Source organism: Rhodovulum viride, from assembly GCF_003265965.1.
GTDB classification, from domain to species: domain Bacteria; phylum Pseudomonadota; class Alphaproteobacteria; order Rhodobacterales; family Rhodobacteraceae; genus Rhodovulum; species Rhodovulum kholense.
Genome location: NZ_MUAV01000010.1, coordinates 1 through 54,849 on the forward strand (window position 1 = coordinate 1; position 54,849 = coordinate 54,849).

Annotated in this window: 55 protein-coding genes (1 of these 55 only partly in view); 29 read left to right on the top strand and 26 right to left on the bottom strand. The window is 67.4% G+C overall.

What is annotated here, in order from left to right:
• Positions 1–143: 143 nt before the first annotated feature.
• From BYZ73_RS10100 to BYZ73_RS10120, 5 genes are all read right to left on the bottom strand, one after another.
• A complete protein-coding gene (locus tag BYZ73_RS10100; protein WP_108026491.1) occupies positions 144–899 on the bottom strand; it encodes an ABC transporter ATP-binding protein in 756 nt (251 codons plus the stop codon).
• 10 nt (positions 900–909) lie between these two features.
• Positions 910–1,665, bottom strand: a complete 756-nt coding sequence (locus BYZ73_RS10105; RefSeq protein ID WP_075785075.1) for an ABC transporter ATP-binding protein — start codon at positions 1,663–1,665, stop codon at positions 910–912.
• Positions 1,666–1,677: 12 nt separating this feature from the next.
• Positions 1,678–2,889, bottom strand: a complete 1,212-nt coding sequence (locus BYZ73_RS10110) for a branched-chain amino acid ABC transporter permease (protein ID WP_112315852.1) — start codon at positions 2,887–2,889, stop codon at positions 1,678–1,680.
• A 4-nt stretch (positions 2,890–2,893) separates the two neighbouring features.
• Positions 2,894–3,925, bottom strand: a complete 1,032-nt coding sequence (locus tag BYZ73_RS10115; protein ID WP_112315853.1) for a branched-chain amino acid ABC transporter permease — start codon at positions 3,923–3,925, stop codon at positions 2,894–2,896.
• Positions 3,926–4,037: 112 nt separating this feature from the next.
• Positions 4,038–5,387 (bottom strand): substrate-binding protein, encoded by a 1,350-nt coding sequence (locus tag BYZ73_RS10120; RefSeq protein ID WP_112315952.1) that lies wholly within the window; start codon positions 5,385–5,387, stop codon positions 4,038–4,040.
• 223 nt (positions 5,388–5,610) lie between these two features.
• Here BYZ73_RS10120 and BYZ73_RS10125 point away from each other — a divergent pair, with 223 nt between their 5' ends.
• The 5 genes from BYZ73_RS10125 to BYZ73_RS10145 all read left to right on the top strand — a co-directional run bounded on the left by BYZ73_RS10125 (position 5,611) and on the right by BYZ73_RS10145 (position 11,650).
• Positions 5,611–6,921: a helix-turn-helix transcriptional regulator gene (locus BYZ73_RS10125; protein WP_112315854.1), complete on the top strand. Its 1,311-nt coding sequence runs from the start codon at positions 5,611–5,613 to the stop codon at positions 6,919–6,921.
• 89 nt (positions 6,922–7,010) lie between these two features.
• Positions 7,011–7,379, top strand: a complete 369-nt coding sequence (locus BYZ73_RS10130) for a response regulator transcription factor (RefSeq protein WP_112315855.1) — start codon at positions 7,011–7,013, stop codon at positions 7,377–7,379.
• A gap of 1 nt (position 7,380) precedes the next feature.
• Positions 7,381–7,653 carry a hypothetical protein gene (locus BYZ73_RS10135; protein WP_112315856.1) on the top strand — a complete coding sequence of 91 codons (273 nt, stop codon included), beginning with the start codon at positions 7,381–7,383 and terminating at the stop codon, positions 7,651–7,653.
• A complete protein-coding gene (locus BYZ73_RS10140; protein ID WP_112315857.1) occupies positions 7,650–10,343 on the top strand; it encodes an ATP-binding protein in 2,694 nt (897 codons plus the stop codon). Before BYZ73_RS10135 ends, BYZ73_RS10140 begins: the two co-directional genes overlap by 4 nt.
• 95 nt (positions 10,344–10,438) lie before the next feature.
• Positions 10,439–11,650 carry a FliM/FliN family flagellar motor switch protein gene (locus BYZ73_RS10145; RefSeq protein ID WP_112315858.1) on the top strand — a complete coding sequence of 404 codons (1,212 nt, stop codon included), beginning with the start codon at positions 10,439–10,441 and terminating at the stop codon, positions 11,648–11,650.
• 300 nt (positions 11,651–11,950) lie between these two features.
• Here the strand turns inward: BYZ73_RS10145 and ptsP are convergent, their stop codons facing one another.
• The 4 genes from ptsP to BYZ73_RS10165 all read right to left on the bottom strand — a co-directional run bounded on the left by ptsP (position 11,951) and on the right by BYZ73_RS10165 (position 16,642).
• Positions 11,951–14,194, bottom strand: coding sequence for a phosphoenolpyruvate--protein phosphotransferase (gene ptsP, locus BYZ73_RS10150; protein ID WP_112315859.1), 2,244 nt, complete (start codon positions 14,192–14,194; stop codon positions 11,951–11,953).
• Positions 14,195–14,205: 11 nt separating this feature from the next.
• Positions 14,206–15,444, bottom strand: a complete 1,239-nt coding sequence (locus BYZ73_RS10155; protein WP_112315860.1) for an aspartate kinase — start codon at positions 15,442–15,444, stop codon at positions 14,206–14,208.
• Positions 15,445–15,512: 68 nt separating this feature from the next.
• A complete protein-coding gene (locus BYZ73_RS10160) occupies positions 15,513–16,178 on the bottom strand; it encodes an SDR family oxidoreductase (RefSeq protein WP_112315861.1) in 666 nt (221 codons plus the stop codon).
• Positions 16,179–16,189: 11 nt separating this feature from the next.
• Positions 16,190–16,642 carry a DUF1178 family protein gene (locus BYZ73_RS10165; RefSeq protein WP_108026526.1) on the bottom strand — a complete coding sequence of 151 codons (453 nt, stop codon included), beginning with the start codon at positions 16,640–16,642 and terminating at the stop codon, positions 16,190–16,192.
• A gap of 129 nt (positions 16,643–16,771) precedes the next feature.
• Between BYZ73_RS10165 and BYZ73_RS10170 the strand changes: the two genes are divergently transcribed.
• The 3 genes from BYZ73_RS10170 to BYZ73_RS10180 all read left to right on the top strand — a co-directional run bounded on the left by BYZ73_RS10170 (position 16,772) and on the right by BYZ73_RS10180 (position 18,690).
• Positions 16,772–17,296, top strand: coding sequence for a glutathione peroxidase (locus BYZ73_RS10170; protein WP_112315862.1), 525 nt, complete (start codon positions 16,772–16,774; stop codon positions 17,294–17,296).
• A gap of 320 nt (positions 17,297–17,616) precedes the next feature.
• Positions 17,617–18,183: an RNA 2',3'-cyclic phosphodiesterase gene (thpR, locus tag BYZ73_RS10175; protein ID WP_112315863.1), complete on the top strand. Its 567-nt coding sequence runs from the start codon at positions 17,617–17,619 to the stop codon at positions 18,181–18,183.
• A gap of 21 nt (positions 18,184–18,204) precedes the next feature.
• Positions 18,205–18,690 (top strand): hypothetical protein, encoded by a 486-nt coding sequence (locus BYZ73_RS10180; RefSeq protein WP_112315864.1) that lies wholly within the window; start codon positions 18,205–18,207, stop codon positions 18,688–18,690.
• A gap of 15 nt (positions 18,691–18,705) precedes the next feature.
• Here BYZ73_RS10180 and BYZ73_RS10185 read toward each other — a convergent pair whose 3' ends face one another.
• On the bottom strand, positions 18,706–19,686 hold the full coding sequence (locus BYZ73_RS10185) for a threonine dehydratase (protein ID WP_112315865.1): 981 nt from the start codon (positions 19,684–19,686) through the stop codon (positions 18,706–18,708).
• On the bottom strand, positions 19,679–20,926 hold the full coding sequence (locus tag BYZ73_RS10190) for a 3-deoxy-D-manno-octulosonic acid transferase (RefSeq protein WP_112315953.1): 1,248 nt from the start codon (positions 20,924–20,926) through the stop codon (positions 19,679–19,681). The genes BYZ73_RS10185 and BYZ73_RS10190 overlap by 8 nt, the downstream gene beginning before the upstream one ends.
• A gap of 288 nt (positions 20,927–21,214) precedes the next feature.
• On the opposite strand from BYZ73_RS10190, the gene BYZ73_RS10195 reads away from it, so the two are divergent.
• The 3 genes from BYZ73_RS10195 to BYZ73_RS10205 all read left to right on the top strand — a co-directional run bounded on the left by BYZ73_RS10195 (position 21,215) and on the right by BYZ73_RS10205 (position 23,978).
• Positions 21,215–21,868 carry a protein-L-isoaspartate O-methyltransferase family protein gene (locus BYZ73_RS10195; protein ID WP_112315866.1) on the top strand — a complete coding sequence of 218 codons (654 nt, stop codon included), beginning with the start codon at positions 21,215–21,217 and terminating at the stop codon, positions 21,866–21,868.
• Positions 21,869–21,943: 75 nt separating this feature from the next.
• On the top strand, positions 21,944–23,320 hold the full coding sequence (locus BYZ73_RS10200; RefSeq protein ID WP_112315867.1) for a TolC family outer membrane protein: 1,377 nt from the start codon (positions 21,944–21,946) through the stop codon (positions 23,318–23,320).
• 85 nt (positions 23,321–23,405) lie between these two features.
• Positions 23,406–23,978 (top strand): hypothetical protein, encoded by a 573-nt coding sequence (locus BYZ73_RS10205; RefSeq protein WP_112315868.1) that lies wholly within the window; start codon positions 23,406–23,408, stop codon positions 23,976–23,978.
• A gap of 105 nt (positions 23,979–24,083) precedes the next feature.
• Here the strand turns inward: BYZ73_RS10205 and BYZ73_RS10210 are convergent, their stop codons facing one another.
• Positions 24,084–24,404, bottom strand: a complete 321-nt coding sequence (locus BYZ73_RS10210; protein WP_075785094.1) for a DUF6280 family protein — start codon at positions 24,402–24,404, stop codon at positions 24,084–24,086.
• 215 nt (positions 24,405–24,619) lie between these two features.
• Here BYZ73_RS10210 and efp point away from each other — a divergent pair, with 215 nt between their 5' ends.
• On the top strand, positions 24,620–25,183 hold the full coding sequence (gene efp, locus BYZ73_RS10215; RefSeq protein WP_112315869.1) for an elongation factor P: 564 nt from the start codon (positions 24,620–24,622) through the stop codon (positions 25,181–25,183).
• 10 nt (positions 25,184–25,193) lie between these two features.
• Here the strand turns inward: efp and BYZ73_RS10220 are convergent, their stop codons facing one another.
• From BYZ73_RS10220 to BYZ73_RS10235, 4 genes are read right to left on the bottom strand one after another with little or no spacing between them, the layout of a single operon-like run.
• On the bottom strand, positions 25,194–25,994 hold the full coding sequence (locus tag BYZ73_RS10220; RefSeq protein ID WP_112315870.1) for a fructosamine kinase family protein: 801 nt from the start codon (positions 25,992–25,994) through the stop codon (positions 25,194–25,196).
• Complete coding sequence (gene ygfZ, locus BYZ73_RS10225) at positions 25,987–26,745, bottom strand: CAF17-like 4Fe-4S cluster assembly/insertion protein YgfZ (protein ID WP_112315871.1); 759 nt, start codon at positions 26,743–26,745, stop codon at positions 25,987–25,989. The genes BYZ73_RS10220 and ygfZ overlap by 8 nt, the downstream gene beginning before the upstream one ends.
• 38 nt (positions 26,746–26,783) lie before the next feature.
• Entirely contained in the window at positions 26,784–28,526 is a 1,743-nt protein-coding gene (locus BYZ73_RS10230; protein WP_112315872.1) for an ABC transporter ATP-binding protein, read from the bottom strand.
• 1 nt (position 28,527) lies between these two features.
• Complete coding sequence (locus BYZ73_RS10235; RefSeq protein WP_108026559.1) at positions 28,528–29,208, bottom strand: tyrosine-protein phosphatase; 681 nt, start codon at positions 29,206–29,208, stop codon at positions 28,528–28,530.
• A 119-nt stretch (positions 29,209–29,327) separates the two neighbouring features.
• Here BYZ73_RS10235 and BYZ73_RS10240 point away from each other — a divergent pair, with 119 nt between their 5' ends.
• Positions 29,328–30,527: a pyridoxal-phosphate-dependent aminotransferase family protein gene (locus BYZ73_RS10240; RefSeq protein ID WP_108026562.1), complete on the top strand. Its 1,200-nt coding sequence runs from the start codon at positions 29,328–29,330 to the stop codon at positions 30,525–30,527.
• Positions 30,528–30,545: 18 nt separating this feature from the next.
• Here the strand turns inward: BYZ73_RS10240 and BYZ73_RS10245 are convergent, their stop codons facing one another.
• A complete protein-coding gene (locus BYZ73_RS10245; protein WP_112315873.1) occupies positions 30,546–31,490 on the bottom strand; it encodes an endonuclease/exonuclease/phosphatase family protein in 945 nt (314 codons plus the stop codon).
• 74 nt (positions 31,491–31,564) lie between these two features.
• Positions 31,565–33,346: an SLC13 family permease gene (locus tag BYZ73_RS10250; protein WP_112315874.1), complete on the bottom strand. Its 1,782-nt coding sequence runs from the start codon at positions 33,344–33,346 to the stop codon at positions 31,565–31,567.
• A 135-nt stretch (positions 33,347–33,481) separates the two neighbouring features.
• Here BYZ73_RS10250 and BYZ73_RS10255 point away from each other — a divergent pair, with 135 nt between their 5' ends.
• Positions 33,482–34,222 (top strand): YebC/PmpR family DNA-binding transcriptional regulator, encoded by a 741-nt coding sequence (locus tag BYZ73_RS10255; RefSeq protein ID WP_112315875.1) that lies wholly within the window; start codon positions 33,482–33,484, stop codon positions 34,220–34,222.
• Between the two features lie 56 nt (positions 34,223–34,278).
• Here BYZ73_RS10255 and BYZ73_RS10260 read toward each other — a convergent pair whose 3' ends face one another.
• Positions 34,279–34,569 (bottom strand): hypothetical protein, encoded by a 291-nt coding sequence (locus BYZ73_RS10260; RefSeq protein WP_108026577.1) that lies wholly within the window; start codon positions 34,567–34,569, stop codon positions 34,279–34,281.
• A gap of 175 nt (positions 34,570–34,744) precedes the next feature.
• On the opposite strand from BYZ73_RS10260, the gene BYZ73_RS10265 reads away from it, so the two are divergent.
• The 4 genes from BYZ73_RS10265 (at position 34,745) to BYZ73_RS10280 (ending at position 37,940) form a co-directional block, all read left to right on the top strand.
• Complete coding sequence (locus BYZ73_RS10265; RefSeq protein WP_112315876.1) at positions 34,745–36,001, top strand: methyl-accepting chemotaxis protein; 1,257 nt, start codon at positions 34,745–34,747, stop codon at positions 35,999–36,001.
• Between the two features lie 77 nt (positions 36,002–36,078).
• Positions 36,079–36,996 (top strand): DMT family transporter, encoded by a 918-nt coding sequence (locus BYZ73_RS10270; protein ID WP_112315877.1) that lies wholly within the window; start codon positions 36,079–36,081, stop codon positions 36,994–36,996.
• Positions 36,997–37,043: 47 nt separating this feature from the next.
• Positions 37,044–37,610, top strand: coding sequence for a hemerythrin domain-containing protein (locus BYZ73_RS10275; RefSeq protein ID WP_112315878.1), 567 nt, complete (start codon positions 37,044–37,046; stop codon positions 37,608–37,610).
• A gap of 84 nt (positions 37,611–37,694) precedes the next feature.
• Complete coding sequence (locus tag BYZ73_RS10280; RefSeq protein ID WP_108026588.1) at positions 37,695–37,940, top strand: HP1242/YdcH family protein; 246 nt, start codon at positions 37,695–37,697, stop codon at positions 37,938–37,940.
• A gap of 10 nt (positions 37,941–37,950) precedes the next feature.
• Here BYZ73_RS10280 and BYZ73_RS10285 read toward each other — a convergent pair whose 3' ends face one another.
• The 3 genes from BYZ73_RS10285 to BYZ73_RS10295 form a co-directional block, all read right to left on the bottom strand.
• Complete coding sequence (locus BYZ73_RS10285; RefSeq protein ID WP_108026591.1) at positions 37,951–39,354, bottom strand: helix-turn-helix domain-containing protein; 1,404 nt, start codon at positions 39,352–39,354, stop codon at positions 37,951–37,953.
• A gap of 82 nt (positions 39,355–39,436) precedes the next feature.
• Entirely contained in the window at positions 39,437–40,672 is a 1,236-nt protein-coding gene (locus BYZ73_RS10290) for a multidrug effflux MFS transporter (protein ID WP_112315879.1), read from the bottom strand.
• A gap of 45 nt (positions 40,673–40,717) precedes the next feature.
• Positions 40,718–41,071, bottom strand: a complete 354-nt coding sequence (locus BYZ73_RS10295) for a DMT family protein (protein WP_108026597.1) — start codon at positions 41,069–41,071, stop codon at positions 40,718–40,720.
• A gap of 188 nt (positions 41,072–41,259) precedes the next feature.
• Between BYZ73_RS10295 and BYZ73_RS10300 the strand changes: the two genes are divergently transcribed.
• The 9 genes from BYZ73_RS10300 to BYZ73_RS10335 all read left to right on the top strand — a co-directional run bounded on the left by BYZ73_RS10300 (position 41,260) and on the right by BYZ73_RS10335 (position 48,550).
• Positions 41,260–42,792, top strand: coding sequence for an acyl-CoA carboxylase subunit beta (locus BYZ73_RS10300; RefSeq protein WP_112315880.1), 1,533 nt, complete (start codon positions 41,260–41,262; stop codon positions 42,790–42,792).
• Positions 42,793–42,801: 9 nt separating this feature from the next.
• Positions 42,802–43,152 (top strand): hypothetical protein, encoded by a 351-nt coding sequence (locus tag BYZ73_RS10305; RefSeq protein ID WP_112315881.1) that lies wholly within the window; start codon positions 42,802–42,804, stop codon positions 43,150–43,152.
• The gene (locus BYZ73_RS10310) at positions 43,152–43,550 is read left to right on the top strand and encodes a DUF6497 family protein (protein ID WP_220086828.1); all 399 of its coding nucleotides are present in this window, start codon (positions 43,152–43,154) and stop codon (positions 43,548–43,550) included. The genes BYZ73_RS10305 and BYZ73_RS10310 overlap by 1 nt, the downstream gene beginning before the upstream one ends.
• 198 nt (positions 43,551–43,748) lie before the next feature.
• Positions 43,749–43,874 carry a hypothetical protein gene (locus tag BYZ73_RS24010; RefSeq protein WP_256359722.1) on the top strand — a complete coding sequence of 42 codons (126 nt, stop codon included), beginning with the start codon at positions 43,749–43,751 and terminating at the stop codon, positions 43,872–43,874.
• A 66-nt stretch (positions 43,875–43,940) separates the two neighbouring features.
• Entirely contained in the window at positions 43,941–44,291 is a 351-nt protein-coding gene (locus BYZ73_RS10315; protein WP_108026606.1) for a hypothetical protein, read from the top strand.
• 352 nt (positions 44,292–44,643) lie between these two features.
• The gene (locus BYZ73_RS10320) at positions 44,644–44,847 is read left to right on the top strand and encodes a hypothetical protein (protein ID WP_075785116.1); all 204 of its coding nucleotides are present in this window, start codon (positions 44,644–44,646) and stop codon (positions 44,845–44,847) included.
• Between the two features lie 132 nt (positions 44,848–44,979).
• Positions 44,980–46,980, top strand: a complete 2,001-nt coding sequence (locus BYZ73_RS10325) for an acetyl-CoA carboxylase biotin carboxylase subunit (protein ID WP_112315882.1) — start codon at positions 44,980–44,982, stop codon at positions 46,978–46,980.
• Positions 46,981–47,000: 20 nt separating this feature from the next.
• The gene (locus BYZ73_RS10330; protein ID WP_281269474.1) at positions 47,001–47,882 is read left to right on the top strand and encodes a restriction endonuclease; all 882 of its coding nucleotides are present in this window, start codon (positions 47,001–47,003) and stop codon (positions 47,880–47,882) included.
• On the top strand, positions 47,879–48,550 hold the full coding sequence (locus BYZ73_RS10335) for a hypothetical protein (protein WP_108026614.1): 672 nt from the start codon (positions 47,879–47,881) through the stop codon (positions 48,548–48,550). Before BYZ73_RS10330 ends, BYZ73_RS10335 begins: the two co-directional genes overlap by 4 nt.
• A gap of 86 nt (positions 48,551–48,636) precedes the next feature.
• Here the strand turns inward: BYZ73_RS10335 and BYZ73_RS10340 are convergent, their stop codons facing one another.
• Positions 48,637–49,098: a DUF4174 domain-containing protein gene (locus BYZ73_RS10340; protein WP_108026617.1), complete on the bottom strand. Its 462-nt coding sequence runs from the start codon at positions 49,096–49,098 to the stop codon at positions 48,637–48,639.
• Between the two features lie 96 nt (positions 49,099–49,194).
• Here BYZ73_RS10340 and scpA point away from each other — a divergent pair, with 96 nt between their 5' ends.
• Together scpA and ispG are read left to right on the top strand one after the other, a co-directional pair.
• Positions 49,195–51,327 (top strand): methylmalonyl-CoA mutase, encoded by a 2,133-nt coding sequence (gene scpA, locus BYZ73_RS10345; protein ID WP_112315884.1) that lies wholly within the window; start codon positions 49,195–49,197, stop codon positions 51,325–51,327.
• 220 nt (positions 51,328–51,547) lie between these two features.
• Positions 51,548–52,684, top strand: coding sequence for a flavodoxin-dependent (E)-4-hydroxy-3-methylbut-2-enyl-diphosphate synthase (ispG, locus tag BYZ73_RS10350; RefSeq protein WP_112315885.1), 1,137 nt, complete (start codon positions 51,548–51,550; stop codon positions 52,682–52,684).
• A gap of 136 nt (positions 52,685–52,820) precedes the next feature.
• On the opposite strand, the gene BYZ73_RS10355 is transcribed toward ispG, so the two are convergent.
• From BYZ73_RS10355 to BYZ73_RS10365, 3 genes are all read right to left on the bottom strand, one after another.
• The gene (locus tag BYZ73_RS10355; protein ID WP_112315886.1) at positions 52,821–53,579 is read right to left on the bottom strand and encodes a DsbA family protein; all 759 of its coding nucleotides are present in this window, start codon (positions 53,577–53,579) and stop codon (positions 52,821–52,823) included.
• An 88-nt stretch (positions 53,580–53,667) separates the two neighbouring features.
• Positions 53,668–54,402: a thioredoxin domain-containing protein gene (locus BYZ73_RS10360; protein WP_112315887.1), complete on the bottom strand. Its 735-nt coding sequence runs from the start codon at positions 54,400–54,402 to the stop codon at positions 53,668–53,670.
• Positions 54,399–54,849: the 3' end of a M48 family metalloprotease gene (locus tag BYZ73_RS10365; protein WP_245943113.1), read on the bottom strand. The gene runs 893 nt beyond the window's last position; only the last 451 of its 1,344 coding nucleotides appear in the window; the start codon falls outside the window, past its right edge — the gene reads right to left on this strand; the stop codon is at positions 54,399–54,401. The genes BYZ73_RS10360 and BYZ73_RS10365 overlap by 4 nt, the downstream gene beginning before the upstream one ends.

Sequence of the window (54,849 nt, forward strand, 5' to 3'; positions counted from 1 at the left end):
CCTCATACGCCGCAGCGTCAATATGAGCCCCGGACACAAAATCCGGATCCGGCGGGTAGATATGCTCAGTCATCTCCGTGATCCCTCTGACTGGAGTAATACCGTCTTCTCCTGCGCCCGCCTTGTGTCGGCAGGTCGCCATTTCAGATGGCCAGGTATTCTGCCCTGAGGGCGTCGTTCTTCAGAACCTCGGCGGCGCTGCCGTCGAAAACGATCTGGCCCGTATCGAGTATGACGGCCCGGTCGGAAAGTTCCAAGGCCCGGATCGCGTTCTGTTCGACAATGACAGTGGTGATGCCCTGTTCCTTGATATGAACCAGCGTTTTCTCGATTTCGTCGACAATCACCGGGGCGAGCCCTTCATAGGGTTCGTCGAGAAGAAGCACCTTGATGTCGCGTGCCAGCGCCCGGGCGATGGCCAGCATCTGCTGTTCGCCGCCCGAGAGCGTCACGCCTTCCTGTTTGCGGCGTTCGCCGAGCCGGGGGAACAGATCGTAAAGCCGCTCGAGCGACCAGCCCACGGGCGGCACGATCTGGGCAAGTTGCAGGTTTTCCTCGACGGTGAGGCCCGGAATGATCCGCCGGTCCTCGGGCACCAGCCCCAGGCCCGCCGCGCTGGCCTGATGCGCGGCCATCGTGTGCAGGGGCGCATGGTCCAGCCAGATCTCGCCATAGGTGACCTGCGGGCTTGCCAGCCGGGCGATGGCGCGCAGGGTCGAGGTCTTGCCCGCGCCGTTCCGGCCCAGCAGCGCCAGGATCTCGCCCTCGTGGACGTTGAAGCTGACGCCCTGCACGATGTAGCTTTCGCCGTAATAGGCATGCAGATCGTAGACCGACAGAAAGGCCGGTGCCGTGGCGGCCTGGTTGGCGTTCTTGTTGAAGTCGGGTTTGACGTTCATCTGATCCCCCTCAATGCGCCTGGCCCAGATAGGCTTCCTGCACCTTCGGATGGCCCTTGATCTTCTCGGGCACGTCCTCGACCAGCGGCGTTCCCTGGGCCAGAACCGTGATCCGGTCGGCCAGGCTGAACACGACATGCATGTCATGTTCGATGATCGCCATGGTGATGTTGCGCGTGGCCTTGATGTCCTTCAGCAGGTCGATGGTGTTGTTGGTATCGGCCCGCGCCATCCCGGCGGTGGGTTCGTCCAGCAGCAAAAGCTTGGGCTCCTGCACGAGGCACATCGCCATTTCCAGCCGCCGCTTGTCGCCGCGCGAGAGGCTCGAGGCCTGCATGCCCGCCTTGTCGAGCATGTTGACGTCGTCCAGCATCTGTTCGGCCCGGGCCACGATATCCCTTTCATGGGCCACGGTTTCGAAGGCATGCATCCGGAACGCCCCGTCGCGCTTGGCGAAACAGGGGATCAGGACGTTTTCCAGGACCGTCAGATCGCCGAAGATCTCGGGCGTCTGGAACACCCGGGAAATGCCCAGCTGGTTGATCTCGTGCGGCTTGCGCCCCAGCACCGACTGGCCGTCGAACATCACCGATCCGGTATCGGGGATCAGCTTGCCGACGAGGCAGTTCAGCAGCGTCGACTTGCCCGCGCCGTTCGGCCCGATGATCGCATGCACGGTGTTCTCGGCGACCGAGAGGTTGACGTCGCCCAGCGCCTGCAAGCCCCCGAAGCGCTTGTTGACGCCCTTGACTTCAAGAATGCCCATCGCTCGTTCTCCTCATTCGGCCATGTGCGGGGCGGCGGCCGGGCGGTGTTCGGGATCCTTGCGCTTGGGGCCGCCGGACTTGCGCCGCCGCACCAGCCGCCAGATCCGCTGCATCCCCTCGACCAGCCCGCCGGGCAGGAAGATCACCACCAGCATGAACAGGATGCCCAGCGTCAGGTGCCAGCCCTTGCCCACGAAGGGGTGGAAGCAGGCGACGATGAAATCTTCCAGCCCGTCGGGCAGGAAGGCAAACCAGCCATGCAGGATGCCGTCGTTGATCTTCGAGAAGATGTTCTCGAAATACTTGATGAAGCCCGCGCCCAGCACCGGTCCCATCAGGGTGCCCGCGCCGCCGAGGATGGTCATCAGCACGACCTCGCCCGAGGCGGTCCACTGCATCCGCTCGGCGCCCGCCAGCGGGTCCATCGCCGCCAGCAGCCCGCCCGCAAGCCCGGCATACATGCCCGAGATCACGAAGGCCGCCAGCGTATAGGGGCGCGAGTTGAGCCCGGTATAGTTCATGCGCGTCTGGTTGGTCTTGATCGCGCGCAGCATCATCCCGAAGGGCGAGCGGAAGATCCTGAGGCTGATATAGAAGGCCAGGATCGCCATCACCGCGCAGAAATAATAGCCCACGTTGAAGGTGAAGACCCAGCCGCCCAGATCGACCTGGGCCGAGCTGCGCATCACCAGACCGAACAGATGCGGGCTGGTCGGCGCGCCGCTGCCCGCCAGGATCTGCGGGTCGCTGGCATAGACCTGCAGCCCGGTCTCGCCATTGGTGATTGGCGTCAGCACCGAATAGGCGAGGTTATAGCTCATCTGCGCGAAGGCCAGCGTCAGGATCGAGAAATAGATGCCCGAGCGGCGGAGCGAGATGAAGCCGATCAGCAATGCGAAGGCGGCCGAGATCACCACCGACAGCAAAAGCCCCGGCAACACGTTGTAGCCCAGCAGCTTGTACATCCAGACGACTGTATATGAGCCCACCCCCAGGAAGGCGGCATGGCCGAAGGACAGGTATCCGGTCAGCCCGAACAGGATGTTGAAGCCGATGGCGAAGATCCCGAAGATCGCGAATTTCTGCATCAGGTCGGGATAGCCCGCGTTGAACTGTGCAAGGCTCGAGCCTTCAGGGAAGGGTTGCAGAAGGATCGGGGTCAGCAGGGTCAGCGCGATCACGATCAGCAGGAAACGGGTATCTCTGGCACTCAGTCCGAACATTGGGTCAGTCCTCCATCACGCCCTTGCGGCCCATCAGCCCGCGCGGGCGGGTCAGCAGGATCACGATTGCCACGAGGTAGATGATCACCTGGTCGATGCCGGGGATCAGGCTTTTGACCTCGTTCATCGAGGCAAAGCTCTGCAGGATGCCCAGCAGGAACCCGGCCAGCACCGCGCCGGGCAGCGAGCCCATGCCGCCGACGACGACGACGACGAAGCTGAGCACGAGGAAATCCATCCCCATGTGATAATTCGGCGCGAGGATCGGCGTGTACATCACGCCCGCCAGCCCCGCCACGGCGGCCGCGAGCCCGAACATCAGGGTAAAGCGGCGGTCGATGTCGATGCCCAGCAGGCCCACCGTCTCGCGGTCGGCCATGCCCGCGCGCACGACCATGCCGAAGGTGGTGAATTGCAAAAAGGCGAAGACGCCGCCGATGATCACCAGCGAGAACAGGAAATAGACCATCCGCCAGTAGGGATAGATGATCACGTTGGGATCGAAGCCCAGCAGCGTGCCGAAATCGAAGCTGCCGGAAAAGGCCGAGGGCGCGCCGGTCTGGATCGGATTGGCGCCGAAGAAATACTTGATGATCTCCTGCAGCACGATGGCCAGCCCGAAGGTCACCAGGATCTGGTCGGCATGGGGCCGCTTGTAGAAATGCTTGATCAGCCCGCGCTCCATCGCAAAGCCGAGCCCGATCATCACCGGAATGGCCAGCAGGATGCCCAGCGGCACCGACCAGTCGACGATTGCGCCCCCCAGATCGGGGCCGAACCAGTGTTTGACATAGGGCACCTCGACCTTCAGCGGATTGCCCAGAAAGTCGGTGCGGGTCGGGTCGATCTCTTCATAGGACAGGCTCAGCAGGCGCTGCATCGTCACGGCGCAGAAGGCGCCGATCATGAACAGCGCGCCATGGGCGAAGTTGACGACCCCCAGCGTGCCGAAGATCAGCGTAAGCCCCAGCGCGATCAGCGCATAGGCCGAGCCCTTGTCGAGCCCGTTCAGGATTTGAAGGATAATGGCGTCCATGGTCCCATCCGTGATTGAGGGAGCGTCGGACCCGCCGGGTCCGGGGCGCGGTCCGGACCACGCGCGAAGGGCGCGGCCCGGCCGGTAGTATGTCAGGCAAGGGGGCGGGCGCTCAGGCGCCGTTGTTGCACTGGCCGAGGGTCGCCTCGGCGCCGCCGAACATCGGGTGATCCGGCGGATAGGTGACGTGATCGACCGGGGTGACCTCGACGATCTCGAGGATGTCGTACTTGGTCGACGGGTTTTCCTTGCCCTTCATGACCAGCACGTCCTTGAAGCACTGGTGATCCTCGGCGCGGTAGAGGACGGGACCGTTGCCCATGCCGTCGAATTCGAAGCCTTCCAGCGCCTCGGCCACAGCGCAAGGGTCGAACGACCCCGCCCGCGCCACGGCATCCGCGTAAAGCAGCGTCTGCACGTAGCAGGTATGGGCCGAGTTCGACGGCGGACGGCCGTATTTCTCGCCGAAGGACTTGACGAAGGCCTTGGTGCCCGGATCGGACAGCTGCCAGTTCCAGTTCATCGAGCCGTAGACGCCCTTGATGTTGTCGCCCGCGCCCTCGGCCATCAGTTCGGAATAAAGCGGCACGACGATCTCGAACTGCTTGCCGTTGACCTGCTTGTCGCGCAGGCCGAACTGCACCGCCTGGGTGATCGAGTTGATCATGTCGCCGCCGTAATGGTTCAGGACCAGCACATCGGCGCCCGAGTTCAGCACCGGCGCGATATAGGACGAGAAATCGCCCGCGCCGACCGGCGTCAGCACGTTGTTGACGGTCTGCCAGCCGATCGCCTCGGTCGAGGCCTGGATCGATTCCTGCTGGGTGTAGCCCCAGGTGTAATCGGCGGTCAAATGATAGGCGCGCCGGTCGGTGCCATAGGCCTTTTCCAGCACCGGCGTGAGCGCCGCGCCCGACATGTAGGCGTTGAAGAAGTGGCGAAAGCCGTTCTTCTTGCGGTCCTTGCCGGTGGTGTCGTTGGAATGGGTGAGACCCGCCATGAAGATGATGCCGGCTTCCTGGCAGAGGCCCTGCACGGCGACGGCGACGCCCGAGGACGAACCGCCGTTGATCATGACGACGCCGTCCTTCTCGATCATCGCCTTGGCCGAGGCGCGGGCGGCGTCCGACTTGGTCTGGGTGTCGCCGGTCACGTATTCGACCTGCTTGCCGAGGATGCCGGTGCCGTCCAGCGCCTTCGAGCTGAACGTGTTCAGCATTCCGCCATCGCCCATGCCGTTCAGATGTTCGACGGCCAGTTCCTGGGCGCGCAGCTCGTCGAGCCCCTCGTCTGCATAGGGGCCGGTCTGCGGCACGTTGAAGCCGAAGGTGACGGTGTTTCCGCTCGGGGCGTTGGTGAAGGCCCGGGCCCGCGAGGTGAAGATGGTGGGCAGCGCCAGTCCGGCGCCGGCATACGCACCTGTCTTGATCACGCCGCGGCGTGTCAGGGTCGATTTCGTCATGGGCATCCTCCCGTGATGCTTGAATGTCGGGCCCCTGCCTCCTCTTGCCGGAGCCCAGCGCTTTACAAAGCACATTCAGTATCGGGGGTGTCGCGAAAATAAGGCAACAACTGCTTTTCCCCGCAGGATTTTTTTGTAAACAATTACACAGGGGCCTTGGGAGGGGAGTCAATTAATTGTCTTGCAGGTGCAGAAAGCCCTTGTCGGGCAACAGGAAATCGCGATGCCCCGCAGCGCGCTGACCGGCACCCGGATTCGCGAACGCCGCACGATGATCGGCATGCGGCAGGCCGATCTGGCCCGTCTCGCCGGAATATCCCCGTCCTATCTGAATCTCATCGAGCACAATCGTCGCAGAATCGGCGGAAAGCTTCTGGTCGAGCTGGCCCGCAACCTGGGCGTCGAGGCCTCGGCGCTGACCGAGGGCGCGGGCGCCGCCCTGATCGATACCCTGCGCGAGGCCGCCGCGGGCCATGGCGAGGCCGAGGCCGACCTGCCGCGGCTCGAGGAATTCGCGGGCCGGTTTCCGGGCTGGGCCGGGCTGATCGCCGAGAGGCACCGCCGCGTGCGCGAGCTCGAACGCACGGTCGAGATGCTGACCGACCGCATGACCCATGACCCGTTCCTGTCGGCCTCGCTGCACGAGGTGATCTCGGCCGTGACCGCGATCCGCTCGACCGCGGCGATCCTGGCCGATACCGAGGATATCGACCCCGACTGGCAGCGCCGCTTTCACCGCAACCTCAGCGATGACAGCCGCCGTCTGGCCGAGGGTGCGCAGGCGCTCGTCGCCTATCTCGACGAGGGCACTGAAGATCCGGGCGTTCAATCCTCGCCGCAGGAGGAGGTCGAGGCCTTCCTGCGCGCCCGCGACTGGCATCTGCCGGAACTGGAACGCAGCCTGCCCCCCGATCCGGCGCGGATCGTGGCCGAGGCGCGCGAGCTGACCTCGGGGCCCGCGCGGGAACTGGCGCTGGCGCATCTGAAACGCTACCGGCGCGATGCCGAGCTGATGCCGCTTCAGCGGTTTTCCGAGGCGGCGCGGGGGGCGGCACTCGACCCGGGCGCGCTGGCCCAGGCTTTCGGGGTCGATCCGGGGGCGGCGTTCCGGCGGCTGGCCGCGCTGCCCGAGGATCGCGCGGGCGGGCCCGTGGGGCTGGTGGCCTGCGACGGCTCGGGCACGCTGACCTTCCGCAAGCCGGTCGAGGGGTTTTCGCTGCCCCGCTTCGGCGCGGCCTGTCCGCTCTGGCCGCTTTATCAGGCGCTGTCGCGGCCGATGGCGCCGGTCCGCGCGGTGGTCGAGCTGGGCGGCGCGACGCCGCAACGCTTCCTGACCTATGCGATCTGCCAGCCGGTTCTGGCGGCGGGATTCGACGGGCCGCAGGTGCTGGAGGCGGCGATGCTGATCCTGCCCGAGGGCACCGTTGCCCTGCCGCGGATGGCGGCGCAGCCGGTCGGCACCTCCTGCCGGATCTGCCCGCGCCGCGGCTGCGTCGCGCGGCGCGAGCCCTCGATCCTGGCCGACGGCTTCTGATGTCGGGTTTTGACAGGGACAGGCTTTGGGATGATAGTCGACAGACAAGCGGGGCACGAACGCCCGCACGGGGAGGGGAGAGACCGGGGATGGACAAGCGTGTCCTGCTGATCGAGGACGAACCGAACATCATCGAGGCGATCCGGTTCATCCTCGCCCGCGACGGCTGGCGCGTCGACACCCATGCCGACGGCACCACGGCCTTCGACCGGGTCGCCGAGACCCGGCCCGATATCGTCATTCTCGACGTGATGCTGCCCGGCCGGTCGGGCTTCGACATCCTGCGCGACATTCGCGCCGATGCCGGGCTTGGCGGGTTGCCGGTGCTGATGCTGACCGCCAAGGGGCAGGTCAAGGACCGCGATCTGGCCGAACGCATGGGGGCGAGCCGCTTCATGGCCAAGCCCTTCTCGAACACCGAGGTTCTGGCCTCGGTGCGGGAACTGACGGGCGTCTGAGATGGCCCGCGCGCCGCTGTTCCTGGCCCGCGAGGGGTATCGGCGGCGGCGGCTCGCGGACATGGCGCGGCTGTTGCCGGTGCTGGGGGCGGCGCTGTTCCTGGTGCCCGCGCTCGATGCCCGCGACGGGCTCGGGTCGGGCATGCTGATCTATCTGTTCAGCGCCTGGTTCGGGCTGATCCTCGCCTCGGCCTTCGTGTCTGCCCGGCTTGCGCGCGCGGCCCCGTCCGAGGGCGCGGAGCCCGCCGCCGAACCGCCCGAGGAGGTGTCATGATCGCCTTCGACATGCTCGTCGCGATCTGTCTTTTCTATGTGGCGATCCTCTTCGGCGTGGCCTTCCTGGCCGAGCGCGGCGGCAGGCGCGGCAGCAATGCCTGGCTGCGCTCGCCGCTGGTCTACACGCTGTCGCTGTCGGTCTACTGCACCGCCTGGACCTTCTACGGTGCGGTCGGCTACGCGGCGCGCTCGGGGCTGGAATTCGTCACCATCTATCTGGGGCCGACGCTGGTGCTGATCGGCTGGTGGTGGACGCTTAGAAAGCTGGTGCGGATCGGCAAGACCCAGCGGATCACCTCGATCGCCGACCTGATCTCGTCGCGCTACGGCAAGTCGAACATGCTGGGGGTGATCGTCACCCTGATCGCGGTCGTGGGCACGACGCCCTATATCGCACTGCAGCTGCAATCGGTGACGCTGTCCTTCGCGGTCTTTGCCGCCGCCGGTGCGCCGGGGCCGTGGCAGCTGGTCGACCTGAACGCCGCGGCCTTCAGCGTCGCCATCGGGCTTGCGGTCTTCACCGTCTTCTTCGGCACCCGCAATCTCGATGCCAACGAACGCCATCACGGCGTCGTCACCGCCATCGCGGTCGAGGCGGTGGTCAAACTGATCGCGCTGCTGGCGGTCGGCCTCTTCGTGGTCTGGGGCATCGGCGGCGGCGCGCAGGCGACGCTGGACCGGATCGAGGCCTCGCCGCTGGCGGGCATGCCGGTGGCGCCGGGACGCTGGATCGGGCTGACCTTCCTTGCGGGCGCCGCGATCCTGACGTTGCCCCGGATGTTCCAGGTGCTGGTGGTCGAGAACGAGGACGAACGCCATCTGGCGACCGCCGCCTGGGCCTTTCCGGGCTATGTCTTCCTGATGAGCCTCTTCGTGGTGCCCATCGCCGCGATCGGGCTGGCCGAGATGCCGCCCGGTGCCAATCCCGATCTTTTCGTTCTGACCCTGCCGCTGGCGCAGGGCCGGGACGGGCTGGCGACGCTGGCCTTCCTGGGCGGGTTCTCGTCGGCCACCTCGATGGTGATCGTGGCCGCCATCGCGCTGTCGACCATGGTCTCGAACCATATCGTCATGCCGCTTTTCCTGCACTGGACACGGTCGGGCGCCACCATGTCGGGCGATGTGCGCACGCTGGTGCTGCGCGCGCGGCGGCTCTCGATCGGGGGGGTGCTGCTGCTGGGCTATCTTTACTACCGGCTGACCGGCGGCAGCGAGGCGCTGGCCGAGATCGGGCTGATCTCGTTTGCGGGCGTGGCCCAGGTGCTGCCCGCGCTTCTGGGCGGGATCCTGTGGCGCGGCGCGACCCGCGCCGGGGCGCTGGCCGGGCTGACCGTCGGGTTTTCGCTTTGGGCCTACACACTGTTCCTGCCCAGCTTCGGCGAGGGCGCGGTGATGAGCGCGGGCCTTCTGGCCGACGGCCCCTGGGGCATCGGCTGGCTGCGGCCGCAGGGGCTTTTCGGGCTCGACGCGCTCGATCCGCTGGTCCATGCGGTGGTGTTCTCGATGGGCGCCAATGCGCTGGCCTTCACGCTGGTGTCGCTGCTGGATTTCCCCGGGCCCATGGAGCGGCTGCAGGCGGCGCAGTTCGTCAACGTGTTCGACCATTCGCCCGCCGGGCAGGGCTGGAGCCAGGGCCGCGCCGAGGCCGAGGACCTGCTGTTGATGGCGCAACGCATCCTTGGCGCGGACGATGCGCAAAGGCTGTTCCAGCGCGCCGCGGCCGATCAGGGCAAGCAGGGCTATCTGCCCGACACGACCCCCGAATTCCTGCGCGGGCTGGAACGCAAGCTGGCCGGGTCGGTGGGGGCGGCCACGGCCCATGCCATGGTCGGCCAGATCGTCGGGCGGTCGTCGGTCTCTGTCGAGGATCTGATGAAGGTCGCCGACGAAACCGCACAGATGATGGAATATTCCAGCCAGCTCGAAGCCAAGTCCGAGGAGCTGGCCCGCACCGCGCGGCAGCTGCGCGAGGTCAACGAGAAGCTGACCGAGCTTTCTGTGCAGAAGGATGCCTTTCTCAGCCAGATCAGCCACGAGCTGCGCACGCCGATGACCTCGATCCGGGCCTTTTCCGAGATCCTGATGGAAGACGATGCGCTGCCGCCCGAGCGTCTGGCCGACTACTCGCGGATCATCCATCAGGAAAGCATGCGGCTGACGCGGCTGCTTGACGATCTGCTGGATCTGTCGGTGCTGGAGAACGGCCAGGTGTCGCTGCATCCGCAGCCAGTCAGCCTGTCCGATCTCTTGGACCGGTCTGTCGCGGCGGCCGGGGGGCGGTCGGGCCGGGCGCCGATGGCGATCCGCCGCGATCCGGCGGCCGAGCGGGTAGATCTGGTCACCGATGGCGACCGGCTGAGCCAGGTCTTCATCAACCTCGTGTCGAATGCGCAGAAATACTGCGATGCCGCCGATCCGGTCCTGACCATTTCGGTGACCGAGGCCGAGGGCCGCGTAGCGGTCGATTTCGTCGACAATGGCAGCGGCATCCCTGATCGCAGCCAGTCGATCATCTTCGAGAAATTCTCGCGCCTGTCCGATCCGCGCAAGGCGGGCGGCGCGGGGCTGGGGCTTGCGATCTGCCGCGAGATCATGGTGCGGCTCGGCGGGTCCATCGTCTATCTGCCGGGGCGGGGCGGGGCGGCCTTCCGCGTGACGCTTCCGAGCCGCTGTGCCGAGGCGGCCTGAAATCGGTCGCATTTTAGAGGCAACCCTTTCTAAACCTTGAGCGGTCTATCACCGGGAAGAACCCTTCGGGAACGGCGATCGAGAACGGGCGCGACATGGCAGAGAACGGACATCAGGCAATCCTGCGGCGAATCCTCGGTGAAGACCGGGTGTCGCTTGGCGGGGCGCGGGGCGGCGGCAGCGATGGGGTCGCAGCACTCCGGCTCGAAACGGCACGCGCCACGCGCGAGTCCTTCGGGCTGACCGCCCTGGTCGAGGAATGCAAGGCCGAACGGACCGGCTTGCCGGAGATCGAGGCCGAAGTGACCGACGACTCGCTGGCGATCCTGCTGCGCGGCCCCGACGGGCGGCTTGGCCTCGTGGTCTATTCCGCCGATCTGGCGATGGCGCTTCTGGAATGGCGGCTGGTGGGCTTCCTGTCCGAAACCGCGCCGCCCGCGCGGGCCCTGACCGCGACCGACGCTGCGGTGCTGGCCGACCTGACCGACCCGATCCTGACCCGTTTCGCGCGCGCCATGAAAGAGGCCAGCGGCGCCGACTGGGCCAGCGGCTTTGCCCAGGGCGCGCGGATCGACGACCCGCGTCATGTGCCCTTGCTCATGGCGGCCGGGCGCTACCGACTGTACCGGCTGAAACTGTTGGCCGGGCGCGGGCGCAGCGGCGGCCTGATCATCGCCTTGCCCGAGGCGGCGCCGATGGCGCGGCCGAAGGCGGCCGAAAAGATCGCGCGGCCCTGGCCCGAGGCGCTGCGCGCCGGGGTGCTGGGGGCCGAGTTGTCGCTGAACGCGGTGCTCTGGCGGACCCGGATGTCGGCGGCCGGGGTTGCGCGGCTCAAGCCCGGTGCTCTGCTGTCGCTGCCCGCTGCGGCGCTGGGCGCGGTGCAGCTTGAAGGGCCGGGGGGCGTGGTGATCGCGGGTGGGCGGCTCGGTCAGGCCCATGGCGACCGCGCGATCAAGCTCGACAGCGAGGCCGGTGCGGCGGACGATCCGGGCTTCGGGGGCGGCATGCTGGACCAGGGCGGATTGGGCGCGGGTCTGCCCGGGGCCGATCCGCTGCAGATCGGGTCCGACCTGCCGATGGAGGATGGCGGCTTTCCCTTCGGCGAGGCGGCCGAAGAGGGCGGGCTCGACTTTGCGGCCGAGGGGTTCCCCGCCGGTGGGTTCGACCCCGGCGGCGAAGAGTTCCCGTTCGACCCGGGCGGGCTCGACAGCGATCTGGAAAACGCGCTGCAGAACGACCTCGACCTGAGCGGGTTCGGTTCGGCGCCGCTCGATCTGTCCGAGGAATTCCCCGCCGCTTCGGCCTAGATCGCGCTTTGGTCTCCGGCGATGCCTCCGAAGCGATCGGAAGTGCCGCGCGCGTCTCCGAACCGGCCCGGATTGCCCCGTGCGCGCGCCTGGCCAGCGGCGCGCAGCGTCCGTCAGCGGTAACGGCGTCGGATTGCCCTGCCGCGACGGCCATCACTGTCCCGGGTCGCCCACCGCGCGAGCTCCGAATGCGCTCCGCGCGATCTCGACCGCCCGAAGAGGCCCGTCCATGCCGGTGCCGGTGTATCGGTAGCGTCCCGTCGGCGCGGGGCCGGGGGGCGATCCCTTGAGCGGTCCGGATCAGTCGCGGCGTCTCAGCCAGTCCATGATCGCCGGGCGGACCGATTGCGCCCCGCTGGCGCGCGCCGTGTCGATCACCGCGCGGGCCTCGGCCAGGTTGCTGCGCCTCAGCATGTGCTTGACCGGGCCAATCGAGGCCGGGCGCATCGACAGCGACCGCAGGCCGATGGCCGCGAAACACAGCGCCTCGACCGGCCGGCCCGCATCCTCGCCGCAGAAGGACAGCGGTGTGCCGGTATCTTCGCAGCGCTTCACGATCTGCTCGAGGAAGCTCAGGAAGCTCACATTCAGCGTGTCGTACCGGCGCCGCACCCGCTCGTTCTCGCGGTCGGCGGCGAAGAAGAACTGTTTCAGGTCGTTGCCGCCGATCGAGATGAAGTCGGCCTCTTCGTAGAATTGCCGGGGAGAGAACGCCATCGAGGGCGTTTCCAGCATCGCGCCGATCTCGACCTTTTCGGGCAGCGGGCGTCCCAGCCGCCCCTCGCGGTCGATCTCGCACATCAGGTGGTCGCGCGCGATGCGGAATTCTTCGAGCTGCGCGACGAAGGGGAACATCACCGCCAGCGGCCGCCCGTTCGCGGCCCGGATCAGCGCCTGCAGCTGCATCCGCAGCACGCCGGGCCGGTCGAGCCCCACCCGGATCGCGCGCCAGCCAAGCGCGGGGTTCGGTTCGTCCTGCGGCTTCATGTAGGACAGCACCTTGTCCGACCCGATGTCGAGCGTGCGAAACACCACGCGCTTGTCCTCGGCCGCATCCATCACCCGGGCATAAAGCGCCGCGACCTCGCTGCGCTTCGGCACCTTCGAGCGGACGAGAAACTGCAATTCGGTGCGGAAGAGGCCCACGCCCTCGGCGCCCGAACTTTCCAGCGAGGGCAGGTCGGCCATCAGGCCCGCATTCATGTGCAGCGCGATCCGCTGGCCGCACAGCGTCAGCGCCGGTTCCTTGCGGATCGTGGCATAGCGCTGCTGCGCCTTGGCCTGCATCGCGATCTTGTCGTTGAAGGCGGTCGCGACGGTTTCCTCGGGCCGCAGATGCACGATGCCCTGTTCGCCATCGACGAGGATCGGGTCGCCGTTCAGCGCCTCGGTGGTGATCCGCTGGGCATTGACGATCAGCGGGATCGCCAGCGCGCGGGCGACGACGGCGGCATGGCTGCCGACCGAGCCCTCTTCCAGCACCACGCCGCGCAGCGACCGGCCGTAATCCAGCAATTCGCCCGGCCCGATATTGCGCGCGATCAGGATCGGGTCGGCGGGGCGCTCGGCGCCGGTATGTTCGCCCTGGCCGGTCAGGATGCGCAACAGCCGGTTCGACAGGTCGTCGAGATCGTGCAGCCGCTCGCGCAGATAGGGGTCGGGCACGGTCTGCATCCGTGCGCGCGCGGCCGACTGTTCCTTTTCCACTGCCGCCTCGGCCGACAGGCCGCGGGCGATGTCTTCCTCCATCCGCCGCTTCCAGCCGCGGGAATTGGCGAACATCCGGTAGGCTTCCAGCACCTGCAGCTGGTCCTTGTCGCCGCTGGGCGCCGCGTTCAGCATTTCGTCAACGGTGACGCGCAGCCGGTCTACGGCCTCGTGCAGGCGCCGCATCTCGGTCTCGAAGTCGTCGGCGATGGGGTTGGCGATGACGACGCGCGGCTCGTGCAGCCAGACATGGCCGACCGCCACGCCCTCCTGACCGACCGTGCCCTGGAACATCACCGGGCGCTGGTGCAGCGCGGCCAGCGCCTCGCCCTCGCCGACGAAGGCGCCAAGCTCGGTCATCTCGGCCAGCACCATGGCCACGACTTCCAGCGCATAGACTTCGTCGTCGGAATATTGCCGGGCTTCCTTCGACTGCACGACCAGCACGCCCAGCCGTTCGCCCAGCCGCTGGATCGGCACGCCGAGGAAGGCCGAGAAGATTTCCTCGCCGGTCTCGGGCATGTAGCGAAAGCCGCGTTCCTGGGGCGCGTTGCCGGTGTTGATCGGGCGGGCGGTCTTGGCGACGCGGCCCACCAGACCCTCGCCGACGCGCAGCCGGGTCTGGTGCACCGATTCGGGTTTCAGGCCCTCGGTGGCGCACAGTTCCAGGGTGTCGGCATCGCGAAACAGATAGATCGAGCAGACATGGGTACCCATCTGCTCGGCGATCAGCGCCGTGATCCGGTCAAGCCGTTCCTGGCCCGCCGCCGGCTCGGCGAGGGTTTCGCGCAGGCGAACAAGCAGCCTACGGCTTGCGCTTTCAGTCGGGTCGGGCATTTGCCCCCGTATTAGCCTGCGTTTTCCAATTTGAACGCATCATGGAGAGCTTGCACGGCAAGTTCCATATATTTCCGGTCGATCAGGACGGAAATTTTAATCTCGGAAGTTGTAATGACCCGGATGTTTATTCCTTCGGCGGCGAGCGCATCGAACATGGTCGAGGCGACGCCCGCATGGCTGCGCATCCCGATGCCCACGACCGACACCTTGGCGACATCGGTATCGGCCACCAGCTCGCGGAAATTGACCTCGCCCGCGTCCTTGGTCTTGTTCATGGCCTCGCGGGCGCGAGCGACCTGATTGACCGGACAAGAGAAGGTCATGTCGGTGCGCCCCTCTTCCGAGATGTTCTGCACGATCATGTCGACATTGACGCCCGCCTTGGCCAGCGGCCCGAAGATCGCGGCGGCGATGCCGGGGCGGTCGGCCACCGAGATCAGCGTCATCTTGGCCTCGTCGCGCGAATAGGCGACGCCGGAAACCACGTTCTGTTCCACAATATCCTCCTCGTCGCAGACGAGCGTGCCCGAGTTTTCGTCGGTGTCCTCGAAACTGGAAAGCACCCGCAATTTCACCTTGTAGCGCATCGCCAGCTCGACCGAGCGGGTCTGCAGTACCTTGGCGCCGAGGCTCGCGAGTTCCAGCATCTCTTCGAAGGCGATACGGTCGAGCTTGCGCGCCTTGTCCTCGATCCGCGGGTCGGTGGTGTAGACCCCGTCGACATCGGTGTAGATGTCGCAGCGCGCGGCGTCGAAGGCGGCGGCGAAGGCCACGGCCGTGGTGTCCGACCCGCCCCGGCCCAGCGTGGTGATGCGGCCCTCGGGGCTGATGCCCTGAAAGCCCGCGACCACGGCGACCTTCATGCCCTCGGCGAATTTCTGGTCGATATTGTCGCGCGGAATGGCCTCGATTCGCGCCGCCGAATGGGCCGAGCTGGTTTTCAGCGGCACCTGCCAGCCCTGCCAGCTGCGCGCGGGCACGTCCATTTCCTGAAGCGTCAGCGCCATCAGCCCGGCGGTCACGTTCTCGCCGGAACTCACGACGGCATCGTATTCGCGTGCGTCGAACAGCGGCGAGGTCTGTTCGACCCAGCCGACCAGCTCGTTCGTCTTGCCGGACATGGCCGAGACCACGACGATCACGTCATAGCCCCGCTCGACCTCGCGTTTGACCTTCTCGGCGGCATTCCTGATCCGCGCGAGATCGGCCACCGAGGTGCCCCCGAATTTCATCACCAGAACCGGCATCGTCGCCCGTCTCGTCCCTGCGCTTTCGTTCCGGGATGCTCTATGGGAAGGCGCGCCGGAGGGCAAGATCAATAGGGATGGGGGCGCCCGTCCCAGGTCTCGAAACAGCCGGTCGTCTCGAGGCTCAGCGCCTCGAACCGGGCGGCCAGCCCCTCTGCCGCTTCATCGGCCGAGATATCACCGCCTTCGCCGCCCATGTCGGTGCGCACCCATCCGGGATGGTAGATTCCGACGGCGATGCCGCGCGGTTTCAGGTCGGCGGCGAGGTTGCGCCCGAGATTGAGCGCGGCCGCCTTCGAGGCGCGATAGATATAGGACCCGCCGGGCGCACGTTCGTCCGAGGCCATCTGCGACGAGATGATGGCGATCCGCGGCCGGTCCGACCGGTTCAGCAGGGGCAGCATCGCCTGCACGGTCAGGAAGACGCCGGTCACGTTGGTGGCAAACATCTGCGCCCACATCTCGGGCGGATAGCCGTCGTCCGGCGTCTGGTTGCGGTCGAGAAAGGCGCCCGCGTTGCAGACCAGAAGGTCGAGCGCGGCGTCGCCCAGGCTTTCGGCCAGCCCGCGCTGCGCCTTGGGGTCGGTCACATCGAGCGGCATCCAGCGCGCGCCCTCGACCCGGGGCGGATCGTCGGTCCGGGCGGTGCCGATGGGTGCGAGGCCGCGTTCGGCGTAAAGCTGAAGCAGTCCGAGGCCGATGCCCCGGTTGGCGCCGGTGATCAGGGGGGTCATGGCGGGGTCCTTCAATTGGTCTTGCGGCGGGGCAGGAAGGGCAGGGGGGCGACCGGGATCCCGTCCTCGATCAGCCGCAGCGCCTCGTCGGCGCGGGCTTCGCCATGGATCGGGCGTTCGGGGCTGAGACCGGCATGCATGTCGCGCGCCTCCTGCACGAAGCGAAGCCCGACATAGTCGGATTTTTCCTCGATGCGTTTGCGCAGATCCGCCAGGGCCTGCTCGGCCGGGTGTGCCGGGGCCGAAAGCGTCGGCGCCGATTGCGTCCGTTCGGGTGGGGCGGGGTCGGCCCCGGGCCGGTCGGTCGCGACGTTCGGCGCCATCAATGCCTTCGAGACGGTGCCATTGCCGCAGACCGCACAGGTCACATGGCCGCCGGACAGCAGCGTGTCGAAGGCCGAGGCCGACTGGAACCAGCTTTCGAAGCGGTGCCCGTCGGCACAGGTGAGAGCATAGCGGATCATTCGAAAATCCTGTTGGCAGGACAGGGCGATACTTATGCGCCCGGGCCGGGATTGCAACGCCGCGCTTGACCTGAGGGCGCGACGGAATAGGTGCAGTTTCGCACGAATACAGCACATGGATGATCCCTGATGCGCCCCACCATACTTCCGGTTGTCGCGGCTGTTCTCCTGTGCGCCGGTCCGGGCGCGGCAGACGGCTTTCGGTTCGCCTCTATCGACGGTGGCGAGATCGATCTTGCGGCCTTTCATGGGCAGCCGGTGCTGGTGGTCAACACCGCCTCGCAATGCGGCTTCACCCCGCAATATGACGGGTTGCAGGCGCTTCAGGACCGGTACGGCCCGCGCGGGCTGGTGGTGCTGGCGGTGCCTTCGGATGATTTCAAACAGGAACTGGCCGACGAGGCGGCGGTGAAGGAGTTCTGCGAGGTCAATTTCGGGCTGACCCTGCCGATGACCGAGATCACCCATGTGAAGGGCCCCGAGGCGCATCCCTTCTACCGCTGGATGGCAGAGGCGCACGGGTTCACCCCCGGCTGGAACTTCAACAAGGTGCTGCTGGACGGCGAAGGCCGCCCGGTCGCGACCTATGGCGCGTTCACGACGCCGAAATCGGCGAAGCTGATCGCGCGGATCGAAAGCCTTTTGCCGGAATAGGATCGAAACGGTGGCCGACCGCCGTAATGGCTGTCGTAAAACTGTCAGAAATCGAGGCGCGGCGCAGAGCGCGAAGCGCACCGTCGTCGATTGGGTCTTCCGGCGTGCCGTCTTTGCAGGGGTGTTTGGAGCGGTTTTAAATACGGTTTCATGATTGCGTCGGTTATCGGGAAGAAATTCCGTTTCGACCTGTAACACATGACCCTGAAAGGTAAATCGTAATAGGCGCGGGCAGGTTGAGAAACGCGCGCGGGTTGAAATGCGGCGCTTTGGAGGCCATCTTTCGCGAGTGTCGATTTGACCGTTCCCGGAGCCTTCGCATGATCCGCGCCTTTGCCGCAATCGCCTTGCCGCCAGAGATCCGCGAAAACCTCATGCGGCTACAGGCCGGGCTGCCTTCGGGGCGCCCGGTGCCGCCGGAAAACCTGCATCTCACACTTGTTTTTCTTGGCGAACTTCCCGAGCCGGTGCTTGAGGACGTTCATCTGGCCTTTGCCGCAATCCGGGCCGAGCGGTTCGATCTGACGCTGTCGGGGCTGGGGCTTTTCGGCGGGGCGCGACCGCGCAATCTGCATGCCTGCCTGGCCGAAAGCGTAGCGCTTTGTCATTTGCAGGCGCGGCTGGAAACGGCTGCGCGACGCGCGGGCGCGTCGCCGGAACGGCGGCGCTTTTCCCCGCATGTCACGCTGGCCACACTGCGGCCGGGGCGGGGCGATCCGGGGCGACTGGAACGGGCCGTGATTGCAGGTTCGGACTTTCGGGCCGGGCCCTTTCCGGTCGAGTCTTTCGGACTTTATCGGTCCGAGCTTGGGCGAAATGGGGCGGTTCACACGGAATTGGCCCAATATGCGTTATTCTCTTCGCAGCTTGCATTTCCTGAGCCATAATACCGTAAAAAGGGAGGAGACATGTTCTGGACCGTTCACCCCGGGCACGGGCTCGGGTCATTGTCCTTTGGGATGACCCCCGAAGACGTGAAAGCGCAGCCGGGCCTTGGCAGGCCCGGGCATGTCTATCGCGGCAGCCGCGGCCGGGTCATGGAATATCGTGGCCTTTCCGTCCCAATCTGCGAATACGGTCCCGGAGGGCTGAATTGCATCATCGCCGGACGCAAGGTGGCGGGGGTCAGGTTTCAGGGAACGAACATCTTCGACACCGATCCCGAGGCCATCGTGCGGCTGATGGAAACCCGGCTGGGGGCCGCCCAGCTTTGCCAGGAACAGCTGTGCTTTCCCAAGGCGGGCCTGTTGCTGGGCGGGTTCTTCGACGCGCATGACAAGTGCTTCTTCCGTCCCGACGCCGAATATCACGACGAGCGGAGCGTGACGATCTACATGCCCGGCGCCTGCGGCCTGTCCTGCGAGACAGAGCACGAGCTGGTGAGCTTTCTCTAGCGGACAGGTCGCGGCTCAGGGCTGGGGGACGCCGCCCCCCAGCACCTCGGCGAACCAGGCGCTGTCGATATTCCCGCCGCAGAGGATCACGCCGACCCGGCGGCCCGCCATCATCTGGCGTTCCTGCATCAGCGCGGCAAGAGGCGCCGCGCCCGCGCCCTCAGCCACGTTATGGGTCGCCCGGAAATATAGCCGGATCGCGTCGGCGATCTCTTCGTCCGAGACCGAGACGATGCGCTCGGCGCCCGCCGAATAGATCGCGAAAGCCTCCGCCACCGGCACCCGCACCGCCAGCCCGTCGGCGAAGGTGCGCGCGGTGGGGGTCTCGACCAGATCGCTCGCGGCCATCGAGCGCAGCACGCAATCGGCGTTCTCCGACACCACGCCGACGATCCGGGTCGACAGCCCCAGCGCATCGCGCGCCGCGATGGTGCCGCAGATGCCCGACCCGCAGCCGATCGGCACATAGACGGTGTGCAGGTCGGGCTGGGCGGTGAACAATTCCTGCGCATAGGTCGCGACGCCCCGCACCAGCTCGCGGTGGAAGGGCGGCACCGGGACCAGCCCTTCGGTTTCTGCGACGCGAAAGGCCTCTTCGCGGGCGGTGTCGAAATCGGCGCCGAAGATCCGCAGATCGGCGCCGAAGGCCCGCATCGCGGCGTTCTTTTCGACCGAATTGCCCTCGGGCACGTAGATCCGCGCGGTCATGCCGGCGGCGCGGGCGGCCAGCGCCTGACCCTGTCCGTGATTGCCGCGGGTCGCGGTGACGATGCCGGGGCAGTCGGGTTGCGTGCGGGCCAGCCAGTCGATGAAGGTGATCGCGCCGCGCAGCTTGAAGGCACCGGTGGGTGTGTGGTTCTCGTGCTTGACCCAGACCTCGGTGCCTGTCGCCTCGGCCAGCAGCGGCCATGCATACTGTGGCGTCGGCTGCATCCGGGCATGGACGAGCCGGGCGGCCTCTTCCAGGTCGTCGAGCGAAAAGAGCGGGTCAGCCATCGCAGGTGTCCTTTGCATCAGAGGCAGTCAGCAGGCGGTCGAGCGCATCGACCAGCGTATCGGGGCCGGGGGCCTCGGCCCTGAGCGCCGCGATCGTGCGTTGGGCAAGGGCGGCGCGGCGGGTCTGTTCGGCACCGTCAAGCGCGGCCAGCGCGGCGGCCAGATCTTCGGCCCCGGCGACCGGGATCGCGGCGCCCGCGCGGTCGAGCGCGGCATAGGTGTCGGCGAAATTCGCGACATGGGGGCCGTGCAGGATCGCCGAGCCCCCGGCCGCGGGCTCGAAGGGGGTATGACCGCCCTTCGGCACCAGCGACCCGCCGACGAAGCTGGTCCCGGCCAGCGCGACCCAAAGCGCCATCTCGCCCATCGTGTCGGCCAGCAGCACCGGCCGCGCCGGGCCGGGGGTTTCGCCTTTGGAACGTGTGGCATGATCGAGCCCGGCCCGGGCGATCAACGCGGCGATCTCGGGCGCGCGGCGCGGATGGCGCGGGACCAGGATCAGGCGGGCGCCGGGATCGGCGCGGTACCGTGCGGCGAAGGCGGCCAGCACGGGGGCCTCTTCGCCCTCATGGGTCGAGGCCGCCAGCAATGTCTGCGCCCGGGGCAGCAGCGGCGCAAGACGTGCCAGCGCGTCCGGATCGGGCACCGGGGCGGGCGCAAAGGCCTTGAGGTCGATTACCGGGCCGATCCGGTCGGCGGGCAGGCCAAGGGCGGCAAAGCGGTCGCGCGACCCGGCATCCTGCGCCGACAGATAGCTGATCGCCCCGGTCAGCCGCCGCGCGAGCCCTGGCAGCCGCTCCCAGCGCGCGGCGCTGCGCGCCGACAGTCGTGCGCCCGCCACCAGCACCGGGCGGCCCTGCCGCGCCATCTCGGACAGGCGGTTCGGCCAAAGCTCGCTTTCGATCAGGATCAGCGCGCGCGGCTGCCAGCGGGCCGCGAAACGCCGCAGAGTCCAAAGATAGTCGTAAGGGGCAAGCCGCACCGCGACCCGGGGCAGGTCCCAGCCCGCGACCAGCGCGCGGCCGGTCAGGGTGTTGCAGGTCACCACCAGCGCCAGGTCGGGCCGACGCGCCAGCAGCCGCTCGATCAGCGGCCGGGCCGAGGCCAGTTCGCCATTCGAAGCCCCATGCAGCCAGACTGTCGGCGTGCGCGCCCCGCGCGGCCCGGCCAGCCCAAGCCGGTCACTTGCCTGCGCGCCCTCGCGCCAGAGCCGCAGCGCAAGCACCGGGGCCGCAAGCATCAGAAGCAGCCGGTAGCCCTGGAAGGCGACGGATCGAGAGGGGCGGGCGGGGGGCGACACAAGGCCTCCGGAGCGGACGGTTGGGGTGCCTGGGACAGCAGGAACAGGGCGATACGGGTCGGTGTACAAAGGGTTACGTGCCCGATGCCGGACTGGCAAGGCACCGCGCGTGCGGCCTGTTTCCCTCTTGCCATACCTTCCCGGTCATGGGGTGTCAGGCCATTGCCGCGCGCAGACTTCTGTGGCATCACCGGATCTGGAAGATTTCGAACTGGAGAGTTCAGCCGCATGGCCGATTACGCTGCCCGCCGCGAAGCGATGGTCGATACTCAGGTCCGCCCCGCGGACGTCACCCGTCTGCCGATCATCGAGGCGATGCTGGCCGTGCCCCGCGAGGCCTTCGTGCCCGCCCGCCTGAGCGAGGCCGCCTATATCGGCGAAAACCTTCCCCTGGCCCATGACCGCGTGCTGCTCGACCCGCGCACCTTCGCCAAGATGCTTGAGGCGGTCGATCTTACGGACGGCGATCTGGTGCTCGATCTGGGCACGGGGCTTGGCTATTCGGCGGCAGTGATGGCGCGGATGGCCGATGCGGTGGTGGCGCTGGAAGAAGACGGCACCATGGCGCGCGAGGCCGAGGCGACCCTGGCCGAACTGGGCGTCGACAATGTTGCGGTCGAGGTCGGCCCGCTGACCGAGGGCGCGCCCAAGCATGGCCCCTATGACGTTATCGTGGTCGAGGGGGCCATCGAGGAATTGCCCCAGGCCATTGCCGATCAGCTGAAGGAGGGCGGCCGCATCGTCGCGGTCTTCATGGAAGGCGCCCTGGGCGTGGTGCGCATCGCCTGGAAGGTCGAAGGCGCGCTGAGCTGGCGGTTTCTGTTCAATGCAAGCGCCCCGGTGATGCCGGGGTTTATCCGCGCGACGGAATTTCAGTTCTGACACGTGGGAGACATAAAAGAGCCGCATCGAAGAAGGGCGGCCTGACAAAGGCAAAAAGCCAAACGAGGCACGGATATGAGCAGTTTCCTTCGATATTTCGCCGGCACGGCTCTGTCGGCCTCGCTGTCGCTCTGGGCGTGCGGGGCGGCCCAGGCCGAGACCCTGACCGACGCCCTGATCGCGGCCTACAAGAATTCGCATCTGCTTGACCAGAACCGGGCGCTCCTGCGCGCGGCGGACGAGGATGTTGCCCAGGCGTTGGCGACCCTGCGCCCGGTGCTCGCCTTCGCGATGTCGGGGACCTATACCGACCCGGCCTCGGCGGCGAACGGGTTCCAGAATACCAGTGCCTCGGCCGAACTGACGGCAACGCTGACAGTGTTCGACGGCGGGCAGAACCGGCTGGCGCTTGATGCCACCAAGGAAACCGTGCTGGCCACGCGCTCGGCGCTGATCGGGATCGAACAGGACGTTCTGCTCTCGGCGGTTCAGGCCTATATGGACGTGTTCGCGGCGCTGCAGAATGTCAGCCTTGCCGAGAACAACACCCGGCTGATCTCGGAAGAGCTGCGCGCCACCGAGGACCGGTTCGAGGTCGGCGAAGTGACCCGCACCGATGTGTCGCTGGCGCAATCGGCTTTGGCCGAGGCGCGGTCGAACCTCGTTGCGGCCCAGGGCGCGCTGGCGACGGCGCGCGAATCCTACAAGCTGGCGGTGGGCCATTATCCGGACACGCTCAGCGGCATCCCGAACCTGCCCAGCGTGCCCACCTCGCCCGAGGCCGCGCGTGCGGTGGCCGTGCAGACCCATCCCGACATCATCCAGGCTCAGCACAACGTCACAGTGGCCGAGCTGAACCTCGCGCGCGCCAAGGCCGCGCAGGGACCCAGCGTGACCGCCTCGGTGGGCTACCAGCGCGATGACAATTCCGATGAAGGCGTGACCGGCCAGGTCAAGCTGTCCCAGACGATCTATGCCGGCGGCCGGCTTTACGCGGCCGAGCGTCAGGCCATGGCCAATGTGCAGGCGAACCGGGCCGGGCTGTTGCAGACCGTGCGGCTGGTCGAGCTTGACGTGGGCAATGCCTGGTCGGGTCTGGCCGTGGCGCGGGCCCAGCTTGGCGCCAGCGACCAGCGGATCGAGGCGGCGCAGCTGGCCTTCGACGGAACCAAGGAAGAGGCCCGGCTGGGGGCTCGCACCACGCTGGACGTGCTGGATGCCGAACAGGATCTGCTCGACGCCCGCACCGCACGGGTGCAGGCCGAGGCCGACCAGTACACGGCCGTCTACAGCGTGCTGTCCTCGATGGGCCTGCTGACCGCCAAGCATCTGGGGCTTGGCATTCCGACCTACGATCCGAATGCCTATTACAACGCGGTCAGTTCGGCGCCGCCGAAAAGCCTTCAGGGCGGCAAGCTCGACCGCGTTCTGCAAAGCATCGGCCGCAACTGACGCGCCCGCCGGTTGTGTCCGGGGGGCGAAGGGTCTAGGCTTTCGCCCCGTAAGGTTAACCGTCTTTCCGGTACGGAGCCGTTCCATGGCCGAAACGCGCAGCATCGTCGATCCCGCCAGTCTTCGGCCAACGGCAATGGCCCAGGAGCCGTCGCGCCCCCGTCTGGGCCGCCTGGTGCTGACCCCCAACCTCCGCGTGCGGGCCGAAACCGAGACCTCCGGATCGGCACGCCCGGTTCCGGTCCTGCTGCGCGGGCCGCTGGCCTGCGAGACGGGGCCCGATGTGGACCCGGGCGCCGCGCGCAAGCGCGCTGCTGCCGTGGCCGATCTCGCCGAGGCCAACCGGCGCGAGGCGGCTTCTCTGGAACGCCGGATCGCCGAGCTGGAGGCGGCGATGGCGGGGGCCGAGGCTGATTGGGAAGATCCCGAGATCGACGAGGGCTGGCTCGATGCCGGATGGGCCCGGCCCGGCCCCGTGCCAGTCGTGGCGGGGCAATCAGAGGGAACCCTGGCCGATGCCGCCGCGGTGCGGGCACTGGTCGCCGAGGTCGTCCGGCAGGAACTGCGCGGGGCGCTGGGCGAGGGCATCAGCCGCAATCTGCGCAAGATGGTGCGCCGCGAAATCGCCCGCGCCCTGACCGAACGCGATCTCGACTAGGCCGGCCCGTTTCCCCGCAAATCGCAGACGGCAGGGTGCAGGACCCTGCAAACGAAAAACGCGCCCTTTTGGGCGCGCGTTTCGGTGTAAACCGGCATCGGAGGGTCAGGCGGCTTCGGCCTGCTCCTGACTGTGGCGGCGTTCGCTTTCCTCGCGCGACAGGGCAACAGAGGTCCGCACACCGCGCGACACGAATTCCATGAGACCGCGAACGACCCGTTCATTCGGATCGATCCCGGCGCAGGACAGGACTTCGCGACCGTCGCGAGACCGCGCCCAGCGGGCGATCTGCTCGGGGCCGTTGCCATATTTCTTGTCGTCCGCGATTGCGTCATCCAACGCGGCGAGCACCACAGCAGCGAACAATTTCCGGGCACGATGCCCCTGTTCGTGATTGAACGCCGTGCCATCAACGAAATCGACCATCTCGTCGTCCTTTTATTCTTGCTCTTGCATTTCGGGCGTGCGGCCGAATATGACGCTTTTGCTGCGATTCGGTATTCTCCATTTGGCAGACCGGCCATGCACTCAGCGCATGGCTCGCCCGCAGAAGAGACCGGATCTAGTCGCCTTGCCAGCTCGACACCGACAAGATATAGGTGCCGCCGAATGGCGATCAACCTTCTCTTAAGAGTTCCCGCATGGCCAAGATCAACGGCAACGAAATCCGTCCCGGTTACATTCTGGACCATGACGGCGGGCTGTGGGCCGCGGTGAAGGTGGACCATGTCAAGCCCGGCAAGGGCGGGGCCTTCGCCCAGGTCGAGCTGCGCAACCTGCGCACCGGCACCAAGCTGAACGAACGCTTCCGCAGCGCCGACAAGGTCGACCGGGTCGAGCTGGAGCGGAAGGACCAGCAGTTCCTCTATGAATCCGAGGGTATGCTGGTGGTGATGGATACCGACAGCTACGAACAGACCGAACTGCCCGCCGATCTTCTGGGCGACCGTCGCCCGTTCCTGCAGGATGGCATGACCGTGGTGGTCGAGTACTACGAGGCCGAGGCGCTGAACGCCACGCTGCCGCCCAAGGTCACCTGCCGGATTGCCGAGACCGAGCCGGTGGTGAACGGCCAGACGGCAGCGAAGAGCTTCAAGCCCGCGCTGCTGGAAAATGGCGTGCGGGTGATGGTCCCGCCCTTCGTGGGACCGGGCGAAGAGATCATCGTCAACACCGAAACCATGGAATATTCCGCCCGGGCCTGAGGGCGCTGGCTTACGCGCCCAGCGGGGTCAGGCAGCGTTCGACCAAGCTGCGATAGCCACCGCCGAACAGCCGCAGATGCACCAGCGCGGGCCAGAGCTGATAGACCGCCCGCCGCTCGGGCCAGCCCGGGGCCGACGCGCCGTAGCGGTCGCGAAAGGCCGGACCCGGCGTTCCGAAAAGCTCCAGCATTGCCAGATCGACCTCGGCATCGCCATGATAGCAGGCGGGGTCGATCAGCGCGGCGCCTTCCGCTGTGAACAGCACGTTGCCGGTCCACAGATCGCCATGCAGCAGCGACGCTGTCGGCCGGTTTGGGAGCAGATCGCCAAGCCGCAAGGCCAGCGCCTCGACCCGGCGGGCGATGTCGGCGGGCAGCGCCTCGGGCCAGGCCAGAAGCCGCCGGTCGGTCCAGAATCCCGGCCAGTCGCCCGAGGCGCGGTTTGGGAGCGCGGCCGGGCCGAAGGCATAGTCTTCAGGCCAGCCATAGGCTGCGCCCCTCGTCGCATGCAGCCGGGCGAGCCCGTCGCCCAGGGCCGCCCAGCCGTCGGGCGTGGCGCGGATTTCGGCCAGGTATTCCAGGACCAGCAGACCCTCGGTCCCCGCGATGACCTGCGGCGCGGGCGCGCCGGTCGCGGCGATGGCCGCCAGCATCCGGGCCTCGGTCGCGACCCGCGGGCCGGTCTTGGCCACAACCTGCCGGCCGTCACTCAGGGCGACCCGGACCACCTCGGACAGATCGCCGCCCTGCAGCGGCGTGACCCGGGCGACAGGGACGCCCAGCAGTGCCTCGAGCGCCGCGCGGTCAGCCATCCGGCCAAAGCACCGTCGCCGTTCCCGCCGTCATCCGGGGCGCCACCCGGTCGAAGCGCAGATGCGCAATCGCCAGATCGCCCGCGCGGGTGAAGAGCGTACCGGCCTCCTTGCCATTCGCCTCGATCGGCGTGCCAGGCGGGGCCGTGCCCTCGATGCCGACGGTCGCGAGCCCCTTGCGCAGTTCGGTCTTGTGCTTCATCCGCGCGGTGACTTCCTGGCCGACATAGCAGCCCTTGCGGAAATCGACGCCATGCAGCCGCTCGAACCCGGCCTCGAGGATATAGCTAGCGTCGGGGATCAACTCGATCCCGGTCTCGGGGATGCAATGCGCCACGCGGATCGCGTCCCAGTCGGCGACGGGCGGGGTGCCGGGCGTGTCGGAATAGGCGCGCCAGCCCAGCGCCTCGTGGCGCGGGTCGGGCAGGGCGCCGTCGGGGGCGGGGCCAGGCCCGCGCAGCACGTTCAGACCCGAAGGCGCGATCTGCACGTCGGCGCGCAGCTTGTACATCGAAAGCCGCCGTGTCAGCGCCTCGGCGATCTGCGCGCTGACGTCCAGCAGGATCGCCCCGTCGCGTTCGGTCAGCAGGAAATCGGCCAGATACTTGCCCTGCGGGCTGAGCATCGCGGCATAGACAAGCCGCCCCTCCAGCGCCGTGACGTCGTTCGTGACCAGCCCCTGCAGGAACTTCGCGCGATCCGCGCCGGTGATCTTCAGAACCGTCCTGTCCGCCGCCTGCTCGCCCGTCATGGTCCGCCTCCCGCTATGCCGTTTCCGGCCCGAAGGTGTCAGGACTCGGCGGCGAATTGCAAGCGGTAGAGCCCCGCATAAAGCCCGCCTTGCGCCAGCAAGTCCTCGTGACGCCCGTCTTCGCGCACCTGACCGGCCTCCATGACCACGATCCGGGCAGCGTCGCGAACGGTGGCCAGCCGGTGGGCGATCACCAGCGTGGTGCGGCCCTTGGCCAGATGGCTCAACGCCTCCTGCACCGCGCGTTCGGATTGCGCGTCCAGCGCCGAGGTCGCCTCGTCCATCAGCAGGATCGGCGCATCGCGCAGCAGCGCCCGGGCGATGGCCACGCGCTGGCGCTGGCCGCCCGACAGGTTCGAGCCGCGTGGCCCGGCCGGGCTGTCGAGCCCGGCGGGCAGGCCCGGCAGGAACTCGTCGATATGGGCCGCCTCGATCACCTCGCGCAGCCGCGGCTCGGGCACGTCGCGGCCAAGGCAGATGTTGTCGCGCAGGCTGTCGTCGAACATCGGCGCGTCCTGGGTGACGACCGAGAAGAGATCGCGCAGTTCGGTCAGCGCCAGGTCGCGAACCTCGACCCCGCCCACGGTGACACGGCCCGATTGCGGCTCGACGAGCCGGGTCAGCAGGTTGAAGACGGTCGACTTGCCCGCGCCCGAAGGCCCGACCAGCGCGGTCGTTTCACCCGCTTTGGCGGTCAGGCTCAGCCCGCGCAGCACCGGCGTCTCGCCATAGGACAGATGCACGTTCTCCAGCACGACATCGCAGCTCGGGGCCGGGGCAGGCAGGGATTTCGGCTGCGCGGGGGGCAGGATGGTGGCCCTTTCGGAAAAGACCGCGTGGATGCGCTCGAGGCTGGCCAGCGCCGCCTGCCAGGCGCCCGAAACGTTGCCGAGCCGCCGGAGCGGTTCGAAGACCAGCGCGATTGCGGTGAAGAAGGCCATGAAATCGCCGACGGTCTTGCCGCCGTCGATGATCTGCAGCCCGCCGAAGACCAGAACCGCGGCAAAGCCCACGCCGCCCACCAGATCGACCAGCGCCGGCATGCCCGCCTGACCGGCCTGCGCGCGCAGCTGCACCTCGACAAAGCGCGAGACGGTGTCCCCGAAGCGGCCCTTCTCGCGGCGTTCCATCCGGTTCAGCTTGATGGTGACGATGCCGTGAAACATCTCGTCGAGCCGCCCGGCGATCCGCGCGGCCTCTTCGCGCGCGCTGCGGGCGGTGCGCCGGATCCAGCGTTGCAGCATCATCAGCGGAACCACCAGCAGCGGCACGCCCGCCATGGTGATGGCGGTCCAGACCCAGTCGATGGACAGCGCCACCGCCAGCAGTGAAATGAGCGAGACCAGGTCTCGGCCCGCCGCGGTCAGCACCGTGTTCCAGACATTGGCCGCGGCCGTGGTGTCGCCGCGCACCCTCTCAAGAAGTCCGCCCGGCGGGTTCCGCTGGAAATAGGACCCGTCGAGGTCGAGCAGGTGATCGACCATGTCCTTCTGCAGATCGCCGGTGATCGCCAGCCCGGCGCGGGCCATCAGCACCCGCTGGCCGAAGCCGCTGAGCGCGCGGGCCAGGAAGATCGCCAGCACCGCGCCCGCCACGATCGGGATCGCGCCCCGGTCTCCGGCGACGAAGATCCGGTCGAACATCGGCTTGAAGCTGTAGCTGAGTAGCCCTAGCGAGGCGCCCTCGACCGTCATCAGCGCGAGTGCGATGCCGATGGTGGCCGAATGGCGGCGCAGGTAGCCGCGCCAGAGCCAGCCGAAGATCTGTCCGCCGCCCGCCATGCTAGCGCCGCCCCGCCCGGAAGGCGGCTTCGATAGCGGCGGGGTCGTAGCGGCTGGCGATCCAGTCGCGCAGGGTCATGGGCACCTCGGCGGTATCCGCCTCAAGGCGGTCCAGCACCGCGTCGAGCACCCCCGCCTTCGAGCGGCGCGAATGCAGGAAGCGCCAGGACAGCATCTCCCGCGCCCTTGCGACGGGCGCGCCCTCGGCGTGGATGAGATACAGCGCCGAGGCAAAGCCAGCCCGGTCCGAGCCCGACTTGCAATGCATCACCATCGGCCGTTCGGCCCGGTCGAAGAGGTCGAGCAGCGCCAGCAGGTTCTCGCGCGGGACCAGCCGCCGGGCCTTCAGCGTCACGGTTTCAAGCCGCAGCCCCAGCGCGGCGCAGGCCTCTTCCTCTAGCAGGCGGTGCGAGTCCTGGCGCGGTCCGCGCAGCGAAATCACCGTGCGGATGCCCATCTCGCGATAGCGCCGGAGCCGCGCGGCCGACGGGTGGTTCGACCGCCAGACGCCGGGGGCGATCTCTTCGAGATTGGTCCAGAGGATGCGCAGGAAGGCGTGATCCATCAGGTGGAAATGCAAAAGCGCCACCCGCCGCGCGCCGGGCGCGGTCAGATCGGTGCCGTGGCGCCGGGTCATCCGGCGTTCGAACGCCTCGAAACGGGTTTTCAGAAGGTCGAACATCTGGGGCCTTGGCGCGGAAACACGAGGCCGCGAGATAGCCCGAAACCCCGCCTCTGACAAGCAATTGACGGGTTCCCGGGCGAGGCATAACAGAGCTTGGGTCAAGTGCGGAGTCCCCCATGAGCCTCAGATACGGCCGCCCCTACCTCGCCATTCCCGGCCCGTCCGTCATTCCCGACCGGGTGCTGCAGGCGATGCACCAGCCCGCCCCGAACATCTATGGCGGCCCGCTGGTCGATCTTGTCGAAAGCGTCGTGCGCGATCTCAAGGCGGTGGCGCGGACCCGGCACAAGGTCGCGATCTACATCGCCAACGGCCATGGCGGCTGGGAGGCGTCGCTGGCGAACGTGCTGGCGCGCGGCGACCGGGTGCTGGTGCTGGCCACCGGGCGGTTCGGCCATGGCTGGGCCGAGGCCGCGCGGGCGATGGGCGCCGAGGTCGAGATCCTCGATTTCGGCAATCGCGCGACGGTCGATCTGGGCCGGGTCGAAGACCGGCTGCGGGCCGACACGGGCCACCAGATCCGCGCCGTTCTGGTCAGCCATGTGGACACCGCCACCAGCGTGCGGAACGACGTCGCGGGCGTGCGGGCCGCGATGGAGGCCGCCGGGCATCCGGCGCTTCTGATGGCCGACTGCATCGCCTCGCTGGCCTGCGACCGGTTCGAGATGGACGCCTGGGGCGTCGATGTGATGGTTGCCGCCTGCCAGAAGGGGCTGATGGTGCCGCCGGGTCTGGCTTTCGTCTTCCTTGGGCCGAAGGCCGAAGAGGCACGGGCGCGCGCCGATCTGGCCACGCCCTACTGGGACTGGACGCCGCGCGCCAACCCGCAGGAATTCTATCAGTATTTCGGGGGCACCGCGCCGACCCATCACCTGTACGGCCTGCGGGCCGCACTTGACATGCTGGTGCATGAAGAGGGGCTCGAGGCGGCCTGGGACCGCCACGCCCGACTGGCCCGCGCGATCTGGGCCGCGATCGAGGCCTGGGGGCAGGGCGGGCCGATCGCGCTGAACATGACCGATCCGGCCTTGCGCAGCCATGCCGTCACCTCGGTCCGGATCGATCCGCCCCATGGCACGGCGCTGCGCGAGTGGCTGAGCGAGACCGCGGGAGTGACCCTCGGCATCGGGCTTGGCATGGCGGCGCCGGGCGATCCGGCCTGGCACGGGTTCTTCCGGATCGGCCATATGGGCCATGTGAACGCGCATATGATCCTCGGCGCGCTTGGCACGATGGAGGCCGGGTTCAAAGCGCTGGGCGTCGCCCATGGCGCGGGCGCGCTCGAGGCCGCGGCGGGGGTGATCGCCGGGCGCTGACGCGTCAGGGCACAGGGGTCAGGGCAGGGCGATCTCGGCCAGAAGCCCGCGATGGTTCGATCCGAGATCGGCGCCGAAGGGGGCGAGGCGCACGAGCCGCGCGCCGCCCCCGACCAGCACCTGATCGACCGGCACCCCGAAACGCCCCGCGGCCACCGGCCAGGTCGCGACCGGCAGGCGCGCGGTCGCCATGCCGGTCGCGTCATTGATCTGCGACAGTGTCCGGCTCCAGGGCGCGGCGTTGAAATCGCCGATGGCGACCGCCGGGTCGGGCAGCCAGCCAAGCTGGGCGGTCAGCCGACCCAGCTCGGTCTCGGCTAGGCCCGACATCCAGGGTTTCAGAAGCTGGAGCCCGGCCAGAAAGACCCGCTTGCCGCTGGCGGTCTCGATCTTGGCCACGGCATAGCGGCGGGGCCAGACCGGGTTCAGCGACATCGCCCAGAACCGCTTGGGCGCGGTGCGCGCCGCCAGCACGATCTGGCAGGCCCCGGGGCTGCAAGGCGAGACGAAAGCGTAGTGCGTTCGCAAAAGCGGCAGGCCCGCGGCAACGGCCTCGGCTTCGGCGAAGAGGACGATATCGGGGTCCGCGTCGATCACGGCGCGGATGATGGTCTCGGCGGGGGTGCGATTGCCGGAATAGGCGTTGAAGAAGAGGATGCGCAGATCGGGGGCGCGGTCGGGCAGCGCGGGCAGGCTCTGGCGCAGGTGCAGCGCCCCGAGCCCGGCCAGCGCGGCCAGCGCGGCCAGCGCCAGCATGGGGCCGAGACGGCGCAGCCCCAGCACCGCCGCGCCCAGGGCAAGCGCCAGCGCGCCGCCCAGAAGCCAGGGCGCGAGCGCGTCGAGGATGCGCGCCAGGGGCCCGGCCGCGCTGCCCCCGGGTATGAAGCGAGCGCTTGCCCCGGCCAGAAGGGCCAGGGCCGATACCATCGCCAGCGCCCCGGCCGTCTGAGGTTTCCAGATCACCGCCCGCCTCCTGATGCCCCCGTTCGGACTGGCCGAGCGCGGGCGGGCCGTCAAGCCCGGGCTGCGGGGGCGGCTCAGAACGGCCAGACCAGAAGGATCATCGGTACCGAAACCGCGATCACGATCAGTTCCAGCGGCAGGCCCATCCGCCAGTAATCGCCAAAGCGATAGCCGCCGGGGCCGAGGATCAGCGTGTTGTTCTTGTGGCCGATGGGGGTGAGGAAGGCGCAGGAGGCCGCAACCGCCACCGCCATCAGGAACGGGTCGGGGCTGACCCCCAGCGCTTGGGCCACCTGGATGCCGACGGGGGCCGCGACCACCGCCGTCGCGGTATTGTTCAGCACATCCGACAGGCACATGGTGGCCACCATCAATGCGGTCAGGATCACCCAGGGCGGCATGTCGCCGGTCAGCCCGACCAGCGTTTCCGCGATCAGACGGGTGCCGCCGCTTTCTTCCAGCGCCACGCCAAGCGGGATCATCGAGCCGAGCAGCACCACCACCGGCCATTCGACATGGGAATAGACCTCGGCGATGGGGATGATCCGGGCCGCGACATAGCCGATCACGACGAGGCCGATGGCGATGGTCAGATCGACCAGCCCCACGCTGGCCGCCGCCACCGCCGCCGCGAACAGCCCGATGGCGACCCAGGTCTTGCGGGTGTCGGTCACCGCCAGCCCGCGATCGGCCAGCGCCAGACAGCCCAGCCAGTCGACCACGTCCTGCGCCACGTCCTGCGGCGTCAGCAGCAGCAGGATGTCGCCGGGCCGGACTCTGGTCTTGCGGATCTGCTGGCGGATCGGACGGCCCTGCCGCGAGATCCCCAGCAACACCGTGCGCCGCCGCCAGGCCAGCCCGACCAGCTGGGCAGACCGCCCGGCGATGCGCGCCTGTTCGGGCACCACGACCTCGACCACGGTCAGCCCCGCGCCCTCGGCCTTCAGCCGTTCCTCATTGGCGCCCTCGGCGAAATCGAGCGAGAGTGCCGCGCGGAACTCGTCCAGCGCCTCGGGGCTTGCCTCGATCACCAGCGAGTCGCCCGCCGCCAGCGCGGTGCCGCGTTGCAGCCCGTAAAGCCGCTTGCCGCCCCGGACCAGTCCCAGCAGGGCGACGTCATTGGCTTCGGCCTCGGGGTCGAGATCGGCAAGCCGCTGGCCGATCAGCTTCGAGCCCTCGGGCACGGTCAGCTCGGCGATATAGGAGGAATAGTCCGACATCGGGTCGGCCGAGGCGTCGAGCCCGGCGCTTTTCGGGATCAGCCGCCAGCCGACCAGTGCGACGAAGGCGATGCCCGCCAGCGCCGCGACGCCCCCAACGGGGGCGAAGTCGAACATGCGGAAGGACTGGCCGGTCGCGTCCTGGCGAAAGGCCGCGATGATGATGTTGGGCGGCGTGCCGATCAGCGTGACCATGCCGCCCAGGATGGTGGCGAAGGACAGGGGCATCAGGCTCAGCCCCGGCGCGCGCCCGGCCTTGCGCGCGGTCTGGATATCGACCGGCATCAGCAGGGCCAGCGCGGCCACATTGTTCATGAAGGCAGACAAGAGCCCGCCAATGCCCCCCATGATCGCGATATGGGGCCCGAGCCCGCGGGCGCTGTCGACCAGCGTCCGGGTGATCAGATAGACCGCGCCCGAGCGCACGAGCCCGGCCGAGACCACCAACACCAGCGCCACCACCAGCGTCGCGGGATGGCCGAAGCCCTCGAAGGCGCGGTCGGGTTTCACCACGCCCAGCAGCACGGCCGCCATCAGCGCCGCGAAGGCCACCAGATCGTAGCGCCACCGGCCCCAGATCAGGGCGACGAAGACGGTGGCGAAAAGCGCAAACAGAATGAACTGGTCCTGGGTCAATCAGGGTCTCCCGGCTGTCCGGCGTCCAAGCGCCGGAGGGTTTCACCCGACCCAACGCCCCGAGCAGGCTTGCAGGTCCGCGTCTGCCTGACATATAGAGAGCCCCGTCGAATTCAGAAAGCCAAGTGGGGTTCCATGGCAGGCCATTCCAAATGGGCGAACATCCAGCACCGCAAGGGGCGGCAGGATGCGGCGCGCTCCAAGCTGTTCTCGAAGTTCAGCAAGGAGATCACCGTTGCCGCCAAGATGGGCGACCCGGACCCTGACAAGAACCCGCGCCTGCGCCTGGCGATCAAGGAAGCCAAGGCGCAGTCCATGCCCAAGGACAATATCGAGCGCGCCATCAAGAAGGCGATCGGCGGCGAGGGCGACAATTACGAGGAAATCCGCTACGAGGGCTACGGCCCCGGCGGGGTGGCGGTGATCGTCGAGGCGATGACCGACAACCGCAACCGGACCGCGTCGAACGTGCGCTCGACCTTCACCAAATATGGCGGCAATCTCGGCGAGACCGGGTCGGTGGCCTTCATGTTCGAGCGGATGGGCGAGATCGTCTATCCGGCCTCGGCGGGCGATGCCGACACGGTGATGATGGCGGCCATCGAGGCGGGCGCGCAGGATGTGGAAAGCTCGGATGACGAGCATGTGATCTACACCGCCGATACCGACCTGAACGAGGTCGCGACCAAGATGGAAGCGGACCTGGGCGAAAGCGAGTCCACCAAGCTGATCTGGAAGCCCGGCAATACCACCGAGATGGATCTCGAGGGCATGCAGAAGCTGATGAAGCTGATCGACGCGCTCGAGGATGACGACGACGTCCAGCACGTCACCACCAATTTCTCGGCCAACGACGAGGTGCTGGAACAGCTCTGAGCCCTTGGGGGCGCAGTTTCAGGCCGCGCGGGTCCGGTGACGGGCGCGCGCGGTTTTCATTTCAGCTTCTGCAGCGTCGAGTCCGAGGCATAGCCCGCCAGCAGCGCGGCGCGCCAGTCGAGGATCTGCTCGCCCATCGCGGCCAGCACCAGAAGCCCGACGATGCAGGAAAAAAGCCCCAGCGCGAGATAGGGCCGGGCCTCGCGCCAGATCCGTACCCAGACCGGCGGGGCCGCAGCCTCCAGCGTCCCGGACGGGGTTGCGGGCAGGGCATGGCGCACGATCGGCAACACCACGCTGATCGCCACGCCCAGGATCACCCATGGATACATCGCCCAGATTTCCATCCCCCGTCCCCCTTGCCCGGATGCTTTGCCCGCCGATCATAACCCGCGCGGCCGCGCCCCGCATCCATTCCGGCGGATCCGATGTGCTGACCCGGCGCATTTCCCGCTTGGCGTGTGCTTGGGCTGGGCCCTAGACTGACCCCGCGCCGGGGCTTCGGCGCTGCAGGAGGTGTCCATGGCCGAGCCCGCGAGCCACGCGATCGGACGTTTCGACAAGTCGTTCCTGATCCACATGATCAAGGACTTTTTCCTGGTCCTTCTGGCGGTGACGGTGCTGGAATTCGCGCTGAAGGCGGCGCTTGTCTATTACAAGTTCGAGACGCGCGGGCAGGAACAGGCGCGGGCCGTGGCCGAGGATCTGGCCGAGAACATCCGCGCCATCATGCGCAACGAGGGCGGGCCGGTGGCGGCGCGCACCATGTACCCGATCCTCGAACGCAACTGGGACGACCTGGGCTACAAGATCGCCATTTCGCCGTCGCCGGTCACGGTCCGCTCGATCGAGGCGCTGTTCGGCTTTACCCCCGAGGGGATCCCTTTTGGCGACTGGCCCGACGGCCGGTTCCGCGAGGCCGAGGTCGAGATCGCCGCCGAGACCTTCTGCCTGACCTGCCATGCCGAGGCCGAGGTCGGGCAGGTTCTGGGCCGCGTCACGGTGCGGGACTATCTGGAACGGGACTTCGCCGCCTGGCTTGACGACGTGACGCTCAGCGCGGGACTTGCCGTGGGCAAGATCGTGCTGCATTCGATCCTGCTGTTCCTGATCCTCCGGGCCCGGATGGAGCCGCTTTTGCGGCTGCGGGGCACGGTGGCGGGGCTTGCGCGCGCCTTCGGGACGCTCAGCGAACGGGCCGAGGTGCGCACCGCCGATGAATTCGGCGCGCTCGCCCATGACCTGAACCTCTTTCTCGACCGCATTAGCCGGCTGATCGACGAGCTGAACGCGGTGCTGCGCCGGGTGGTGCGGGTCAATGACGACATCGTCTCGGTGCAAGGCGCGCTGCGCGGGCAGGTCGACCGGCTGGTCGGGGGCGTCCGGCGGCTGGAACGCGACGCGATGCTGACTGCCAAGCGCGAACCGCTGCTGTCGCAGGCCTGGTTCGATGCGATCAGGGGGGCCGTCGCCGATCTTGATGCGGCACTCGCTCGGGCGGGCGAGGCGCCGCAGGCGGCCGAACTGGTCTCGGACCTGTCTGCGGTCATCGCCAATGCCGAGGCGCAGATCGCGGCCAGCCAGCGATTGTTCGAAGGCCTCGCGGGGCTCGGCGACGAGACCGAGGCGCTGAAGGGCGCCATCGCCGACATGGTTCGCATGGAAGAACGCATGAAGCTGATCATCGAGACCGGAGGCACCCTGGTTCAGCGCCTGCGCCCCGATCTGGCCGAAGCCGCGCCCGCGACCCTTCCCGAAAAGCGCTCGGTCCCCGTCTGAGGCGCCCGACCCGATGCCAGCGATGTCTTACGTGGCCGCGCTTGCAAGGCGGTCCCCGCCGTGGCAAGCGGGAAGACATGGCGATGCAGTCGGTGCCCGCAAGGGGCCAGAACCCGGTCGCGGGCATTCTCTGGATGCTGGTGACCGGGGTGTGTTTTGTGGCGGTAACCGCGCTGGTGAAGCTCTCTGGGCAGGGCATCCCGGCGGCGCAATCGGCCTTTCTGCGCTATGTGCTGGGTCTTGTCTTCCTGCTGCCGGTGCTGGGGCGTCTGTCGCGCCTCCGGATGGACCGGGGCCGGCTGATGCTGTACGGCGGCCGCGGTCTGGCCCATGCGCTGGGCGTGATCTGCTGGTTCTTCGCGATGACCCGGATCCCGGTCGCCGAGGTCACGGCAATGAACTACCTCAACCCGATCTACGTCACCCTGGGCGCCGCGCTCCTGTTCGGCGAGAGGCTGGCGGCGCGGCGCATTCTGGCCATCGCCGCCGCCTTTCTGGGGGTGCTGGTGATCCTGCGCCCGGGGTTTCGCGAAATCTCGGACGGTCATGTCGCGATGCTGTTCACGGCCGTCCTTTTCGGCATCTCCTATCTGACCGCCAAGCTGCTGAGCGAACGTGACGATGCGGTGGTGGTGGTCGCGATGATGTCGATCGCGGTGACCGTCGTGCTGGCGCCGGTCGCGTTGGCGGTCTGGGTCACGCCGCGCTGGGATCAGGTGGCGGGGCTGTTCCTGGTCGCCCTTTTCGCGACCGCCGGGCATTACACCATGACCCGCGCCTTCCGCGCCGCGCCGCTGACCGTGACCCAGCCGATCACTTTCCTGCAACTGGTCTGGGCGACGCTGGTCGGCTGGCTGGCCTTCGGCGAGGCAGTCGATGGCTGGGTGCTGCTGGGCGGAGGCATGATCATCGGATCGGTCGTCTTCATCACCTGGCGCGAGGCGGTCCATAAAAGGCGCGCAGTGACGCCGCCGGCCCATGCGCCGGAAACGTAGCGTCAGCCGGGCTTGAGCGGGCGGGCCGCCGCGCTAGCGTCAGATCCATGAAAGACGATTGGGCATTGGCCCTGAGAACCGGGCTTCCCGACACGCTGAGGGTTCTGCTTGCGGACTATCCGCGCGATCTCTGGGACAGCACCGTGCCCCCCGATGGTGTGACCCGCTTCTGGCTCGACCGGCATATCATGTTCCGGTCGCTTCTGGCGCAGATGGAAGACGAGGCCCGCCGCCTTTACGACGGTGCGGCGCCGCCGGAGCCCGCGATCCGCGCCGTCCGGCGCCAGGCCGCCATCTTGCTCAGCGAACTTTACGGCCATCACAAGATCGAGGATCTGCATTATTTCCCTCAGCTTGCATCGCTCGAGCCACGGCTGGGTGCGGGCTTCGAGATCCTCGATGCCGATCACCACGCGTTCGAGGGGCATCTCGACGCCCTCGCGACGGCGGTGGGCACACTGATCGGGGCCGAGTCCGAGGCGCAGCACGACGCGGCGGGGCGGCTTCAGGCGCGGCTGGACCGCTTCGGCTGGTTCCTCGACCGCCACCTGTTCGACGAGGAAGAAATCGTCGTCCCGATCCTTCTGCGGCACGGCGAAGGGCTTGTCGGCTGAGGCCGCCCTTTGATCGGTGTCAAGGACGGCGCAGATCCCACGCTCCTAGGCTTCGGTTCAGGTATGGGAGTACAGGAGGAGGCGATGACCCACACGCCGCACGAGCTTGCCGCGGATTTTCCCGACAAGGCGCGTCTGATCGAGGCGCTGAAGGACAGCGACGCCCATTTCGCGCGCCTCTTTCAGGAGTATCACGAGATCAACGGCGCGGTGCACCGGGCCGAGAGCGATGTCGAACCGACCGACGACCTGCACCTGACCGAGATGCGCAAGACGCGGATGCATCTGAAGGACGAACTGGTCCGCATCCTAAATCAAGCCTCGGCCTGACGCCGCGCCCTCAGTCGGCGACCTCGTAGGGCAAGAGGCCGCGACGGTTGGCATCGACCGTCAGGCGCCGTTCCAGCGGCGGCACGGCGCGCTGGTGGCAGTCGCGGCGTTCGCAGATCCGGCACGAGATCCCTATGGGTTCGTAGGCGGCGGAATTGCCGGTATCGAGATCGTCGGCATAGACCAGCTGATCGGCATGGCGCACCTCGCAGCCCAGCCCGATGGCATAGCGGCGGACCGGAGCACGCCAGGCGCCCCCCGGTTTCGACACGTCGCGGGCCAGCGAGACATAGCGCAGCCCGTCCGGCGTCTCGGCCAGCTGGCGCAGGAACCGTCCCGGCGTCTCGAAGGCGCGATGCACGTTCCAAAGCGGGCAGGCGCCCCCGAACCGCGCGAATTGCAGCCGCGTGGTCGAGTGGCGCTTGGTGATCGTTCCGGCCTGATCGACCCGCACGAAGAAGAAGGGCAGCCCCTTGGCGCCGGGGCGCTGCAGGGTCGAAAGCCGGTGGGCCACCTGCTCGATCGAGGCGCCGAAGCGGTCCGCCAGCAGTTCCAGATCGTGGCGCGTCTCCTGCGCCGCCTCGAGGAAGCGGTTATAGGGCAGGAGTGCCGCGCCCGCGAAATAGTTCGCCATGCCGATCCGGGCAATGGCGCGGGCCGCCGGGCTTTGGAACCGGGCGAGGTCCAGCGTGGCTTCCAGCAGTTGCGACTGTGTCAGAAGGGCGATCTGGTGCAAGAGCTGAAACCGCCGGGTCGGGCCGCGCAGGTGGCTGGACAGGGTCAGCGTCCGGCTGTCTTCGTCATAGGCACGAAGCCCGGGAATATCCTTGAAGGTCAAAGATATGCCCTGCGATTCCAATGCGGCGAGGGCGCGCTGTTCGGGGTCGGGGCCGCCTTCCGGCCCGCGTGCGAAACGTTCCGCTGCGCGGTCCATGGCGTCGATGTAATTGTCGCAATAGTGAAAGAAGTCGCGCACCTCCTCCCAAGGGGACGGCCCCAGGGACGCATCCTCGCGCCCCAGCGCCTCGTCCAGTGAGGCAAGCCGTTCATGGCTTTGGCGATAGGCGCGGTGCAGTTCCAGAAAGGCGCGGGCCAGCGCCGGGGCGTTCGAGGCGGCAAGCCTGAGATCGGCCAGCGGCGGGGCCAGGTCGCTGAAGACCGGGTCGGCGAGCGCCTCGCGCATGTCGCTGACCAGGCGTTCGGCATCGCCTTCGGACAGTTCGGTCACGTCGAAGCCGAATTCCGAGGCCAGCGCCAGCAGAACCGAAGACGAGACCGGACGGTTGTTGTTCTCCATCTGGTTCAGATAGGGCAGCGAGATCCCCAGCCGGGCCGCGAAGTCCTTCTGGGTCAGTCCCAGCCTGGTCCGCGTCTCGCGCAGCTTGACGCCGGCATAGAGTTTGCGTGTCGCCATGGCGGGCCTCGCTTTGCGGATTTGCCACCCGTTATGGTAGCCTTTGCAAAGCGGCCGCGCAAGCCGGGGCTCGAATCCAGGTTCAGCCTTTCGGCATCGACGCGATGGGGCCTTCGCGGCTGTCGATCCAGCGCACGTAAAGCACGGCGACGACCGCGGCAGCCGAGGTTGCGGCCATGATGATCAGCAGCGGCCAGGCGCCGGTGCCGGGTTTCAGCAATGCGCCCGCCAGCGCCGACAGCGCCGCGCCCCCGCCGATCATGATCGCCCCGCCCAGCCCGCTGGCCGTGCCCGCCAGATGCGGACGCACCGACAGCGTCCCGGCAATGGCATTGGGCAGCACCATGCCATTGCCAAGCCCGACCAGCGACATCGCTCCGAAGAAGGCCAGCGGATGCATGAGGCCAAGGCCGAACAGCGCCATCGACACGCCCGGCGCGACCAGCGCGATCAGCGTGCCCCAGAAGATCATCCCGTTGATGCCGACCCGGACCGAGTAGCGCCCCGACAGGAAGTTGCCCCCCATGTAGCCGACCGCCACGATCCCGAAATAAAGCCCCAGCGTCGAGGGAGAGAGCCCGAAGACATGGCTGCCCACGAAGGGCGCGCCGCCGAGATAGGCAAAGAAGGCGCCCGACGAGAAAGCCGCGGTCAGCGCATAGCCCCAGAAGCGGCGCGACCGCACCAGTTCGGGATACTGCCGGAACTGGCCCAGCAGGCTGACATCCCGCGGCGCGGCGGTTTCGCCCAGATCGGCCCAGACCAGCGCCAGCACGCCGAGCCCGGCCACGACCAGGGCGGCGAAGGTCGATTGCCAGCCCCAGATCTCGTCCAGCACGCCGCCGATGGTCGGGCCGATCATCGGCACCAGTGCCATGCCCATGGTGACATAGCCGATCATCGAAGCGGCCTGGCTGTCGGCGACCATGTCGCGCACCACAGCACGGCTCAGCACCATGCCGGTCACGATCACCGCCTGGGCCATGCGGAAGGCCATGAAGACCTCGATCGTCGGGGCCAGCATGCAGCCCAGCGTGGCGACCAGGAAAAGCGCGGTCGAGATCAGCAGCACCGGCCGCCGCCCGTAGCGGTCCGAGATCGGCCCGATCATCAGCTGCAGCACCGCGTTCACTGCCAGATAGGCCGCGACCGACAGCTGCATCACGCCATAGTCGGTGCCGAAATGCGCGGCCATCTGCGGCAGCGACGGCAGGAAGATGTTCATGGTCAGGGCCGGCAGGCCGGCCAGCAAAACCAGGGTCAGCACATGGGGTGGGGTGGTGCGGTCCAGAAAACGGACTTTGGGCTGCGGCATCATGACTTCCGGGTAGGGGGCAAAGCGGGTCTTGTCCAGCGGGATCGGCTAGGACCAGCGGTGGAAGATGAAGAACGCGCCAAGCCCGATGAAGACGAAGCCAAGCGCATGATTCCAATGCAGCTCTTCTCCGAGATAGAGCACAGAGAAGCCACTGAAGACGGTCAGGGTGATGACCTCCTGAAGCGTCTTCAGCTGGGCCGCCGAGAAATGCCCGTGGCCGATCCGGTTCGCAGGCACCTGAAGCAGGTATTCGAAGAAGGCGATGCCCCAGCTGGCGACGATCACCACGGCCAGCGGCGCCGCCTTGAACTTGAGATGCCCGTACCAGGCGAAAGTCATGAAGATGTTGGACAGGACGAGAAGGCCGATCGTGACGACGGGCACCGGCAGGGCGGGCATGAGGGGGCTCCGGAGGGTGGGCAGCGCCTCTGGCGATATGGCATAAAGGGGCGATCCGTCCATGATATTTGCGAATTTACAATATGCACCATGGAGGCGGGAAATAGTTTGCAAATTTACCGTTTAACACTTTGATGAAGCTGACCACATGGCTAGGTTGCCGAAAATTTCCGTAAGGGGCATCGCCGATGAAAGATATCCTCAACGAACTCGAGCGCCGCCGCAGTATCGCTCGCCTGGGCGGCGGCGAGCGGCGGATCGAAAGCCAGCACGCCAAGGGCAAGCTGACGGCGCGCGAGCGGATCGAACTGCTGCTGGACGAGGGCTCGTTCGAGGAATTCGACATGTTCGTCGCCCATCGCTGCACCGATTTCGGGATGGAGGAAAGCCGTCCCTATGGCGACGGCGTCGTCACCGGCTGGGGCACGGTCAACGGCCGCATGGTCTATGTGTTCAGCCAGGATTTCACCGTGTTCGGCGGGTCGCTGTCCGAAACTCACGCCCAGAAGATCTGCAAGATCATGGACATGGCGGTGCAGAACGGCGCCCCGGTGATCGGGCTGAACGATTCTGGCGGCGCCCGCATCCAGGAAGGCGTCGCCTCGCTCGCGGGCTATGCCGAGGTGTTTCAGCGCAATATCGAGGCCTCGGGCGTGGTCCCGCAGATCTCGGTCATCATGGGGCCCTGCGCGGGCGGCGCGGTCTACAGCCCGGCCATGACCGACTTCATCTTCATGGTGCGCGATTCGTCCTACATGTTCGTGACGGGCCCCGATGTGGTGAAGACCGTCACCAACGAGGTCGTCACCGCCGAGGAACTGGGCGGCGCCTCGACCCATACGAAGAAATCCTCGGTCGCCGATGGCGCCTTCGAGAACGATGTCGAGGCGCTTTACCAGGTGCGTCGGCTGGTCGACTTCCTGCCGCTCAACAACCGCGAGAAGCCGCCGGTGCGGCCCTTCTTCGACGAGCCTGGTCGGGTCGATGCCAGCCTCGACACGCTGATCCCCGACAACCCGAACACGCCTTACGACATGAAGGAGCTGATCCTGAAGGTCGCGGACGAGGGCGATTTCTACGAGATCCAGGCCGATTTCGCCAAGAACATCATCACCGGCTTCGTCCGGCTCGAAGGCCAGACGGTCGGCGTGGTGGCGAACCAGCCGATGGTGCTGGCGGGCTGTCTCGACATCGATTCCAGCCGCAAGGCGGCGCGCTTCGTGCGCTTCTGCGACTGCTTCGAGATCCCGATCCTGACCTTCGTCGACGTGCCGGGCTTCCTGCCGGGGACGGGCCAGGAATATGGCGGGGTCATCAAGCACGGCGCCAAGCTGCTGTTCGCCTATGGCGAGGCGACGGTGCCGAAAGTGACCGTCATCACCCGCAAGGCCTATGGCGGGGCCTATGACGTGATGTCCTCGAAACACCTGCGGGGCGATTTCAACTACGCCTGGCCCACGGCCGAAATCGCGGTGATGGGGGCCAAGGGCGCGACCGAGATCCTGTACCGGTCCGAACTGGGCGATCCGGACAAGATCGCGCGGCGCACCAAGGATTACGAGGACCGCTTTGCCAACCCCTTCGTGGCGGCCGAACGCGGCTTCATCGACGAGGTGATCCAGCCCCGCTCGACCCGCCGCCGGATCTGCCGCGCCTTTGCCTCGCTTCGGGGCAAGCGCCGCGAGACGGCCTGGAAGAAACACGACAACATTCCGCTTTAGGCCGGACGAATGGCGCTGCGGGGCTGGCACATGCTGCGGGAGGAGGGCGCGCTGACGATGGCGCGGCACCTGCCCGTGCGCTTCGATCTTTGCGCAAGCGCGGCCTTCCCGCCCGCCCGCAAGGGTCGGCTGGCCCTGCAGATCCGCCAGGATCTGTGGCGCATGCTGCAGGACCTGCGCGGGTTCTCGCCGGTCATTCGAGTCGAGGAGGAGGGGCAGGGGCTGCGGGTAAGCGCCGGAGGTCGCGCCGCAGCCCCTTTCCCGCGTCTTGACTGCGAGGCCCGGATTGGCGCCCTGTTGACCAGCCCCGTCCACCGGAGCCGCTGGCTGGCCCGGGCCCGGATCGAAGGCCTGGCGTGATGGCGGCCGGGCGCGCGTTCCTTCTGGCGGCGGCGGTGCTGGTGCTGGGCGGCACCGGCACGGTGGTCGATGTGCCGTCGGGCCAGTCGGTGACCCATCTCGACACTGTCACCGGCGAACCCGGACCGGCCGGGCTGACCGTGCGGTTCCGGTTTCTGGCCCCCGAGATCGGGCGCGAGGGGGGCGCGCTGACGCCGGAAGAGGCCCAGGGCGACATGGACTATCTGTGCGAGCATTTCGCGCTGTCGCGTCTGGCCGGGGCGGGGCCGGAGCCCGCACAGATCGTCATCACTCTGATGGACCGCCCGGTGCCCTTCGGGCAGTCCGATCCCGAGGCCACGCAGTTCTTCGAGGCCTACCGTCCCGAGGCGGGGCACTGCATCTGGGAAGGGTTCTGAGACGATGCCGATTTCCGTCCGCCCGATCGGCGCAGTGTGTCCGCCAGCCCCTTTTTCGCCACAACCGGCACGTGTCGCCGGGGCGGCATGTGCAAAGCCCGAAGATTGCTCTATCCTCCCCGAAGGTCGCCTGCGGGCGGCCTTCCATAAGTCAGGCGCCGGGTCGCGGCCCGCGCCGAAACCAGACGGGAGTGTCCTATGTCCAAATGCGTCAAGACCCTTTTCGCCCTCTCGCTCGTCGCCTTTGTTGCGGCCTGCGCCCAGAAGGAAGAAGTGGTCTATGTCGAACCGGTTCAGCCCGAACCGACCTATAACAAGTACTGATCGGGGCGAGGGGCGGGCGCGGCCCGCCCCGGCTTCGCCGCGCCCCGGTCCCCACGGAGGCGCGCCATGCTGAAACACCGGGGATTCCCGTCCCGTCTGCCCGGGACGGACTTTCAATTCACCATCCGCCGCGCGAACAAGGACGGGGCGTCCCGCCTGATCGCGCGCGAACGCTTCGCCGACCGGCGCCCGGCCGACCGCCGCGCCGATGCGGGGTTTCTGGCCGCGCTGATCGAGCAGTTCGGCGACGCGCCGTTCGAACGCGGCAATCTCGATGCGGGGCGACTCTCGTGGCTTCTGGGCCGCGAGGTGGTGCCGGCGGAAGAGCCGTTCGATCCCGAAAGCTACGAGGCGCTGCTGCGCGTCGATCTCGACCGGGCCATGGCGACCTTCCCAGAGCTCTTCGGGGGGCAATGATGCGCACGAATTTGCCCAGCGCGTTTCGGGATCGGCGGGAAATTGCTCAAACCTGCTCTCCCCTGCGTTGTGCGCTTTTCTTTTGTTCCGGTTCCGGTGACAGTGATACCCGGCAGGTTGGCGATTTACCCCTAGCGCAATCTGCTTATTTCTACCGTTACCCTTCCCCAACCCCCAGGCCTGACCCAATTTTCCGGGTCAGGCCGACCCTCCCGCAACGCCGGTCCCGCGCGCGCTTTTCTGCGCCGATTGCGTCGTTCCGGGGCAACAGTCCTGCGCATTTTCGTTTCGCCGCACGGCGCTTGCCGGTATCTTGCGCGCGCAACAACAAGATCCGTGGAGGCGGAGTAGAATGCCCAGTCCAAAGTTTCTCGTGCTGCTGGCCGCAGCAGGCATGCTGGCCGGATGCAACATGTCCAATGACAGCCAGCGCGCTGTCGCGGGCGGCCTCGGCGGCGCGCTCATCGCGGATGTGCTTGACACCAACGTGGCGGCCGGTGCCGCGATCGGCGCGCTTGGCGGCGCCATGTGCGACGACGCGGGCGTGTGCCGCTGATCTGAACCGGCGGGCCGCTGGCCCGTTCGGACGAGAATTTGTGAGGGTCATCGGGGCGGTGCGCCCCGGTGGCCCTTTGCTTTGTAAGCGCCGGGGCGGGCTCGTCCGGGCGGAACGCTGGAAGGGACAGAGATGTTCGACAAGATCCTGATCGCGAACCGGGGGGAGATCGCCTGCCGGGTCATCAAGACCGCCCGCAAGATGGGTATCAAGACGGTGGCGGTCTATTCCGACGCCGACCGGCATGCGCTGCATGTGCAGATGGCCGATGAGGCGATCCATATCGGTCCCCCGCCCGCGAACCAGTCCTATATCGTGATCGACAAGATCATGGCCGCGATCAAGGAAAGCGGCGCCCAGGCGGTGCATCCGGGCTATGGCTTCCTGTCCGAGAACAAGCTGTTCGCCGAGGCGCTCGAGAAGGCCGAGGTCGCCTTCATCGGCCCGCCCGCCAGCGCCATCGAGGCGATGGGCGACAAGATCACCTCGAAGAAGCTCGCAGCCGAGGCGGGTGTCTCGACCGTGCCGGGCTATATGGGCCTGATCGAGGATGCCGACGAGGCGGTGAAGATCAGTCAGCAGATCGGCTATCCGGTGATGATCAAGGCCTCGGCGGGCGGTGGCGGCAAGGGCATGCGAATCGCCTGGAACGACCAGGAGGCGCGCGAGGGCTTCCAGGCCTCGAAGAACGAGGCCGCCAACAGCTTTGGCGACGACCGGATCTTCATCGAGAAATTCGTCACCCAGCCGCGCCATATCGAGATCCAGGTGCTGGCCGACAAGCACGGCAACTGCGTCTATCTGCATGAACGCGAATGCTCGATCCAGCGCCGGAACCAGAAGGTCATCGAAGAGGCGCCCTCGCCCTTCCTCGACGAGGCGACCCGCAAGGCCATGGGCGAACAGGCGGTCGCGCTGGCCCGTGCCGTGGGCTATTGCAGCGCGGGCACGGTCGAGTTCATCGTCGACGGCCAGAAGAACTTCTATTTCCTCGAGATGAACACCCGTCTGCAGGTGGAACATCCGGTGACCGAGCTGATCACCGGCATCGACCTTGTCGAACAGATGATCAATGTCGCCGCGGGCAAGACGCTGCCCTTCGCGCAGAAGGACCTGAAAATCAATGGCTGGGCGATGGAAAGCCGGCTTTACGCCGAGGACCCCTACCGCAATTTCCTGCCCTCGATCGGGCGGCTGACGCGCTATCGCCCGCCGGCGGAATCCGCCCATGACGCGGCCGTCGTGCGCAACGATACCGGCGTCTACGAAGGCGGCGAAATCTCGATGTATTACGACCCGATGATCGCCAAGCTCTGCACCTGGGCGCCGACCCGGGCGCAGGCCATCGACGAGATGCGGACCGCGCTCGACGCCTTCGAGGTCGAGGGCATCGGTCACAACCTGCCGTTCCTCTCGGCGGTGATGGACCATCCCAAGTTCTGCGCGGGCGACATCACGACCGCCTTCATCGCCGAGGAATATCCCGACGGCTTTGCGGGCGTCGCGCTGCCCGAGCCCGAGTTGCGCAAGGTGGCCGCCGCCGCCGCCGCGATGTTCCGCGTGGTCGAGATCCGGCGCGCGCGCATTTCGGGGCGGATGGACAATCACGAACGCACCGTGGGCGGCGACTGGGTCGTGGTGGCCCAGGGCGAAAGCTTCCCGCTGACGGTGGCCGCCGACCACGAGGGCGCGACGATCCAGTTCGAGGGCGGCGATCATCACCGGGTCACGTCGGACTGGCGTCCCGGCCAGCCGCTGGCGGTGCTGCATATCGACGGCGAGCCCCTGGTGCTGAAGGTCGGGCCGACGTCGCATGGCTTCGTGATCCGTCACCGCGGCGCCGAGATCAAGGCGCAGGTTTTCACCCCCCGCCAGGCGGAACTGGCCGCGCTGATGCCCGAAAAGCTGCCGCCGGACACCTCGAAACTGCTGCTTTGCCCGATGCCCGGTCTGATCGTGACCATCGACGTCGAGGAAGGCCAGGAGGTCCAGGAAGGCCAGGCGCTGTGCGTGGTCGAGGCGATGAAGATGCAGAACACGTTGCGCGCCGAAAGGAAGGGCATCGTTTCCAGGATCAACGCCGGTCCGGGCCAAAGCCTCGCCGTCGACGAAGTGATCATGGAATTCGAATGATCCCCGACTTCCAGACATTGATGCGTCCCGTTCTCCAGTCCGCAGTGGCTGGAGAACGGCGCGTGTCCGATGTTGTGGAAGAGATCTCCGCGCTTTTCGAGCTGACGCCCGAGGAGCGTTCCGAGATGCTGCCAAGCGGTCGGCAGAGCCGGATGGCGAACCGGGTCCATTGGGCCCGGAGCTATCTCAAGCAGGCGCGGCTTGTCCGCTCGCCCCGGCGCGGCTGGTTCGAGATCACCGAAGACGGACGGACAGCGCTTGCCGAAGCGCCCGACCGCATCACGGTCGCCTATCTGAAGAGGTTTCCGTCCTTCCTCGACTTTCAGTCGCGCACGAGAGGGCCGAAAGACGACGCGGCCTGCACCGAAGAGTCCGGTGATGTCGCCGCCACCCCGGAGGAGGTTCTTGCGGCCGCCCATGACGAGATCCGGGACGGGCTTGCCTCCGAGCTGTTGGGGCGGCTGCGCGAGGGATCGCCCCGGTTTTTCGAGGAAACGGTCGTCAACCTGCTGATCGCCATGGGCTATGGCGGGCCCGGAGGCCGGTCCGCGATCCTCGGCGGAAGTGGCGACAACGGCGTCGATGGCGTGATCGACAAGGACCCTCTGGGCGTCGATCAGGTCTATGTGCAGGCCAAGCGCTATGGCGAGGGCACGACCGTCGGATCGGGCGAGATCCGCGACTTCTTCGGGGCGCTCAGCCTCAAGGATGTCAGCCGGGGCGTCTTCGTGACCACCGCGCGCTTCTCGCCCTCGGCCGAGGCGACGGCCGAAAAGCTTGGGGCGCGGATCGTTCTGGTCGATGGCCCGAGGCTGGCGGATCTGATGATCGCCTACGAGGTCGGCTGCCGCGTCCGGCAGGTCTTCCCCGTGCACGAGATCGACGAGGAGTACTTCGAATGACCCCTCCGGCCGTCCTCGATGCCCGGATCTGGCAGGCGATCGTTGCCGGGGCCTTCGTGGCCATCGGCTGGATCGTGAATGGCTGGCAGAACCGGCGGGTGGCGGCCGCGCTGCGGGCCGAACGGACGCGGGACGTGCATCGCGCGCTTTATGCCGAGATCGCGTCCTGTCTGGCCAATCTGGAAAGCCCCGAGGCTCTGGCCGCCTATCGCGACGCGATGGCGGCACGGATGCGGGAGGATGCGGGTTTCGTGCCGCTGATCCCGCGCGAAAGGAACGATACCGTCTTCCGGGCGCTGGTCGCCGAGATCCATATCCTGCCGCGCGTCACCATCGACCCGGTCGTCTCCTACTACAGCCAGCTTTTCGCCATCGAGGCGATGATCGCCGACATGCGCGGCGAACGGTTTCGCGCGCTCGAGCCCGAGCGGCGGATCGCGATGTACGAGGATTACATCGCGCTGAAGGTGCAGGCCTTCCATGACGGCCATTTCGCGTTGCGGATGATCGAGGCCTTTGCCAGGGACGGCCGCAAAGGCGCGATGGACGAAGAAGCCCGTATTACAAGGGAAATTGCGGCCGGGATCGACACGGCAGGCGCCGCCGCCAGGGCGGCGTCGCGGATCAGTAACCCGGGCGCGGCCCGGTCCGGCCGGTCACCGGAATAGGGGTGTTGCGTGGACTTGCCATTGAACATCTCCTTTGAAGGCTTGCCAAGGATAGGCGAGCGCGCGCCCTTGCGCAAGCACAGGGCTCAGCGCCGGTCGCGGATCTCCTGCTGGCGCAACGGGATCTTGTCGATCGAGCGGGAAATCTCGCGCACGTCCCAGGGCAGAGGCTTGCGGAACTTCACGCCGCCATCCTTGCCGATCAGCACCAGCATGAAGCCGCGCGGGCGCAGTTTCGTGCGCAGTTCGGTCTGGGCCTCGGGGTCGGTATCGACGATTACCACCACGTCGCGTTCGGCAAGCTCGTCGATGCGGTCGGTCAGAAGCTGGATCTGGGTCTGGTATTGCGGGTCGGCGGGGCTGTCGGCAAAGACGACGACCGGCCGCGCCATCCAGTGGAAGTCGGACAGCCGGACGCCTCCGGCATCCAGCACCACGCTGCGGTCGGCTTCCCAGCGCGCCAGCGGCTCGGGTTCGCTCACCGCATCGGCGGTGCCCGCCAGCGGAACCAGCGCGGCCCATGCCAAGATCGTCAGGTATTTTTTCATGAGCCCTCCTGTCGGCCCAGATATAGGTGCAGGCGGGCGGAAAGCGAAGTCTGAACCCGCGCCCGGCGCGGGCCAAGCAGAAGAAGGACAGATCCGATGACGGACAAGACCAAACGCTGGGCCGCTCTGGCCGAAAAGGAACTGCGCGGCAAGCCGCTCGACAGCCTGACCTGGGAAACCCCCGAGGGCATTCCGGTCAAGCCGCTTTACACCGAGGCCGATACCGAGGGGCTCGCCCATATGGGCTCGGTCCCCGGCGAGGCGCCCTTCACGCGCGGCCCCAAGGCTACGATGTATGCGGGCAGGCCCTGGACGATCCGGCAATATGCGGGCTTTTCGACGGCCGAGGAATCGAACGCCTTCTACCGCAAGGCGCTGGCGGCCGGGCAGCAGGGCGTGTCGGTGGCCTTCGACCTCGCCACCCACCGCGGCTATGACAGCGACCACCCGCGCGTGGTCGGCGATGTCGGCAAGGCGGGTGTGGCTATCGACAGCGTCGAGGACATGAAGATCCTCTTCGACGGCATCCCGCTGGGCGACATTTCCGTGTCGATGACGATGAACGGCGCGGTGATCCCGATCCTCGCGAGCTTCATCGTCGCGGGCGAAGAGCAGGGGGTCGAGAGAAAGCAGCTGTCGGGCACCATCCAGAACGACATCCTGAAGGAGTTCATGGTGCGGAACACCTATATCTATCCGCCCGAACCCTCGATGCGCATCATCGCGGACATCATCGAATTCACCTCGACCGACATGCCGCGCTTCAACTCGATCTCGATCTCGGGCTACCACATGCAGGAGGCGGGCGCGAACCTGGTGCAGGAGCTTGCCTTCACGCTGGCCGACGGCAAGGAATACGTGAAGACGGCGCTGGCGCGCGGGCTCGATGTCGATGCCTTCGCTGGCAGGCTCAGCTTCTTCTTCGCCATCGGCACCAACTTCTTCATGGAGATCGCCAAGCTCCGCGCCGCGCGCTTCCTGTGGCACCGGATCATGTCCGAGTTCGGGCCGAAGAACCCCAAATCTCTGATGCTGCGCACCCACTGCCAGACCTCGGGCGTCAGCCTGGCCGAACAGGACCCCTATAACAACGTGGTCCGCACGGCCTATGAGGCGATGAGCGCGGTTCTGGGCGGCACCCAGTCGCTGCACACCAACGCCTTCGACGAGGCGATCGCGCTGCCGACCGAGTTCTCGGCCCGGATCGCGCGGAACACCCAGCTGATCCTGCAGAACGAGACCAAGGTCACCAAGGTCGTCGATCCGCTGGCGGGCTCCTACTATGTCGAGAAGCTGACCGCCGATCTGGCGGATGCCGCCTGGGCGATCATCGAGGAAATCGACGAGATGGGTGGCATGACCAAGGCGGTGGCGTCGGGCATGCCCAAGCTTCGGATCGAGGAGGCCGCCGCCCGCTGGCAGGCCCGCGTCGACCGTGGCGAAGAGGTGATCGTGGGCGTGAACAAGTTCCGCCTCGCGAAGGAGGACGAGATCGACATCCTCGATGTCGACAACATGAAGGTGCGCGACAGCCAGATCGCCCGGATCGAGAAGATCCGTGCCACCCGCGATCCGGCGGCCTGCACGGCGGCGCTCGAGGCGCTGGAACAGGCGGCGGCCAGCGGCGAGGGGAACCTGTTGCGGCTGGCGGTCGAGGCGGCGCGGGCGCGCGCCACGGTGGGAGAAATCAGCATGGCGATGGAAAAGGTGTTCGGGAGACACCGCGCCGAGGTCAAGACGCTGTCGGGCGTCTATGGCGCGGCCTATGAGGGCGACGAAGGCTTTGCCGCGATCCAGAAATCGGTCGAGGATTTCGCCGAGGAAGAGGGGCGGCGGCCGCGGATGCTGGTCGTGAAGATGGGGCAGGACGGGCATGACCGCGGCGCCAAGGTGATCGCGACCGCCTTTGCCGATATCGGTTTCGACGTCGATGTGGGCACGCTTTTCCAGACCCCCGAAGAGGCGGCGCGCGACGCCATCGACAACGACGTCCATGTGGTCGGGATCTCGTCGCTGGCGGCAGGTCACAAGACCCTGGCGCCGAAGCTGATCGAGGCGCTGAAGGCACAGGGCGCCGAGGACATCATCGTGATCTGCGGCGGCGTGATCCCGCATCAGGACTACGATTTCCTCAAGAAAGCGGGGGTCAAGGCGATCTTCGGGCCGGGCACCAACATCCCGGCCGCGGCGAACGACATCCTGCGGCTGATCCGCGAAGCCCGCGCCTGATCCCGGCGCCCGCGCCGGTTCGCGCGGGCTGCGAGTTCACCAGACCGGCCCCGTTGCCTTGCGCGGCGGGGCCGGTGCGTTTTTGCGGCGCGCGGTTCTGTCGACGGGCGGGCCGGTGCCGCGCTGCCGGTGGGGGGGCGCGGCAAGGCCGCGCGTTGCGCCGAGGCGGGGAATCTTCTATCCAAAAGGTGGATTCACAAACGCCCGGACAGGTAGACCCATGTCTCTCAACGCCGTGCGCCCCTGGCGCAGCATCGACCGTCGCAAGTCCCGTCAGATCCATGTCGGCCCCGTGGCCGTCGGTGGCGATGCCCCGATCTCGGTCCAGACCATGACCAACACGGTCACGACCGATGTGAAGGGCACCCTTGGCCAGATCCTGCGGGCGGCCGAGGCGGGCGCGGATATCGTGCGGGTGTCGGTGCCCGACGAGGACTCGTCGCGCGCGCTGAAGGAGATCGTCGCCGAAAGCCCCGTGCCGATCGTGGCGGACATCCATTTCCACTACAAGCGCGGCATCGAGGCCGCCGAGGCGGGGGCCGCCTGCCTGCGGATCAACCCTGGCAATATCGGCGACGAAAAGCGGGTCAGGGAAGTCATCAAGGCCGCCCGCGACCACGGCTGCTCGATGCGGATCGGGGTCAATGCCGGCTCGCTGGAAAAGCACCTGCTGGAGAAATACGGCGAGCCTTGCCCCGAGGCGATGGTCGAGTCGGCGCTCGAACACATCCGGATCCTCGAGGATAACGACTTCTTCGAGTTCAAGCTGTCGGTGAAGGCCTCCGACGTGTTCCTGGCGGCGGCGGCCTATCAGGGGATCGCCGAGGTGACCGAGGCGCCGATCCACCTGGGCATCACCGAGGCGGGCGGCTTCGTGCCGGGCACCATCAAGTCGGCGATCGGGCTTGGCAACCTTCTGTGGATGGGGATCGGCGACACGCTGCGGGTGTCGCTGTCGGCCGATCCGGTCGAGGAGGTGAAGGTCGGCTACGAGATCCTCAAGGCGCTGGGGCTGCGGCACCGGGGCGTCAACATCATCTCCTGCCCGTCCTGTGCGCGGCAGGGTTTTGACGTCATCAAGACCGTCGAGACGCTGGAGAAGCGGCTTGAGCACATCAAGACGCCGATGAGCCTTTCGATCATCGGCTGCGTGGTGAACGGGCCGGGTGAGGCGCTGATGACCGATGTCGGCTTTACCGGTGGCGGCAACGGTAACGGGATGGTCTACCTGGCGGGCAAGCAGGACCACCGGATCTCGAACGAGGCGATGATCGAGCATATCGTCGAGGAGGTCGAGAAGAAGGCTGCCGAGATCGAGGCGGCCCGGGCGGCGTCCGAAGCGGAAGCGGCGGAATAGGGTATTCTGTCGCCGATGGGGCGCAAAATTCTTCTGCGAAGAATTTTGCGCGGAACCCGGCACGTATCTTGGCAAGACCAAGACAAAAGCTGCCCAGGAAAATTCGCGAATTTTCCTGGGTACCTGCGCTACGGGCTCAGTCGGCGCGGACGTCCGCGACGAGTTGCTTCATGCCGTCGAGGGGGACGTAGCCGCGGATCATCTGGTCGCCGAGGATGAAGGTCGGGGTCCCCGAGATCTGCAGCCGTTGCGCCAGCGCGTGGTTCTCGGCGATGACCTTTTCCACTTCGGGCGCCTTCATCCGCTCGAGCACCGCGGCCGCGTCAAGCCCGTTTTCCTCGGCCAGACGCTTCAGCGAGTCGTCGGTGACATTGCCGCGGAAGGTGATCAGTGCGTCATGCACTTTGGCGTAGGCTGCGTCGCCCGCGACTTGTTGGACCGCGATGGCAAAGCGCGAGGACAGAACCGACTGGTCGCCGAGGATCGGGAACTCCTTCACCACGAAGCGGATGTTTCCGTCGCCCTCGACCAGTTGCGTCACTTCCGAATAGGCCTTCCGGCAATAGGTGCAACGGTAATCGGTGAACTCGACCAGGGTCACGTCCCCCTCGGGATTGCCGCCGACCCAGGAATAGCCGTCCTCGAAGATGTCCTTGGCATTGACCTTGACCAGGGTCTCGTCGTTCTGCGCCTGGGCGTCGGCCTGCCGCTGCTCGAGCACGCCGATGGCCTCCATCAGCACCTCGGGATTGTCCATCAGATAGGACCGCACCTCGGCGCGGAACGCCTCTCGGTCGGCGGCGGTCATGTCGGTGAGATCGAACGCCTGAGCGGGGGCGGCGAGGGGAGCGGCGAGGCCAAGGGCCATCAGCGCGGCGGCGGTCATGCGGGTCATCGGCTCTCTCCGTTCGTGGGGACGCGGGTCGGTCCCTCTTCGACCACATACCGGGTGCCGGGCCAATGGGCAAATGCGGCCGCAGCGGTCACTTCTTGCGGCGCATGGCCTCGACCATCCGCGACAGCGCGACGGCGGGCACGTCGCCACGGACGAGCGTGCGGTCCAGCACCTGGGCCGGGGAGGCCCCCAGATCGAGCGCCTCGGCCAGCGCCTGCGTCTCGGCAAGCTTCGCTGCGATGTCGGGGGCGTCCATCCGGACGGCAACCGTCGCCGGGTCGAGCCCCAGCGCCCCGGCGATCCGGTCCAGCGCGGCCCGGTCGAGCGGCCCTTTCGCCGCAAAGAGCCCGGCCTGTGCCGCGCCATAGGCGTCGGGCCCCGCAAGCCGGAGCACCGCCTGGGCGAAGCGTGCGGCACGCAGGGCCTCGGGGTTCCCGGGATCGGGCGCGTCCTTGACCACGAGCCGCAACCGCCCGTCCTTGGCGGCTGTCTCCAGCGCCGCGGTCAGTGCCCGTGCGGCATCTTCGGCGCGATAGTCGATGAAGCTGACCAGCGTCACGTCACCGTTCGGGTTGCCCCCGGTCCAGTCGTCCGGCGCGTGGAAAAGCTCATCCGCATGAGCGGCGATCAGGTCGAGATCGCTGGCCGCGTAGCGCGCCATCCGGCGCGCTTCGGCGCCCTCCAGCGCCTCGCGGATCACCTCGGGATGGTCCATCAGATAGGCGCGCAGCTCGGCGCGGAAGGCGGTTCGCTCTTCCGCGGTCAACGCGGCCAGGGCGGGCGTTCCGGCGGCCAGAAGGGTCAGCACGATCAGGGCTCTCAATTGCGCGCGCTCCGTTCCGCCGCAGCGACGATGTCGTCGGCCCGCAGCCAGCCTGGCGAGCCGCGCGGCAACAGCCCCTCGGCGCGGCGCGCATGGACGCCCGCCGTATCCATCCGCCCCATGATCGCATAGCGCTCGGCTGTCGCGACCGAGGCCATGCCGTTATTGCCGGTGCGGGCATAGGCCACCGCCAGATCGCGCAGCATGCGCGGGTCGAACGGATCGCGCGCGCGGGCCTTCTCGAGCGCGTCGAGCGCCCGCCGGTTCTCGCCCGGACGGTCGAGCGCCAGCAGCGCGCGGCCGTAGCCCGCGAGGATCAGGGGTTCGTTCGGCGCCATCTGGACGGCCCGCGCATAAGCCTGGGCGGCGGGGCCGAACTGACGGGATTCGAGCAGGATCTGGCCTTTCAGCTCTTGCACGAACGGGTCGCCCCCCTGGGCGGCCTCC

Bases quoted from the DNA above. Each gene is read 5' to 3' on its own strand.
- BYZ73_RS10295 (WP_108026597.1), bottom strand. From the start codon at position 41,071: ATGCCCGCCCTGCCGGTGCCCGTCGTCACGATCGGCCTTCTCGTCCTG.
- BYZ73_RS10340 (WP_108026617.1), bottom strand. From the start codon at position 49,098: ATGAAAAAATACCTGACGATCTTGGCATGGGCCGCGCTGGTTCCGCTG.
- BYZ73_RS10270 (WP_112315877.1), top strand. From the start codon at position 36,079: ATGGCGATGCAGTCGGTGCCCGCAAGGGGCCAGAACCCGGTCGCGGGC.
- ispG (WP_112315885.1), top strand. From the start codon at position 51,548: ATGTCTCTCAACGCCGTGCGCCCCTGGCGCAGCATCGACCGTCGCAAG.
- BYZ73_RS10145 (WP_112315858.1), top strand. From the start codon at position 10,439: ATGGCAGAGAACGGACATCAGGCAATCCTGCGGCGAATCCTCGGTGAA.
- BYZ73_RS10200 (WP_112315867.1), top strand. From the start codon at position 21,944: ATGAGCAGTTTCCTTCGATATTTCGCCGGCACGGCTCTGTCGGCCTCG.
- scpA (WP_112315884.1), top strand. From the start codon at position 49,195: ATGACGGACAAGACCAAACGCTGGGCCGCTCTGGCCGAAAAGGAACTG.
- thpR (WP_112315863.1), top strand. From the start codon at position 17,617: ATGATCCGCGCCTTTGCCGCAATCGCCTTGCCGCCAGAGATCCGCGAA.
- BYZ73_RS10210 (WP_075785094.1), bottom strand. From the start codon at position 24,404: ATGGTCGATTTCGTTGATGGCACGGCGTTCAATCACGAACAGGGGCAT.
- ptsP (WP_112315859.1), bottom strand. From the start codon at position 14,194: ATGCCCGACCCGACTGAAAGCGCAAGCCGTAGGCTGCTTGTTCGCCTG.
- BYZ73_RS10330 (WP_281269474.1), top strand. From the start codon at position 47,001: ATGCGTCCCGTTCTCCAGTCCGCAGTGGCTGGAGAACGGCGCGTGTCC.
- BYZ73_RS10265 (WP_112315876.1), top strand. From the start codon at position 34,745: ATGGCCGAGCCCGCGAGCCACGCGATCGGACGTTTCGACAAGTCGTTC.
- BYZ73_RS10255 (WP_112315875.1), top strand. From the start codon at position 33,482: ATGGCAGGCCATTCCAAATGGGCGAACATCCAGCACCGCAAGGGGCGG.
- BYZ73_RS10115 (WP_112315853.1), bottom strand. From the start codon at position 3,925: ATGGACGCCATTATCCTTCAAATCCTGAACGGGCTCGACAAGGGCTCG.
- BYZ73_RS10155 (WP_112315860.1), bottom strand. From the start codon at position 15,444: ATGCCGGTTCTGGTGATGAAATTCGGGGGCACCTCGGTGGCCGATCTC.
- BYZ73_RS10105 (WP_075785075.1), bottom strand. From the start codon at position 1,665: ATGGGCATTCTTGAAGTCAAGGGCGTCAACAAGCGCTTCGGGGGCTTG.
- BYZ73_RS10240 (WP_108026562.1), top strand. From the start codon at position 29,328: ATGAGCCTCAGATACGGCCGCCCCTACCTCGCCATTCCCGGCCCGTCC.
- BYZ73_RS10195 (WP_112315866.1), top strand. From the start codon at position 21,215: ATGGCCGATTACGCTGCCCGCCGCGAAGCGATGGTCGATACTCAGGTC.
- BYZ73_RS10300 (WP_112315880.1), top strand. From the start codon at position 41,260: ATGAAAGATATCCTCAACGAACTCGAGCGCCGCCGCAGTATCGCTCGC.
- BYZ73_RS10335 (WP_108026614.1), top strand. From the start codon at position 47,879: ATGACCCCTCCGGCCGTCCTCGATGCCCGGATCTGGCAGGCGATCGTT.
- BYZ73_RS10305 (WP_112315881.1), top strand. From the start codon at position 42,802: ATGGCGCTGCGGGGCTGGCACATGCTGCGGGAGGAGGGCGCGCTGACG.
- ygfZ (WP_112315871.1), bottom strand. From the start codon at position 26,745: ATGACGGGCGAGCAGGCGGCGGACAGGACGGTTCTGAAGATCACCGGC.
- BYZ73_RS10275 (WP_112315878.1), top strand. From the start codon at position 37,044: ATGAAAGACGATTGGGCATTGGCCCTGAGAACCGGGCTTCCCGACACG.
- BYZ73_RS10190 (WP_112315953.1), bottom strand. From the start codon at position 20,926: ATGCTTGCGGCCCCGGTGCTTGCGCTGCGGCTCTGGCGCGAGGGCGCG.
- BYZ73_RS10170 (WP_112315862.1), top strand. From the start codon at position 16,772: ATGCGCCCCACCATACTTCCGGTTGTCGCGGCTGTTCTCCTGTGCGCC.
- BYZ73_RS10315 (WP_108026606.1), top strand. From the start codon at position 43,941: ATGCTGAAACACCGGGGATTCCCGTCCCGTCTGCCCGGGACGGACTTT.
- BYZ73_RS10120 (WP_112315952.1), bottom strand. From the start codon at position 5,387: ATGACGAAATCGACCCTGACACGCCGCGGCGTGATCAAGACAGGTGCG.
- BYZ73_RS10135 (WP_112315856.1), top strand. From the start codon at position 7,381: ATGGCCCGCGCGCCGCTGTTCCTGGCCCGCGAGGGGTATCGGCGGCGG.
- BYZ73_RS10290 (WP_112315879.1), bottom strand. From the start codon at position 40,672: ATGATGCCGCAGCCCAAAGTCCGTTTTCTGGACCGCACCACCCCACCC.
- BYZ73_RS10260 (WP_108026577.1), bottom strand. From the start codon at position 34,569: ATGGAAATCTGGGCGATGTATCCATGGGTGATCCTGGGCGTGGCGATC.
- efp (WP_112315869.1), top strand. From the start codon at position 24,620: ATGGCCAAGATCAACGGCAACGAAATCCGTCCCGGTTACATTCTGGAC.
- BYZ73_RS10205 (WP_112315868.1), top strand. From the start codon at position 23,406: ATGGCCGAAACGCGCAGCATCGTCGATCCCGCCAGTCTTCGGCCAACG.
- BYZ73_RS10125 (WP_112315854.1), top strand. From the start codon at position 5,611: ATGCCCCGCAGCGCGCTGACCGGCACCCGGATTCGCGAACGCCGCACG.
- BYZ73_RS10235 (WP_108026559.1), bottom strand. From the start codon at position 29,208: ATGTTCGACCTTCTGAAAACCCGTTTCGAGGCGTTCGAACGCCGGATG.
- BYZ73_RS10130 (WP_112315855.1), top strand. From the start codon at position 7,011: ATGGACAAGCGTGTCCTGCTGATCGAGGACGAACCGAACATCATCGAG.
- BYZ73_RS10230 (WP_112315872.1), bottom strand. From the start codon at position 28,526: ATGGCGGGCGGCGGACAGATCTTCGGCTGGCTCTGGCGCGGCTACCTG.
- BYZ73_RS10310 (WP_220086828.1), top strand. From the start codon at position 43,152: ATGGCGGCCGGGCGCGCGTTCCTTCTGGCGGCGGCGGTGCTGGTGCTG.
- BYZ73_RS10140 (WP_112315857.1), top strand. From the start codon at position 7,650: ATGATCGCCTTCGACATGCTCGTCGCGATCTGTCTTTTCTATGTGGCG.
- BYZ73_RS10280 (WP_108026588.1), top strand. From the start codon at position 37,695: ATGACCCACACGCCGCACGAGCTTGCCGCGGATTTTCCCGACAAGGCG.
- BYZ73_RS10325 (WP_112315882.1), top strand. From the start codon at position 44,980: ATGTTCGACAAGATCCTGATCGCGAACCGGGGGGAGATCGCCTGCCGG.
- BYZ73_RS10180 (WP_112315864.1), top strand. From the start codon at position 18,205: ATGTTCTGGACCGTTCACCCCGGGCACGGGCTCGGGTCATTGTCCTTT.
- BYZ73_RS10285 (WP_108026591.1), bottom strand. From the start codon at position 39,354: ATGGCGACACGCAAACTCTATGCCGGCGTCAAGCTGCGCGAGACGCGG.
- BYZ73_RS10100 (WP_108026491.1), bottom strand. From the start codon at position 899: ATGAACGTCAAACCCGACTTCAACAAGAACGCCAACCAGGCCGCCACG.
- BYZ73_RS24010 (WP_256359722.1), top strand. From the start codon at position 43,749: ATGTCCAAATGCGTCAAGACCCTTTTCGCCCTCTCGCTCGTCGCCTTT.
- BYZ73_RS10220 (WP_112315870.1), bottom strand. From the start codon at position 25,994: ATGGCTGACCGCGCGGCGCTCGAGGCACTGCTGGGCGTCCCTGTCGCC.
- BYZ73_RS10160 (WP_112315861.1), bottom strand. From the start codon at position 16,178: ATGACCCCCCTGATCACCGGCGCCAACCGGGGCATCGGCCTCGGACTG.
- BYZ73_RS10165 (WP_108026526.1), bottom strand. From the start codon at position 16,642: ATGATCCGCTATGCTCTCACCTGTGCCGACGGGCACCGCTTCGAAAGC.
- BYZ73_RS10320 (WP_075785116.1), top strand. From the start codon at position 44,644: ATGCCCAGTCCAAAGTTTCTCGTGCTGCTGGCCGCAGCAGGCATGCTG.
- BYZ73_RS10110 (WP_112315852.1), bottom strand. From the start codon at position 2,889: ATGTTCGGACTGAGTGCCAGAGATACCCGTTTCCTGCTGATCGTGATC.
- BYZ73_RS10185 (WP_112315865.1), bottom strand. From the start codon at position 19,686: ATGGCTGACCCGCTCTTTTCGCTCGACGACCTGGAAGAGGCCGCCCGG.
- BYZ73_RS10355 (WP_112315886.1), bottom strand. From the start codon at position 53,579: ATGACCCGCATGACCGCCGCCGCGCTGATGGCCCTTGGCCTCGCCGCT.